Source organism: Streptomyces barringtoniae, from assembly GCF_020819595.1.
GTDB classification, from domain to species: domain Bacteria; phylum Actinomycetota; class Actinomycetes; order Streptomycetales; family Streptomycetaceae; genus Streptomyces; species Streptomyces barringtoniae.
Genome location: NZ_JAJHNP010000034.1, coordinates 1 through 56,466, shown reverse-complemented (window position 1 = coordinate 56,466; position 56,466 = coordinate 1). Strand labels below are relative to the sequence as shown.

At 68.7% G+C, this 56,466-nt stretch carries 50 protein-coding genes and 5 pseudogenes (1 of these 55 only partly in view); 22 read left to right on the top strand and 33 right to left on the bottom strand.

Annotation, left to right across the window (positions count from 1 at the left end; all coding sequences use genetic code 11):
* Positions 1-1,104 carry the 5' portion of an amidohydrolase gene (locus tag LMU33_RS38690; protein ID WP_228626447.1) on the bottom strand. 801 nt of this gene lie to the left of the window's left edge, so the window shows 1,104 of its 1,905 coding nt (coding positions 1-1,104); the start codon lies at positions 1,102-1,104; its stop codon lies off the left edge, out of view.
* Between the two features lie 634 nt (positions 1,105-1,738).
* Between LMU33_RS38690 and LMU33_RS38685 the strand changes: the two genes are divergently transcribed.
* Positions 1,739-2,431, top strand: a complete 693-nt coding sequence (locus LMU33_RS38685) for a YoaK family protein (protein WP_228626463.1) — start codon at positions 1,739-1,741, stop codon at positions 2,429-2,431.
* A gap of 41 nt (positions 2,432-2,472) precedes the next feature.
* Here the strand turns inward: LMU33_RS38685 and LMU33_RS38680 are convergent, their stop codons facing one another.
* Together LMU33_RS38680 and LMU33_RS38675 are read right to left on the bottom strand one after the other, a co-directional pair.
* A complete protein-coding gene (locus LMU33_RS38680; RefSeq protein ID WP_228626445.1) occupies positions 2,473-3,507 on the bottom strand; it encodes a hypothetical protein in 1,035 nt (344 codons plus the stop codon).
* Between the two features lie 150 nt (positions 3,508-3,657).
* Positions 3,658-4,584: a glyoxalase gene (locus tag LMU33_RS38675; protein ID WP_228626443.1), complete on the bottom strand. Its 927-nt coding sequence runs from the start codon at positions 4,582-4,584 to the stop codon at positions 3,658-3,660.
* A gap of 1,008 nt (positions 4,585-5,592) precedes the next feature.
* Here LMU33_RS38675 and LMU33_RS38670 point away from each other — a divergent pair.
* A pseudogene (locus LMU33_RS38670) lies at positions 5,593-6,062 on the top strand (TetR/AcrR family transcriptional regulator); the annotation flags it as partial.
* Between the two features lie 110 nt (positions 6,063-6,172).
* On the opposite strand, the gene LMU33_RS38665 reads toward LMU33_RS38670, so the two are convergent.
* From LMU33_RS38665 to LMU33_RS38655, 3 genes are all read right to left on the bottom strand, one after another.
* Positions 6,173-7,399, bottom strand: a complete 1,227-nt coding sequence (locus LMU33_RS38665; RefSeq protein ID WP_228626442.1) for a low temperature requirement protein A — start codon at positions 7,397-7,399, stop codon at positions 6,173-6,175.
* Positions 7,400-7,416: 17 nt separating this feature from the next.
* Complete coding sequence (locus tag LMU33_RS38660) at positions 7,417-8,373, bottom strand: SDR family NAD(P)-dependent oxidoreductase (protein WP_228626440.1); 957 nt, start codon at positions 8,371-8,373, stop codon at positions 7,417-7,419.
* Positions 8,374-8,671: 298 nt separating this feature from the next.
* Positions 8,672-9,655 carry an aldo/keto reductase gene (locus LMU33_RS38655; RefSeq protein WP_228626438.1) on the bottom strand — a complete coding sequence of 328 codons (984 nt, stop codon included), beginning with the start codon at positions 9,653-9,655 and terminating at the stop codon, positions 8,672-8,674.
* A gap of 109 nt (positions 9,656-9,764) precedes the next feature.
* On the opposite strand from LMU33_RS38655, the gene LMU33_RS38650 reads away from it, so the two are divergent.
* Entirely contained in the window at positions 9,765-10,352 is a 588-nt protein-coding gene (locus tag LMU33_RS38650; protein WP_228626436.1) for a TetR/AcrR family transcriptional regulator, read from the top strand.
* Between the two features lie 42 nt (positions 10,353-10,394).
* Here LMU33_RS38650 and LMU33_RS38645 read toward each other — a convergent pair whose 3' ends face one another.
* From LMU33_RS38645 to LMU33_RS38635, 3 genes are all read right to left on the bottom strand, one after another.
* Complete coding sequence (locus LMU33_RS38645) at positions 10,395-11,027, bottom strand: UbiX family flavin prenyltransferase (protein WP_228626434.1); 633 nt, start codon at positions 11,025-11,027, stop codon at positions 10,395-10,397.
* 308 nt (positions 11,028-11,335) lie between these two features.
* Positions 11,336-12,838, bottom strand: coding sequence for a UbiD family decarboxylase (locus LMU33_RS38640; RefSeq protein WP_228626432.1), 1,503 nt, complete (start codon positions 12,836-12,838; stop codon positions 11,336-11,338).
* Complete coding sequence (locus LMU33_RS38635) at positions 12,838-13,437, bottom strand: non-oxidative hydroxyarylic acid decarboxylases subunit B (protein WP_158916923.1); 600 nt, start codon at positions 13,435-13,437, stop codon at positions 12,838-12,840. Before LMU33_RS38635 ends, LMU33_RS38640 begins: the two co-directional genes overlap by 1 nt.
* A gap of 114 nt (positions 13,438-13,551) precedes the next feature.
* Between LMU33_RS38635 and LMU33_RS38630 the strand changes: the two genes are divergently transcribed.
* Positions 13,552-14,001 carry a MarR family winged helix-turn-helix transcriptional regulator gene (locus LMU33_RS38630; RefSeq protein WP_228626430.1) on the top strand — a complete coding sequence of 150 codons (450 nt, stop codon included), beginning with the start codon at positions 13,552-13,554 and terminating at the stop codon, positions 13,999-14,001.
* Positions 14,002-14,215: 214 nt separating this feature from the next.
* Here the strand turns inward: LMU33_RS38630 and LMU33_RS38625 are convergent, their stop codons facing one another.
* The 7 genes from LMU33_RS38625 to LMU33_RS38595 form a co-directional block, all read right to left on the bottom strand.
* Positions 14,216-14,428: a hypothetical protein gene (locus tag LMU33_RS38625; RefSeq protein ID WP_228626428.1), complete on the bottom strand. Its 213-nt coding sequence runs from the start codon at positions 14,426-14,428 to the stop codon at positions 14,216-14,218.
* Positions 14,429-14,432: 4 nt separating this feature from the next.
* Positions 14,433-14,711 carry a hypothetical protein gene (locus tag LMU33_RS38620; protein WP_228626426.1) on the bottom strand — a complete coding sequence of 93 codons (279 nt, stop codon included), beginning with the start codon at positions 14,709-14,711 and terminating at the stop codon, positions 14,433-14,435.
* A gap of 262 nt (positions 14,712-14,973) precedes the next feature.
* Complete coding sequence (locus LMU33_RS38615) at positions 14,974-15,471, bottom strand: DUF1003 domain-containing protein (protein ID WP_228626424.1); 498 nt, start codon at positions 15,469-15,471, stop codon at positions 14,974-14,976.
* A 145-nt stretch (positions 15,472-15,616) separates the two neighbouring features.
* Positions 15,617-16,582: an AAA family ATPase gene (locus LMU33_RS42145; protein ID WP_372478143.1), complete on the bottom strand. Its 966-nt coding sequence runs from the start codon at positions 16,580-16,582 to the stop codon at positions 15,617-15,619.
* 272 nt (positions 16,583-16,854) lie between these two features.
* A complete protein-coding gene (locus tag LMU33_RS38605; protein ID WP_228626421.1) occupies positions 16,855-17,616 on the bottom strand; it encodes an SDR family oxidoreductase in 762 nt (253 codons plus the stop codon).
* 60 nt (positions 17,617-17,676) lie between these two features.
* Complete coding sequence (gene mdlC / locus LMU33_RS38600; protein ID WP_228626419.1) at positions 17,677-19,287, bottom strand: benzoylformate decarboxylase; 1,611 nt, start codon at positions 19,285-19,287, stop codon at positions 17,677-17,679.
* A 285-nt stretch (positions 19,288-19,572) separates the two neighbouring features.
* The gene (locus tag LMU33_RS38595; RefSeq protein ID WP_228626417.1) at positions 19,573-20,733 is read right to left on the bottom strand and encodes an alpha-hydroxy-acid oxidizing protein; all 1,161 of its coding nucleotides are present in this window, start codon (positions 20,731-20,733) and stop codon (positions 19,573-19,575) included.
* A 107-nt stretch (positions 20,734-20,840) separates the two neighbouring features.
* Here LMU33_RS38595 and LMU33_RS38590 point away from each other — a divergent pair, with 107 nt between their 5' ends.
* The 7 genes from LMU33_RS38590 to LMU33_RS38560 all read left to right on the top strand — a co-directional run bounded on the left by LMU33_RS38590 (position 20,841) and on the right by LMU33_RS38560 (position 28,296).
* Positions 20,841-21,875: an Lrp/AsnC family transcriptional regulator gene (locus LMU33_RS38590; protein WP_228626415.1), complete on the top strand. Its 1,035-nt coding sequence runs from the start codon at positions 20,841-20,843 to the stop codon at positions 21,873-21,875.
* A gap of 644 nt (positions 21,876-22,519) precedes the next feature.
* Positions 22,520-23,746 (top strand): acyl-CoA dehydrogenase family protein, encoded by a 1,227-nt coding sequence (locus LMU33_RS38585; RefSeq protein WP_228626412.1) that lies wholly within the window; start codon positions 22,520-22,522, stop codon positions 23,744-23,746.
* Positions 23,747-23,751: 5 nt separating this feature from the next.
* Positions 23,752-24,984: a CaiB/BaiF CoA transferase family protein gene (locus tag LMU33_RS38580; protein WP_228626410.1), complete on the top strand. Its 1,233-nt coding sequence runs from the start codon at positions 23,752-23,754 to the stop codon at positions 24,982-24,984.
* Positions 24,981-25,763 (top strand): crotonase/enoyl-CoA hydratase family protein, encoded by a 783-nt coding sequence (locus tag LMU33_RS38575; protein ID WP_228626408.1) that lies wholly within the window; start codon positions 24,981-24,983, stop codon positions 25,761-25,763. Before LMU33_RS38580 ends, LMU33_RS38575 begins: the two co-directional genes overlap by 4 nt.
* A 61-nt stretch (positions 25,764-25,824) precedes the next feature.
* The gene (locus tag LMU33_RS38570; protein ID WP_228626406.1) at positions 25,825-26,811 is read left to right on the top strand and encodes a 3-hydroxyacyl-CoA dehydrogenase NAD-binding domain-containing protein; all 987 of its coding nucleotides are present in this window, start codon (positions 25,825-25,827) and stop codon (positions 26,809-26,811) included.
* Positions 26,808-27,713, top strand: a complete 906-nt coding sequence (locus tag LMU33_RS38565; protein ID WP_228626404.1) for a 3-hydroxyacyl-CoA dehydrogenase — start codon at positions 26,808-26,810, stop codon at positions 27,711-27,713. The genes LMU33_RS38570 and LMU33_RS38565 overlap by 4 nt, the downstream gene beginning before the upstream one ends.
* 79 nt (positions 27,714-27,792) lie before the next feature.
* Entirely contained in the window at positions 27,793-28,296 is a 504-nt protein-coding gene (locus LMU33_RS38560; protein ID WP_228626402.1) for a MarR family winged helix-turn-helix transcriptional regulator, read from the top strand.
* Between the two features lie 99 nt (positions 28,297-28,395).
* Here LMU33_RS38560 and LMU33_RS38555 read toward each other — a convergent pair whose 3' ends face one another.
* The 5 genes from LMU33_RS38555 to LMU33_RS38535 form a co-directional block, all read right to left on the bottom strand.
* Positions 28,396-28,926 carry a MarR family winged helix-turn-helix transcriptional regulator gene (locus tag LMU33_RS38555; RefSeq protein WP_228626400.1) on the bottom strand — a complete coding sequence of 177 codons (531 nt, stop codon included), beginning with the start codon at positions 28,924-28,926 and terminating at the stop codon, positions 28,396-28,398.
* Positions 28,927-28,967: 41 nt separating this feature from the next.
* Complete coding sequence (locus tag LMU33_RS38550; RefSeq protein WP_228626398.1) at positions 28,968-29,462, bottom strand: DoxX family protein; 495 nt, start codon at positions 29,460-29,462, stop codon at positions 28,968-28,970.
* A gap of 52 nt (positions 29,463-29,514) precedes the next feature.
* Entirely contained in the window at positions 29,515-31,404 is a 1,890-nt protein-coding gene (locus LMU33_RS38545) for an amidohydrolase (protein ID WP_228626396.1), read from the bottom strand.
* A 99-nt stretch (positions 31,405-31,503) separates the two neighbouring features.
* Positions 31,504-32,190 (bottom strand): YoaK family protein, encoded by a 687-nt coding sequence (locus tag LMU33_RS38540; protein WP_372478141.1) that lies wholly within the window; start codon positions 32,188-32,190, stop codon positions 31,504-31,506.
* A gap of 221 nt (positions 32,191-32,411) precedes the next feature.
* A complete protein-coding gene (locus tag LMU33_RS38535; RefSeq protein WP_228626459.1) occupies positions 32,412-33,074 on the bottom strand; it encodes a hydrolase in 663 nt (220 codons plus the stop codon).
* A gap of 884 nt (positions 33,075-33,958) precedes the next feature.
* Here LMU33_RS38535 and LMU33_RS38530 point away from each other — a divergent pair.
* From LMU33_RS38530 to LMU33_RS38500, 7 genes and pseudogenes are all read left to right on the top strand, one after another.
* A complete protein-coding gene (locus LMU33_RS38530; RefSeq protein WP_228626394.1) occupies positions 33,959-34,456 on the top strand; it encodes a Fur family transcriptional regulator in 498 nt (165 codons plus the stop codon).
* Between the two features lie 402 nt (positions 34,457-34,858).
* Positions 34,859-36,730, top strand: coding sequence for an ATP-binding SpoIIE family protein phosphatase (locus LMU33_RS38525; RefSeq protein ID WP_228626392.1), 1,872 nt, complete (start codon positions 34,859-34,861; stop codon positions 36,728-36,730).
* 135 nt (positions 36,731-36,865) lie between these two features.
* Positions 36,866-37,936, top strand: coding sequence for a PP2C family protein-serine/threonine phosphatase (locus LMU33_RS38520; RefSeq protein WP_228626390.1), 1,071 nt, complete (start codon positions 36,866-36,868; stop codon positions 37,934-37,936).
* A 128-nt stretch (positions 37,937-38,064) separates the two neighbouring features.
* Positions 38,065-38,405: pseudogene (locus LMU33_RS38515) on the top strand (catalase); the annotation flags it as partial.
* 113 nt (positions 38,406-38,518) lie between these two features.
* On the top strand, positions 38,519-38,713 hold the full coding sequence (locus LMU33_RS38510; RefSeq protein ID WP_228626388.1) for a DUF2180 family protein: 195 nt from the start codon (positions 38,519-38,521) through the stop codon (positions 38,711-38,713).
* 159 nt (positions 38,714-38,872) lie between these two features.
* On the top strand, positions 38,873-40,174 hold the full coding sequence (locus tag LMU33_RS38505; protein ID WP_228626386.1) for an MFS transporter: 1,302 nt from the start codon (positions 38,873-38,875) through the stop codon (positions 40,172-40,174).
* Between the two features lie 146 nt (positions 40,175-40,320).
* A complete protein-coding gene (locus tag LMU33_RS38500) occupies positions 40,321-41,295 on the top strand; it encodes an aldo/keto reductase (protein WP_228626384.1) in 975 nt (324 codons plus the stop codon).
* A 281-nt stretch (positions 41,296-41,576) separates the two neighbouring features.
* On the opposite strand, the gene LMU33_RS38495 is transcribed toward LMU33_RS38500, so the two are convergent.
* Positions 41,577-42,899, bottom strand: coding sequence for a hypothetical protein (locus LMU33_RS38495; protein ID WP_308280843.1), 1,323 nt, complete (start codon positions 42,897-42,899; stop codon positions 41,577-41,579).
* A 494-nt stretch (positions 42,900-43,393) separates the two neighbouring features.
* Here LMU33_RS38495 and LMU33_RS42140 point away from each other — a divergent pair.
* Positions 43,394-43,843 (top strand): annotated as a pseudogene (locus LMU33_RS42140) (transposase); the annotation flags it as partial.
* A 178-nt stretch (positions 43,844-44,021) separates the two neighbouring features.
* A pseudogene (locus tag LMU33_RS42135) lies at positions 44,022-44,297 on the top strand (transposase); the annotation flags it as partial.
* Here the strand turns inward: LMU33_RS42135 and LMU33_RS38490 are convergent.
* Complete coding sequence (locus LMU33_RS38490; protein ID WP_228626380.1) at positions 44,194-44,541, bottom strand: YidH family protein; 348 nt, start codon at positions 44,539-44,541, stop codon at positions 44,194-44,196. The pseudogene LMU33_RS42135 and the gene LMU33_RS38490 overlap by 104 nt on opposite strands.
* 107 nt (positions 44,542-44,648) lie before the next feature.
* Here LMU33_RS38490 and LMU33_RS38485 point away from each other — a divergent pair, with 107 nt between their 5' ends.
* Entirely contained in the window at positions 44,649-45,734 is a 1,086-nt protein-coding gene (locus LMU33_RS38485; RefSeq protein ID WP_228626379.1) for a sulfite oxidase, read from the top strand.
* A gap of 315 nt (positions 45,735-46,049) precedes the next feature.
* Here LMU33_RS38485 and LMU33_RS38480 read toward each other — a convergent pair whose 3' ends face one another.
* From LMU33_RS38480 to LMU33_RS38455, 6 genes are all read right to left on the bottom strand, one after another.
* Positions 46,050-47,090: a YVTN family beta-propeller repeat protein gene (locus tag LMU33_RS38480; protein WP_228626377.1), complete on the bottom strand. Its 1,041-nt coding sequence runs from the start codon at positions 47,088-47,090 to the stop codon at positions 46,050-46,052.
* Between the two features lie 51 nt (positions 47,091-47,141).
* Positions 47,142-48,395 (bottom strand): Dyp-type peroxidase, encoded by a 1,254-nt coding sequence (locus LMU33_RS38475; protein ID WP_228626457.1) that lies wholly within the window; start codon positions 48,393-48,395, stop codon positions 47,142-47,144.
* 221 nt (positions 48,396-48,616) lie between these two features.
* Positions 48,617-50,107, bottom strand: a complete 1,491-nt coding sequence (locus LMU33_RS38470; RefSeq protein WP_228626375.1) for an MFS transporter — start codon at positions 50,105-50,107, stop codon at positions 48,617-48,619.
* Positions 50,108-50,138: 31 nt separating this feature from the next.
* Entirely contained in the window at positions 50,139-51,056 is a 918-nt protein-coding gene (locus LMU33_RS38465; protein ID WP_228626373.1) for an NAD(P)-dependent oxidoreductase, read from the bottom strand.
* Positions 51,053-51,718 carry an aldo/keto reductase gene (locus tag LMU33_RS38460; RefSeq protein ID WP_228626371.1) on the bottom strand — a complete coding sequence of 222 codons (666 nt, stop codon included), beginning with the start codon at positions 51,716-51,718 and terminating at the stop codon, positions 51,053-51,055. The genes LMU33_RS38465 and LMU33_RS38460 overlap by 4 nt, the downstream gene beginning before the upstream one ends.
* 233 nt (positions 51,719-51,951) lie before the next feature.
* A complete protein-coding gene (locus tag LMU33_RS38455; RefSeq protein ID WP_228626369.1) occupies positions 51,952-52,962 on the bottom strand; it encodes a LysR family transcriptional regulator in 1,011 nt (336 codons plus the stop codon).
* A 190-nt stretch (positions 52,963-53,152) separates the two neighbouring features.
* Here LMU33_RS38455 and LMU33_RS38450 point away from each other — a divergent pair, with 190 nt between their 5' ends.
* Positions 53,153-53,665 carry a VIT1/CCC1 transporter family protein gene (locus LMU33_RS38450; RefSeq protein ID WP_228626367.1) on the top strand — a complete coding sequence of 171 codons (513 nt, stop codon included), beginning with the start codon at positions 53,153-53,155 and terminating at the stop codon, positions 53,663-53,665.
* Between the two features lie 21 nt (positions 53,666-53,686).
* On the opposite strand, the gene LMU33_RS38445 is transcribed toward LMU33_RS38450, so the two are convergent.
* The 4 genes and pseudogenes from LMU33_RS38445 to LMU33_RS38430 form a co-directional block, all read right to left on the bottom strand.
* Positions 53,687-55,129, bottom strand: coding sequence for a multicopper oxidase family protein (locus LMU33_RS38445; protein WP_228626365.1), 1,443 nt, complete (start codon positions 55,127-55,129; stop codon positions 53,687-53,689).
* Positions 55,087-55,578: a transposase gene (locus tag LMU33_RS38440; protein ID WP_228626363.1), complete on the bottom strand. Its 492-nt coding sequence runs from the start codon at positions 55,576-55,578 to the stop codon at positions 55,087-55,089. Before LMU33_RS38440 ends, LMU33_RS38445 begins: the two co-directional genes overlap by 43 nt.
* 89 nt (positions 55,579-55,667) lie before the next feature.
* Positions 55,668-55,859 (bottom strand): annotated as a pseudogene (locus LMU33_RS38435) (hypothetical protein); the annotation flags it as partial.
* Between the two features lie 46 nt (positions 55,860-55,905).
* Entirely contained in the window at positions 55,906-56,361 is a 456-nt protein-coding gene (locus tag LMU33_RS38430) for a hypothetical protein (RefSeq protein ID WP_228626361.1), read from the bottom strand.
* Positions 56,362-56,466: the final 105 nt, after the last annotated feature.

Below are 56,466 nucleotides of genomic sequence, written 5' to 3'. Positions count from 1 at the left end.
GTTGGCGGCGATGGTCTCCCCGTAGGTGGCGTGCAGGCGGAACCCCCAGCCGTTGTCGAGGAGCAGGCGTACTGCTGATTCGAGTTCGCTGTCCGCACGCTCCGGCCGCAGAGGCCTTGGCTCGGTGAAGTTCTCGTAGTCGGCGGGGGACCAGGCCAGGTTTTCGCCCGCCCCGTTCAACCTGAGCCACTCGTCGCCGTCGCCGGGCCGTACCATGCCGATCCAGCGTCGCAGATCGTCCAGTTCCTGCCCGGCGGTCTGCGGGAACAGGTGGTAGGCGATACGCATCGTCAGCAGGCCCTGTTCGGCGAGTCTCAACACCGCTCCGTAGTTCTCGGGGAAGTTCTGGAAGCCGCCACCGGCATCGATCGCGCTGGTCAGGCCGAGCCGGTTGAGCTCATGCAGGAAGTGCCTGGTGGAACCGATCTGTTCCGCGTCCGACAGTTTGGGGCCCTTGGCCAGAGTGGCGTAGAGCAGGCCGGCCGCGGGGGTTGCGAGCAGAAGACCGGTGGGCTCTCCCGAGTGGTCCCGTACGATCTGGCCGCCTGGCGGAGCGACGCTGTCCTTGGTGAACCCGACTGCTCGCAACGCGGCCCGATTGAGAATCGCGGACTGATAGAGATGCAGCACGAAGACAGGAGTGTCAGGTGCCGCAGCGTTCAACTCCGATACCGTGGGCAGGCGTTGCTCGGCGAACTGTTCTCCTGTCCACCCGCCCACGACGCGCACCCACTGACCCCGGGGCGTGCGCGCCGCCTGCTCGCGCAGCATCCACAAGGCGGTGCGCAGGGAAGGGACGCCGTCCCAGCGCAACTCCAGAAGGTAGTTCAGACCACCACGGATCACGTGCAGGTGGGAGTCATTGAGCCCCGGAATGACGCGTCGGTTGAGCGCGTCGATGATGCGCGTGTCCGGCCCCACGAACGGGGCGATGGCCGCATCGTCACCGATGGCGGTGATACGGCCGCCGCGTACGGCCAGAGCAGCAGCCCCGGGCCGGGCTGCATCACCTGTGTGAATACGCCCGTTACGGATGATCAGTTCGGCCGGCTCTTGTGCGTTGGGGACAACGGCGATGCCGTCTACGGACATTGTGTTGATCATGTAGATGCTCCATGACGCACGTGGCTGCAGGATCGGTCACGCCGGTACCGCCGGATGACGTAAAGACGCCGGATGTGCGGGAGCCGGCATCGGGCAGTGCCGGACAGTGCACTCAGGAGCCTGCAGGCCCGGCTTGCCGGAGAGGCGGCTGCCGCACTGCTTTGGACCTGGGGACCTCCCTCATCGCTGGGCCTACATCTGAACGTGTAGGCGCCAGCCGCGGAACTCCCAGGACTGGCATCAAAAAGCCTAAAAGGCGACGTTATGTCCCATTCAGGAGGTTAGCTGCATTCAATTGCGCGGGCATCTCGGGCTGCCATCTCCGCCGTGCGGGCAACCGCGTGCGTCGCGCTCGGCCTGGTGACGGGTGGCGTCGCAGGTCTCGTCACCCCCGGGTTCGGTGGCGCCTGAGGTCAAGCAGTTGTAGACCTTGTTGACGAACACTGCTCGAGCTGAGAGGAAATAGTGCCCAAGTGCGCCAGGAACGGCCTCACGGTCCGGCTCCGCTGCCAACCGCGGGCCTGAGGTTCCCACATGAATCTTTAACTGTCTGCTCAAGTGTTGCGACCCGACCGCCGTGGGGAGGGTCGGCAGCTGGAGGACCAGGCCTCGAAGGTGGCTCGCTGTGAACGGTATGAACCCACATGGTCCCGGCACGGAACGCGATCCTGCCCACCCGCCCCGGCTGCTGGGAGTGCTCACTGTTCTGACGATGGTGACCGGCCTCGTGGACGCCATCAGCTATCTGGGCCTCGGGCATGTCTTTACTGCGAACATGACCGGTAATGTAGTGATCATCGCATTCGCGCTGGTGGGCGCGCCGGGCTTCTCGTTGCCTGCATCGGTGATCTCCCTGGCCGCGTTCTTCGTCGGAGCCGTGGCGGCAGGCCGCATGGAACTGGCGCTGCGCCGTCGTCCGCGCCACCACTGGCTGCGCGCCTGCCTTGCGGTGGAGGCAGGGCTGCTGGGAGTGGCCAGTGCGGTGGCTTTTGCCCTCCCCTCCGGGATCAGGTACTCCGTGATCGCCTTGACCGCGCTGGCTATGGGGATGCGCAACGGTACCGTGCGCAAGCTGGCCGTTCCGGACATGACAACCACGGTCCTGACCTTGACGGTCACCGGTCTCGCCTTCGATTCCTCCCTCGCCGGCGGCACCAATCCACGTGCCCTACGGCGCGTCGCCGCGGTGGTGGTGATGCTCGCAGGCGCGCTGCTGGGAGGCTGGCTCGTCCTGCACCATGATCTGGGCTGGCCGCTGCTGATCAGTGCCATCACCGTGGCGGCCACCGTTCTTGTTCTGAGGCCCCTTCCCGACAAAGGCACGTAGTCGCCGGGATCCGGCCTTTCGCTGCCTGGGATGAACGGCCGTCAAGGCGAGACATTCGGCTTGCGGTCGACGGGGGTGACGGGTGCGATCTTCTCCTTGCACGTGCGCCGCGGACCGGACCAGGGGGCAGGGACGGCATCCAGGAGATAAGCGAAGCGGTAGGCGAGGTCTTCATAGTTGACGCGCCAGCCGCAGAAGTGCGGCCATGCCTGCTCCGGGGTGCGTTCGACCGTGTAGCCGTGCGCGGTCACATGAGCGACGGCCTCGGCGAACTCCTCGTACGTGAGCTGGATGGGCGAGTCGGGGGAGGGGTCCGGTTCGAACGGCAGGCGCCAGACCTCGGCGATGTTGCGTAGGCAGACGAAGCCGCCCCGCAACGTGAGCCGGGCATCGGCCTGCGGGCAGCTGGGACTGAGGGCGAGTTGCATGGCCGCGGCGTCCATGACGGCCAGCAGGGAGACCAGCCAGTGGTCGCCGGCCCTCGGCGAGCGGAAGCGGCTGAGTACCACGTAGCTGGTGTGGCTTTCACTGACCTCGGCCGACCAGCGCTCCCAGCTGCGGAACAAATCCGTGATGCTGTCGGTCAGCCCGATCTGTGCATAGCGGGCCAAGATCTCCGGTCCCCAAGGCGGACTGCCGGCCCGTGCCTGCAGCATTGTCACTTCGGCTTCGCGGCGGGAGTAGGCGCCGTACAGAGCCGGCAGGTAGCCGATCTGGAGGCCGATGATGATGGGCCCGGTCGCAGCCGCGCAGAGGTCGAGCGCCGTCAGCTCCACGGTACGGCTGCTGGCGAAGCCGAGCGTGAATAGCGCTACACCTGTCTCCCACAGGGCGCCCACCGCGCCGAATCCGCTGATGGCCATCTGCAGCATCGAATAGCCCAGCCAGGCCGCCGCCAGCCATCCGACCAGGTGGAACAGGACGGAGACGGCGGCCTCCGGAGCCAGTACACGATCCTTCTCCTGGAAACTGGGGAAGCGGTCCGCCATGAACTGGAACGGGACGTGCACCATCCTGTGCAGCACTCGTGTGAAGGCGGACCGGGTCGGCCGGGGGATCAGCAGTGTGCGCAGCACCGACGAGAACGTACCCAGGACGATCAACGCACCGACGACGCCGATCAGGACACGCACAGGGACCTCCCGCGGTGAAGAACTGAACGGGCTGATGTTCTCCGTTGTGCACGACGCCCTGAGTGCGCCAGCCGTCGAAGCGGCGGCGCCCGGTCAGCGGGACGTGACGTCATGGATCTCGGCGATGTAACCACCGGGAAACTTCACGATGGCGCTATGGCGGCCCGCCGAGAGGTGAGGTCCCCACAGCACCGTCGCACCGGCGGCTTCGGCCTTGGTCAGCGTCTGCGTCAGGTTCGCGACCTGGTACCCGGTGACCTCTCGCCCGAACGGGTAGGGCAGGTGTCCGTCGGACACCGTGACGACGGTCTTGCCGAAGGGGGAGGTGAGGCGGATCTTGCGGTACGTCTTCCCAGGCAGCCCGATCTCGCCCGCGTCCGTCTTCGGGCTGTCCGACACGACAGACCCACTGGTGAACTGCATATAGGAACGCAGGAATGCGCTCACCGCGTCGGCCGGCACGTATACGCGGTTCTCCGGAATCGTCGTGAGCGGCTTGTACACGGGTGCCGTGGTGTGCCAGTACAGCTGGGTGTTGATTCCGCCAGGAAACTGGATGACCGCATCCCGGCCGATAGGGTCGGGGAAGGGGGACACCAGCACATGGGCGCCGCTGGCCCGTGCCTGCCGTATGCCGGCGTCCAAGTTCGTCATCAGCCAGCCGGTGCGCTCTGCTCCGAACGGATACGGTACGGGCGTTTGGAAGTCGAAGACCGACAGAGTGCCGACGGGCGAGAGGACGAGTTCGGACTTGGTCCGGCTGGGGGTGGGGGTGACGTCCGTGACCGACACGGCGGTGTTCGTCCCACCGAAGGTGGCCTTCCAGCTGGCGGTGAACGCGGGCACCTTACCGGGCTCGACGTACACGTGTGTCGAGTCGTATTGAGGCCCGACGGCTATTCGGGAGCTGCTCCGGGCGGCCTGTTGCGTGTTGTCCGCCGAGGTCGTGATCGCACCGGTGGCCAGCAGGCCGGACGTGGCCGCCAGGAGCAGGATGCAGGCGAGAACACGATTCCTCATGAGGCTCCTCCGATTCGAGGCAGCTGCCGGAGATCGCCCGGGCAGGTCCCTGCCGGGGGGCCATGCGGCGACATCCCGATGACTGCGCAGCGAGGTCGCATACCCACAGAGCGTAAGCAAGGCTGCATGATGACGCACCTGGGAGGTGCGTAGTCTCTGCAGGGGTGAGTGGCACAACCTGATCGGATGCCAAGGGCGACTGCGCCGTATCCGGCCCTGCGTGGACAGACAGCCCGGCTCGGCAGCGAGAGGCTTCCGTGATGGCGGTCCAGTGATTCTCCGCATTCCCGTTCGCCTGTCTGGCCCGAACCCTGATCGCCTGCGCTCATGCACATGAAGGTGGGGGGTACCGCGATCTACCGGCACCTTCTGCCGGGATCGATCGGCAAGGCGGCGCAGGTTCTGGACATGGCGCTCGCGGCCTGACGCTGCGGGTGGTCCCTGGCCGCGCCGGCGGCCAGGGATCGCGGGTGGAGGAACTCAGCCGAGCTTCTGCTGCCGAGCCCAGGCGTGCACATCGGTGACCTTGAACTGCAGCTTGGCGCTACGGCCGTTCCCGAACCTGTAGGAGACGCCCGAGCTTGGGTGCATCTCGGTACACCCACGTGATCGACATGTTCAGATACTCGGCGGTCTGCTTGGCGTTCATGAACTGCGTGGGCATGCAAGGTCCTCAAGGTCACATTCGATGACAGGGCCTGAGCCTCCGCTGTAGACCGCGGTTTGCCGGGGCAGCGGATCGAGTGGTACGGAAACGCTCCCTCATGATTTCCGAGCACCGGCATCTGAGCCCTTGGCCCCAGGGCCGCCGCGCAGTGGGTGACTCGACCGGAGACAGAGGATCCGGCCTTCGGTGCGCTGCACGTTCGTCTCAGCAGTTCCCTGGCTGCTGGTGGTGCACCATCTGCCGCGCTTCTGACCCACGCAAATGTCTGATGCCTAGGGGGAACGAGCGGGCCTTGGCCCGGACTTGGTCCGGATCTTGAAGGCTTGATGTGGATTCAACCCTTGCTTCTGCTGCCGAGCGCGCGCCGCGCCGGCGCGGCGCCGACAGCGCCCTACCGGCACTTCGCCGACAGCAACGCGCTCTTTTCGGCAGTAGCCGCGGGGGCTACCGCGAGTTCGCCGCCGACCTGGCCGCAGTGCACCCGGCGCCCGCGACGCCCGACGACCACGCGACCATGGCCGTCGCCCACGTGCGGTTCGCGCTCGACCACCCGGTCCTGTTCCGCGCGATGTCCGCCGAGCCCTGCGACCCGGACAACCAGGAGCGCGCGGCCGCGAACGCGGCCATCGCCGGATACGTCGACGAACTCGTCCCGCGCGCCCTGCCGGCCACCGGGGCCGACTCGGCAGCCGTGGCGACGGCGGTGTGGGCACTGGTGCACGGCCTGGCATTCCTGCGCCTCGACGGCAAACGGGACACGGCCACGCCGGACGAGATGGCCACGCGGGTCGATGCCGTCGTCCGCGCCCTCCTCGCCCGACTCCGCCCGCGGCGTGGGGCCAGGTCACGCGGGCCGCCTGCCCATGCTGCCGATACTCACCTCGGACTCCGCCGAGCCCCGACACGTGTTCGCCGAACTCCTCAAGCCTCTGGCTTCTCCTCGGCGAAGGACTCCTCGTGGGCGAGGCGGTATGCCACGGCGAGGCCCCAGGGGACACCGAGGAGCAGGACCAGGGCGAGGCCGAGAATGAGGGGCGCCGGGCGTGCCGCACCGACTCCCGCAGTCACGGCGGCCACGGCGAGGCAGGTGCGGGCCAGGGGCCGGTAGAACCTGTGCTCCGGGCGCCAGACGCGCAGGGACGTGGCGAGCGCTGTCGTGGCGCAGAGCACGACGGCCGTACCCCCGCAGAGCACCCAGGCGATGGCGGCGGGAGTACGGTCCTCGTGGGCGTGCTCGACGAGACCGACCATGGCGGCGCCCATGGCGGCCACCGCGGCCGTGAGCGGCAGGTGCACCAGCATCCACAGCACGGTGCTCCCGCGTGTGGTCTTCGGCAAGCGGTGTCCGGCGAAGTCGAAGTACGTCCACCAGGCGCCGAAGCCGACAACCACGGCGACGAGCCCTACGGCGAGGGTGAGCGCGTTGGTCGGCTCGTGGGCCAGTCCGTCGACCACTCCCGTCACGGTCTCGCCCAGCACGATGATGATGAGCAGCCCGAACCGTTCGGCGAGCGCGTCGGTCACGCTGAGCGCGACCGCCCGTTCCGGGAACGCCCACCCCAGCATGACAGCAAGCCACGCCAGGTACGCGGCCGCCAGCAGACCCCACGTCAGCATGCGCAGCCCTGCGGGCAGGGCGGCGCTCCCGGCCAGCACGCCCGCACACACGGCCGTCCCCGTCACGAACACCCTGCTGGGGCGGCGGAATTCAGCACTGTCTCCCCGTGCGGCGAGCAGCCACAACACCGCCAGCACTGCGAACAACACCCCCGCGTCCACGGCGAACGCGACTCCGCGGGCACCGCCGGCCTCGGGGATGAACGCACCCAGCGGGACCAGTACCAGGATCTGCAGCAGGAACATGCTCCGGCCGCGGGCATCCTCGTGCCCGTGCAGTTCGTGGTGGAGGCTGCCGTTGAACCAGCCGATCCACACCAGCACGAAGACCACGGCGAATTCACCCAGTCCGTGCCAGGTCAGGTGCCCGGCCAAGTGGTGGGCGGCCTGGGCGACCAGTACGACCACGACGAGGTCGTAGAACAGTTCGAGCGGGCCGACCACCCGCTCGCGCGGCTCCTCACCATGGGCGCGCGGCGGGCGCCACAACTGGCTGCGCAGCCGGGCCCACTGCTCGTGTCGCGACGTCATGCCGGCAGCGTAGGTCGCTAGCGGGCGAGATCCTCGGACACGGCCCACAACCGGGCCGCGTTCTCCCGGTCCAGGGCGTAGGGCGCTACACCGGCGACCGCACCGGCCCGCTCGGCGACTGGCTCGGCCTCGGCACAGTCCTCGAAATAGCGGCCGGTGATGCCCTCCACCGTCGGCGAGGCGGCCAGCAGCACCGAAGTCGCGGCGCCCTGCTCCACCGTCTTCTGCGGCGGAAGCGCGATGGCGCCCGAGGCGATGAAGTCTGCCACCTGCTGCATGTCCATGTGCCGGGCCAGGGAGGTGTCGCCGACGTTGCCCGGCATCAGCGCGTTGGCGGTGATGCCGTCGTCGGCCCATCGTTCCGCGGCGCCGACGGCGAACAGGATGTTGGCGGTCTTCGACTGACCGTAGGAGGTCCAGGGGTCGTAGGGGCGGAAGCGGTAGTCCAGGTCGTCGAAGACCACCGGTGAGAAGAGGTGGCCGATGGAACTCACCGAGACGATCCGAGCGCCGCCCGCCGCCGCGAGAGCCGGGCGGAGGCCAACGGCGAGGGCGAAGTGTCCCAGGTGGTTGACGGCGAACTGGGTTTCCCTGCCGTCAGGGGTGTGGGTGAGTTCCGGCAGGGCCATCACTCCGGCATTGCCCACCAGGATGTGCAGCGGTCCCGTCCAGGCGGACACGAACGCCGCGACCGTCGAGCGGTCGGCCAGGTCGAGTCGCCCAACGGTCAACTTCCCGGACTTCGGGGGCAGTTCGGCCTCCAGGCGTGCCACCACGCGGGCTCCCGCGTCAGTGTCACGCACTGCCAAGGTGACGTCGGCGCCGGCCGCTGCGAGCGCCCGAGCTGTCTCCACGCCGATTCCGGAACTGGCTCCGGTCACCACGGCCCGGCGGCCGTGAAGGTCGACGCCGTCGATCACGTCGGCGGCGGTTGTGCTTGCCCCGAACGTGTGGGGTGTCTGAGGCACGGACATGAGTCGAGTCTCCTGATCTGTGAGCACCGAGGGCCTCACCGTGTGCGGCCTGGTTGCCGATTGCGTTCGGCGGCCCCGGCAATGGGGGTTGGTCGAAAGGCGATGCCGGGCCGCCGGGACGGGGTCTGGCCGGGGCACCGGGAAGACGGCGAACGGCCGACAGGAGTCCACGTTGATCCGGGACCGCATGGCCGGTTGGTGGCACGGGAGCCGCTCAAGACGTGGGGGCCTGGTGCTGTGTGTCGGGGGCCAGGGGGTTGTGGCCTCGCAATGAATCTTGTGACGGGCCCGTTGGCTGTCAGCCGTTGAGCGTTCCCATCAGCTCGGGTGCGTAGCGGTCGCCGGTGACGACGCCGTGCGGGGCGACGGCCTCGATCGCGGTGATGTCGTCGGACGTCAGAGTCACCTCGGTCGCGGCGACGTTCTCCTCGAGGTAGCGGCGGCGCTTGGTGCCGGGGATGGCCACGGCGCCCTGGTGCTGGACCCAGGCGAGCGCCAGCTGCGAAGGCGTGACGTTCTTGTCGGACGCGATGCGGCGGACCTCGCGGACGACGTCCAGGTTGCGGGCGAAGTTCTCGCCCTGGAACCGGGGGTCGGTACGGCGCCAGTCGTCCTCGGCGAAGTCGTCGGGGCTGGTGATCGTGCCGGACAGAAAGCCGCGTCCCAGCGGGGAGTAGGCGACCAGGCCGATCCCCAGCTCCCGCAGCGTGTCGCGTACCCCGTCCTGTTCGATGCCCCGCTCGAAGAGTGAGTACTCGGTCTGGACGGCGGTGAGCGGGTGCACGGCGTGTGCCCGCCGGATGGTCTGCGCCGAGGCCTCGCACAGCCCGATGTGCCGCACCTTGCCCTCGGCGACCAGCTCGGCCAGGGCGCCGACGGTTTCCTCGATCGGCACCTTGGGGTCGATGCGGTGCAGGTAGTAAAGGTCGATGTGGTCGGTGCCCAGGTGCCGCAGCGAGCGTTCGAGGGCCCGCCGGACGTACTCGGGCCTTCCGTTGAGGCCGAGCACGCTGCCGTCGTCGGTGATCTCCACGCCGGTCTTGGTGGCGACCACCGCGGCATCCCGCCGCCCCGCCAGCGCCTTGCCGAGCAGCTGCTCATTGATGAAGGGGCCGTAGCTCTCGGCGGTGTCCAGCAGGGTGACACCGAGTTCCAGCGCGCGGTCGATGGTGGCCAGCGACTCGGTCTCATCGGTGGCGCCGTAGAAGGCGCTCATGCCCATGCAGCCGAGGCCTTGCGCGCCGACGATCAGACTCTGGCTGCCCAGTGCGCGGTGTTCCATGAGGGTTCCCGTTCTATCGACAGAGGTAACTAACTGGATAGATACACGACCGTAGACCTGCGGCCCGCGCGTGTCAATAACTAGATAGTTACTTGCTAGTGTGGCGGGCATGTCACGGGACTCCAGCGCCACAAAGGCGCGGCTGCTCGACGCCGCCTTCACCGAATTCGCCGCGTACGGCATCGCCGGTGCCCGAGTGGACCGCATCGCCGAGACCGCGGGGGTGAACAAGCGGCTGATCTACGTCTATTTCGGTAACAAGGAGCAGCTGTTCGACGAGGTCTTGCGGCGTGCGCTGACCGCGGGTGCCGAGTCTGTGCCGTTCGACGTCGAGGACCTGCCCGGATACGCCGGCGCCATCTTCGACCACCTCGTCGCCCGGCCGGATCTGATGCGCCTGCGACTGTGGAAGCTGCTGGAGCGCCCCACCGCCACCGGACCCGAGGCCGAGGCCTTCGGTCACAAAACGGCCGAAGTGGCCGAGGCGCAGCAGCGTGGTGACCTCGCCCGGGAGATGGAGCCTGCCGATCTCCTGACCATGGTTCTCGCCGCCGCCCAGGCGTGGTTCTGGGCCGCCGAGGGCGTCGACCCCAAGGAGGCCGGCCAGTCCTGGTCGGTACAGCGGCTGGCCCTGCACCGCGCGGCGGTCGTTGAGGCCGCCCGCCGTATCAGCGAACCCAGGACCGCTGGTGAGTAGCAACGGGAGGCAAACGCGCCCGAAGCTGCCGGCCACGGTCCGCTACCGCGCCTGAGTGTGCTCGCGTCGCGCTGTGGTGTCGGTGCCGTCCCACTGGTAGCGATCGGTGCCGGGCAGGCCCAGGAACTGCAGGACGCGTTCGACGAACTCGTCCCGCAGTTGCGCGAGTGTCTCCGGCACGTTGTAGTACGTCGGGATCATCGGGTACACGGTGGCTCCCGCCTCCGTGACAGCGACCATGTTGCGCAGGTGGATGAGGTTCAGCGGTGCTTCTCGGAGACAGAGGACGAGTTTGCGCCGTTGCTTGAGCATCACGTCCGCGGCTCGCTCGATGAGGCTCTCGGTCTGGCCGTGAGCGATGCGTCCGAGTACGCCGGCGGCACATGGCAGGATGATCATGGCGTCGGTGGGGTAGCTGCCGCTGGTCACCGGTCCTGACATGTCGGCCGGATCGAGGAAGCGGACTTTCGTCGACGTGGCCTCCAGGGCCTGGAGCACCGAGTCCGGATCTTCGCCGGTCTGGAATTCGAAAGCCACCAGCTTGCGCCCGTTGGCCGACACCAGAAGGTTGACGTGGCCGACCCGGTCGTCTCTCTGAAGTGAGGCGAGCAAGGCTTTGGCCACTCCGGTGCCGCCCGCTCCCGTGACAGCAACTGTCACATTCTGCTGGGTCACGTCTGTCCCCTTCTTGACGCATCGGGCTGGCGGCCGCACCTTCTCGTGCCTGTCGGATGGAGGTCTCGAGGCCGTCGTTGAGGACCGCTGTCCGCGTCGGTCCGACACGCACGCTGATCGGTACCTCGTCAGGTGAGCGCCAAATCCCATGGGTCACTCGGCCGGCGGCTTGTCGTGATGACTCATTCACCCGGGCGGTGGCAGCCGACCGGCTCCGAGCGGAGGGTCCCTCGGGGCCGGCGGCCGAGCATGCCGGTCGGGAGACGGCCACCTGGTGGATACCTCCCGCGATCCGCGGCACCCAGGTGTCAGCGCGATGCGGCAGAGCCGGTGCCGCCTGCCGACTCGGATTCGGCGGCGAGGACCTTGGCGCGCACATCTGCCGGGAAGACGCCGTCGAACGTTGCGGGCGGTACGCGTCCGCTTCCCACCGCCGGGAGCAGGGCGTCGTGCACGACGACGGCTCCCCAGCCGTTGTGCAGTTCCTCCTCGGTGAAGCACGGGTACCACGGCATGATCGGTCCGTGCCACTGCTCCTGGCGGAGGGACGGGTGCACCCTGGTGGCCAGTGCCCACAGGAGATCCGAGTCGTTCGACGGATCCACGTCGTCGTCGAGGACGTAGACGACCGGGGAGAGCCGCCCCACCCGGGTGCCGTTCAGCACCTCGCCGATGCGGTGCACGAAGCGCGCGGTGTCCATCCCCGGCAGCGAGTCGCGCCAGTTCTGCGGGACGGTGATCACCGTCCAGAAGCAGGCGGCACCGAGCGGGAGCCAGGCCGTCGTGATCGGCAGTCCCGCCTTCCGCAGGACCGCGACGACCTCTGCGGAGATGCCGGCAGCCGGTGCGACGTGTGAGTCGTCGACAGGCCGGCCGGCGGCGGCCAGCGGCCAGATCGGGTCGTCCCGGTAGGTGATCGCCTCGATGCTGAAAAGCGGCTGCGGCGACGTCTCGGGCAGTGCCCAGCCGTGGAACTCCGCGAACGGACCCTCCACGGCGTCGCGGGTCGCGGACAAGTGTCCCTCGATGACGACCTCGGCGGAGGCGGGCACTTCCAGATCGTTCGTCTCGCACTTCACGACGTCGACCGGCTTGCCCAGCACCGCTCCGAGATACGCGCCCTCGTCGACCTCGGTCGGGACGGTCATTCCGCCGACGACGGCAATGCCCGGGTCGCCTCCCTGCACGAGGGCGTAGGGCATCGGCTCACCGATGGCCTCCCACTCCCGCCAGATCATGCCGAGGTGCTGGCTCGGCAGCACCAGTCCGGTCATGTGCCGGTCGTCGATCTTCATGATCCGGGAGATGGACCAGTTCGTCCATCGGCCGTCCGGCGTCCTGGCGATGATCACACCCCACGTATTGACGTAGGGGCCGCCGTCATCCTGGTGGACGAGCGGAATGGGGAACCGGTCGAGACGAGCGTCGTAACCCATCAGGACGTTCTGCTTGCAGGGCGCAGAGTCGGATGCCACCCGTCGCGGCGGGAGCAGTTGCCTGGTGCCCGCCTCCCTGAGATGTTCGACCAGTTCGGCGGCGGTGGTCGTGTACGGCAGGCCGAGAGAGAGGGAGACCCGCGCCAGCGGATGCCCGGGAATGCTCGACAGGGCACCCGGGGCGCCGATCATGCGGAACCCCTCGTCGACTCCGCTGAGGTGCTCGAAGAACGGGGCGGGCCTGCCGTTCTCGGTGGACCGACGGGTGATGGCCGACGCTTCCAGGTTCGGATCGATCACGCGTGAGATCCGTTGAATGTCCCCCAGCTCTTCGAGCGCGGAGATGTAGGACCGGAAGTCATTGATTTCAGACATCAGTTGGTTACGCCTTTCAGTTCGGAGGGGCGCGGCATTCCGTCCCAGCGCTGCGCCGAAGCCACCTGGATATCGAGTTGGTCCAGGACTCGGACAACGACATGCTCAACGAGCTCGTCAATGGTTTTCGGACGGCTGTAGAAGGCCGGCATCGGCGGCACGATCCTCGCTCCCATGCGTGAGAGCGCCAGCATGTTCTCGAGATGGATCTCGCTGAGCGGAGTCTCCCTCGGTACGAGCACCAAGGGGCGGCGCTCCTTCAGCGTGACGTCGGCAGCCCGGGGGATGAGACCGTCGGCATATCCGGTTCGGATGCCGGCGAGGGTCTTCATGCTGCACGGCGCGACAATCATTCCGTCCACGCGGAATGAACCTGATGAGATTGCCGCCCCTTGGTCGTTCCACGTATAGGTCACGTCGGCCAGGTCGGTGACTTCGCGGACCGACAGGTCGGTCTCCAGATGGATGGTCGCCCTGGCCCATTGGGACAGAACGAGATGAGTCTCCACATCCGGCTGCTCCCGCAGCCGGCGAAGCAGTTCGACACCGAAGACGGCGCCGGTCGCTCCGGTCATCCCCAAGATCACACGTCGGGACATGGGATGCACCTTCCGTACACGGTAAGTCCGTACACGGAACAATGTAGCTGCCGAAACTTCCGAGTGCAAACAGTCCGTGTACCGACTGACCGTATACGGAGGTAGCCTGTACTCATGACGACCGGAGCGCGATACGACGGGACGCTGGAAGACGGCATGGCCCACCAGCTGCGACGCGCCTCGCAGGCGGTGAACGCCTCGTGGCAGCTGCGCAGCGGTGACCTCACGCCTCCGCAGTTCGCGGTGCTTCACGTCCTGGACGAGCGTGGAAGCCTCGACCAGAAGACGCTGGGCGCCCTCGCCGCGGTCGACCGGTCGACGCTCACCCCACTTCTCGACCGGCTCGTGGCCCGCGGCCTGATCACCAAGAGCACGGACCCCGGCAACCGCCGCCGGCAACTGGTCTCCCTGACTCCTGCCGGGCACGAACGAGCAGCCCTGGGCCGCCAGCAGGCACAGGAGACAAGCCGCTGGATCGAGGAGCTGCTCGGACCCGAGCGGCTCGCGACCCTGACCCTGCTGCTCAGGGAACTCGGAGACGCAGGCCGCGACCAGCAGCCGTAGTGAGGGAGCCAGGAAAGAGGCGTCGCGGGTGTCAGCACGAGACGGTCGTGCTCACCGCGCGCCATGCGGCACCCGGCCCGGGGCCATCGGCCGCCGCCCCGGAGCGGAACTGGCGGCATCGTCCGAAACCGGGCTGGGCCGCCGTCACTCGTGAATAGAGAGGCTGATGGCTGGAATTTACATCCAGCCATCGGAGATCACCCGGTCGGGCGCCCTACAGGCCCTCGATCCGGCGTCGCAGATACGCGGCCAAGTGCTGCTCGACGGCGTTGCGGTGACGGTAGAGCTGACGCGCGCTCACCCCGCGCTCGGCCGCGAGCCGGCTCATGGCTTCGCCGTCGAGGCGCGTACGGACGATGAGGCGCGCCTCCGCCACGTCCAGCACCCGGGCCTGCACGGCACGGGCCAGCGCTGTCAGCTCGTCCACCGGATCACCGTGATCCGCCTGGGGACGTGGAGCACAGGTGGTCGAGCGGAACGGTATTCGCGCCGGTTTCTTGGGTGGTGTGGCGGTGTGCTGCGTACACCAGCCGGTGCACGGCGCGGTCGGCGGCGCTGAACAGTTCCCGATCCAGCCGCTCCACGCCCGGGTCCACTGTGCGCAGGGCCGCGGCGACGGCAGCCAGGGCCTGCTGCTCGACCTCGGCGCGCTCCAGACGGACGGGTCGGGCCGGCCGGGCGAGCATCCGGCGCAGCACCGGCACGATCATGGCGAGGGCTTGCCCTTCACGGCACGGCCGCCGTCGCCGCGATCCGGCTGTGGATCCGTTAGCGATTCGCCGGACCATCTTTTGAGGCATGAGCCGAACCGGCTGTCGGCTCAACCAGACGGAGGTCATCCGCAGCTTCGCGTACGGCTCCCACAGCCTGGCCCGGGCATCCCTCTGATCGCCCCCCGGCGGGGTGGCCCCGGCCGGGTACTGCGCCGTCGGTCCGGCAGCGGGACCTCGCCCCTCTTACTGGGAGTACTGGCTACCGGGAGGACTGGCCAGAGTCGATCATCCGGGCGCGGTTCTCCGCGAGGACTTCCTGCACCCTGCGCTCGACCTCCACCGGCTCGACGCCCAGGGCGCGGCCCATGTGGATCGACCAGACCTCCGAGCGTACGTTGGTTTCGAAGTCGAGGTCGGCGCGGACATTCTCGCGAGCAGCCTGGCGGTTCTGGCTCACCATCACGAAGGTGGACAGGAAGATCGCCTCCAGGCTGACGATCATCGTGAGCAGACCGAAGGGGAAGGGATCCCAGACGGCCTCCTGGCCGAAGGCGCCTTCGTTGCACACGATCCAGACCGTGAACCACGCGGCGTGGATATAGACGAACATCATGGTGCCGGCGAAGGCGGTGATCGCGTCCGCGATCCGGTCCTCGGTCCCGCGCATCCGCGCGAGCACGTCCTGTTCGCGCCGCAGCCGCAGAGCCAAGCTGCCCGAACCCCTCTGACCACCGGGACCGCTCGCCGCACCGCCCATGCCCACTCCTGACCGCCGTCCACGTGCGCCAGCCAGCAGCATATGGGCGGGCGGGCCAGAACCTTGCGGCGACCGACGGTGGACACAGCCGACTACGTCGGACGGTGGTCAGCTGCCAGAGCCAACCGCGCTCGTCACATGGCCTTCAGCGCCGCCGATCGGATGGATCCCGCCCCCACTGCGTGGGGTTCACGTCTTTGACCAGCGCAACCTCCGCACCCGCGCTACGGAGCGCCGATAGCTCGCGATGAGACTGCAACCCACCGGACAGGCCTTCATCAATGCGCCCTCGCCCGCCCTTTGCACCAGTCAGGTTGGGCTCCCCGGGAACGGGCTGCACCGAGGATTTCAGCCAAGGCCGGCCCACCTGGGTGTAGGGCAAGATCGGCCGAACCCAGTGCCGCTGTGATCGTTTCTCACAGGGCGCCAACAGCCCCCGATCGGCTGGCTTCGGTTTTCGCCTTGGCCGCCCGCTCGCGCCAGGGCCTGTCGATGCGTTCGTTCTCGGCCTACCGTGCGGCTTCGGATTCCTCTCCACCTGGACCAGGACACTCACCGGTTGGGGATGCCGGCGCTGGGGGCGCTGGGCGGGTCGATCTGCGCCACCGGTACGGGCAGCGGCCGGCAGCGCCACAGGGGCTTGGCCCAGCCGACGCACGGCGAAGGCCAGTACCGTGGCGCGGGCCGGGTCGATCCACGGCGCGTCATCGGCCACCAGCGGCAGCGGGCATTCGGCGGCGGCGGCGCCGAGCAGGGCGAGTACGGCTGTCCCGGCGGTCAGCGGGTCCGGGGGAGCCGTCGGTGTCAGGTCGAAGAGCCGGCAGAGGACATCGCGCTGCGGGCCGGGCAGGAGGCCGGCGTCCGCGCGCAGTGGGTAGAGCATCTGGTGGATCATCGCGAAACTGATCCCGGCCTCGAACTCCGCGCCGCAGCCGCGCAGTACACGCCTGCCGACGGCACTCGACCGGGCCGCGGCGACGTCGAGCAGCGCGGTCTTCCCGACCCCTGGGTCACCACGCAGCAGCAACCCGCGGCCGACGGGGCCGTACCCGGTGCGATCCTGATCGGCGAACAGTGAGTCGATCAGCGCCAGCTCGTGCGCGCGCCCCACGAGGCCGCCGGAGTCGCAACCGGCGGGCTGCGCGGGATACCTCCGGCTCTCGGAAGTCGCCACAGTGGTGAGGATGGGTTCCTCTCGTAGCACGGCACAACGCTGACCGCGCGCGTACCGCCCACCTCACGGGGTGTGCTCAGGCCGATGGCGTGCTTGTTTTCACCGCCGTACGGCGCTTGCGGCGAAAGGGCGGCCATACGGTCTCGGCGCTTGCCCGGCGACCGCCCCAGCGTGAACCCGCTCGATTCGCGGTCTTGACCGCGGAGACTCTAGAAGCCTTTGCGAACGCCGCCGTCGATCGACAGCATCACGCCCGTGAGGTACGACGCTGCGGGCGAGAGCAGGAAGGCGGCGCTGCGGCCGAACTCGTCCGGGGTTCCGTAGCGGCGCAGGGGGACGCCGGCGGTGGCGCGTTCGCGGGCGGCGTCGGCGTCACCGTGCCGTGCGTCGAGTTCGCGTAGCCGGTCGGTCTCGATGTGGGCGGGCACGAGGCCGACGACACGGATGCCTCTGGGGCCCAGCTCGTTGGCGAGGTTCTTCGCGTAGCCGGCCAGGCCCGGCCGCAGGGCGTTGGAGATCGCGAGGCCGGGAATGGGCTCGTACACGGAGCTGGAGAGGACGAAGCCGATGGCACCTCCCTCGCCCAGCTCGGCGGCGACGGCGCGGGAGAGCCGCACCGCGCCGAGGAAGACCGACTCGAAGGAGGCGCGCCACTGGTCGTCGTCGATGGTGTCCGAGGTGCCCGCGGGGGGTCCGCCGACGCTGATGAGCACCCCGTCCAGCCGTTTGAAGGTGTCGCGAGCCGCGGCGATCAGCCGCTGCGGAGTGTCGGTGTCGGCGTTGTCGGCCACGACGCCGACTGCCTGCGCCGGGCCGCCGAGGTCCGCCTGAGCGGCCGCGACCGACTTCTCGTCGCGGCCGCTGACGACCACCCGCGCGCCGTCCGCCACCAGCTCGCGCGCGGCGGCCATGCCCAGCCCGCGGGTGCCGCCGGTGACTATGTACACCCGGTCCTTCAGTCCGAAGTCCATGTTTGTTGTCCTCTCTCCGCTTCTCCGCTGTTCTTTCTTAGACGGTGCGATCCGCGTGGCCTACAACATCGCCTTCTGGGGCTGTGTCGCGACGACGATGACGGTGGTGGTGCCGGCGGCCAGGGCCGACTTGAACTCGCGCTCCAGGTCCTCGGTGGTCTCCACGTCGACCGCGCGGCATCCGAAGCCGCGGGCGACGGAGGCGATGTCGAGCCCGGGCAGGTCGAGCCCCGGCACCCCGGGGGTCTCCTCCAGCACGGCGAACGACTTGAGGATGGAGTACTCCTGGTTGCGCATGACGACGTAGACGATCGGGAGGTTGTGCTGGGCGGCCGTGTAGATGGCCTGCACGGAGTACTGGAAGGAGCCGTCGCCGATCAGGCCGATCACCGGCCGTTCGGCGCCCCTGTCCCGGTCGCCGAGTGCGACGCCCACGGCGGCCGGGGTGCCCCAGCCGATGCCTCCGCTGGCCGTGGCGAAGAACGATCCGGTCCGGTTGGTGGGGAGCCACTCGATCTGCTGCGCCATCGTCGAGGTCGACTCGTTGACGATGACCGCGTCGGCCGGCCGGACCCTGCTGAGGGTGGCGTACACCTCCGGCGGGGTGAGCGGGGTGTTCGGCGCCTGGGGGAGCTCGCGGGGCCGCGGCATCGGTTCCGGCGCGGTCCGCGCCGAACCCTCGGCGACCATGTCCAGGAGCAGCTCGATCGCCGTCTTGGGATCGCCCAGGAGGCTGTCACCGACCCGCGCCGCCGCGGCTACCGCCGGGTTGCCGGTGATCTGCAGCAGCTCCGTGCCCTCCGGCAGGTACGGCCCGGGCACGTAGGGGTAGTAGCGGAACACCTCCGCGCCGATCACGACCACCAGGTCGTGGCCGGTCAACCGATCGCTGATGGTCTTGACCGACATGCCGAGCGGGCCGCCGAAGAGGGGGTGGTCCTCGGGGAAGGAAGCCCGGTCCAGCAGCGGGGCGCCGTAGACGGCCGCGCGCAGCTTCTCCGCCAGGGCGACGGCCGCGTCCCAGCCGCCGGCGCGGTCCACCTCCGGACCGAAGACCAGGGCGGGACGACGGCTGGCCGAGATGCGATCGGCGAACATGCGCAGTCGCGCGGTGTCGGGGGCGACGCGGTCGCTGACCGTCCGCACCCGGGTGAAGCCGGACAGGGGCCGCTTCCAGTCGTCCATGGGAATCGACAGGTACACCGGGCCCGTCGGCGGCTGCAGCGCCTCCGCGTAGGCCCGCATGAAGGCCTCTGGTACATCTTCGGCGCGGGCCGGTTCGTACGACCACTTCACCCACGGCTTGGGGAGCGTGACGGCCTCTCGGTTGCCGAGATACGGGTCGCCGATCACCAGCTCCCGGTGTTGCTGGCCGGAGGTGATGATCAGGGGTGTGTTGCCGTGGTAGGCCGCCACCAGGTTGCCCACGGCGTTTCCCATCCCGGCCGAGGAGTGCAGGTTGACCAGCGCGGGTCGGCCGGTGACCTGGGCGAAGGTGTCGGCCATCGCGATGACGGAAGCCTCCTGCAGTGCCAGGACGTAGGTGAAGTCCTCGGGGAATTCCTGCAGGAACGGCTGCTCGGTGGAACCGGGGTTGCCGAAGACCGTGGTGAGTTTCAGAGTTCGCAGCAGGTCGTAGGTCACGCTGCGGACGGTGGACTTCTCAGTCATGGTTGCCATCGACTTCCTTGCTGGGGCTGGGTTTCTGGTTCGACGGGTCTGGTGGAGGGGTGCGCGCTATTCCGTGCGGTGTCGACCCGTTTTCGGCGTCGTGGGGTGCCGGAAGCGTGCGCCAGTCTGATCCTGCTGCACAAATAGGTGCTTGTCATGACATACACACCGTTCGCTGACGGGCCTGATGGGAGCTGGGCCCGGGTCGCTGAGGAGGTGGACCATGGCCGACCACTCGGTGAGCGAGGTACCGCCGATGCGTTCGCCCCCACTGGTCGGCGGCTGTCAGATGAGGCGGCGGATGGCCTCGGGGGCGAGGTCGGCGAGGGTGGGATAGCCGTCGACGGCCATGATCAGGTCTGCTTCGGCGAGCAGGGACCGCAGGACGTGGACGACGCCGGCCTCGCCGCCGTAGGCGAGGCCGTACGCGTAGGGGCGGCCAATGCCGACGACGGTGGCGCCCAGGGCGATGGCCTTGATGATGTCGGCTCCGGTGCGGACACCGGAGTCGAACAGGACGGGCGTGCCGTCGGCGGCCTGGACCACGCCGGGCAGAACGTCGAGGGCGGGCAGGCCGCCATTGGCCTGGCGGCCGCCGTGGTTGGAGCAGTAGATGCCGTCCACGCCGCCGTCCTTGGCGCGGCGGACGTCGTCGGGGTGGCAGATGCCCTTCAGGATCAGCGGCAGGTCGGTGATCGAGCGTAGCCAGGACAAGTCGTCCCAGGTGAGCGGGTTGCCGAAGATCCGCACCCACTCGGCGACCGCGGCCGCCGGGTCGTCCTCCGGACTGCGGGCAAGGCGGGCGCGGAAGACGGGGTCGCTGGTGTAGTTGGTCAGGCAGTTCCCGCGCAGCTGGGGGAAGTTGCTGACGGCGAGATCGCGGGGGCGCCAGCCGGTGATCCAGGTGTCCAGGGTGACCACGACGCCCTTGAAGCCGGCCTTCTCGGCCCGGTGCACCAGGCTCTCGGCCAGCTCACGGTCTGTGGGCGTGTAGAGCTGGAAGAAGCCCGGGGTGGCGCCGAACTCGGCGGCGACCTCCTCCAGCGGATCGACGGTCAGGGTGGAGGCGACCATCGGCACGCCGGTGCGGGCGGCGGCACGGGCCGTGGCGAGATCGCCGTGGCCGTCCTGCGCGCACAGCCCGATCACGCCGACCGGGGCCATGAACAGCGGTGAGGGCAGGCGCATCCCGAACAGGTCGACGGACAGATCCCGGTCCGTGGCCCCCACCATCATCCGCGGGACGAGGCCCCAGCGTTCGAACGCGGTGACGTTGGCTCGCTGGGTGCGCTCGTCGCCGGCTCCGGCCATGACGTAGGAGCGCACCGAGGCGGGCATCGCGGCCTGAGCCAGCGGCTCCAGTTCGTCGTAGGTCATCGGGAAGCGCGGCACCACCCCGCGCAGCCCGTCCATGTAGATCTCGTCCTGATAGTCGCCGTACGCCATGGTCCGGCCCTCCTCACGCTCGACAGGTGCGGGCCCCTGAAGTCCACAATGGGAGAGTGACGCGTGAAAGCCGCCAAACGCAGGATTATGCCTCGCAGGAGAGGGTCATGCAGGATGATGCACCAGCGCTGCTGACAGAGGACGACCTGGCGCTGATCAACGCCCTGCAGCTGCAGCCGCGGGCCTCATGGACCGAGCTCGGGCGTGCCCTGGAGGTCGACCCGGTCACCGTCGCCCGCCGCTTCGGCCGCCTGTCCGAGCAGGGCGCCGCCTGGGTGGGATTCTCACCCGGCCCACGCCTGTTCGAGCAGATCTGCGTGGCCTTCGTCGTGATCGACTGCGCTCCCGGCGCCACCACCGGGGTCGCCCAGGCACTGAGCGCCCACCCCCACATGCTCACGATCGAGCGCGCGGCCGCCGGCCACGACATCCTCGCCATCGCCGCCACCCGCGACCTGCCGGCCCTCTCCCGCTACACCCTCGACCTGCTCCCGCACCTTCCCGGCATCACCGCCGTGGAAGTCCGGATCGTCACCCACATGTTCACCGAGGGCGGCCGGTGGCGCATCGCCGCCCTGGACCCCGCCCAGCGTGCCCAGCTGACCGGCCCGCCCCCGGCCCAGACCCCTGTCGCCCCGGGCGAGATCACGCCCTTCGACCGCGCCCTCATCACCCGGATCGCCCACGACGGCCGAGCGCCCTACCAGACCCTGGCGAGCGACCTCGGCGTCAGCCTCAACACCGCAAAACGCCGCACCGAACAGCTCACCCGACGCGGCCTGCTGCGGTTCCGCTGCGACTTCGCCCGCCCCCTCGGTGGCTGGCCCGTCGCGGTCACCCTCTGGGCCAGAGTCCCGCCCGCCGATCTCCCCGAGATCGGGCACGCCCTCGTCCGTCTGCCCGAGACCCGCAACTGCGCCGCCGTCAGCGGCCCTCACAACCTCATCCTTCAGGCCAGCCTGCACTCCGTCAGCGACGTCCTGCGCCTGGAGACCCAGCTGGCCTCCGCCCACCCGAGCCTCGACATCGTCGACCGCGTCATCGCCCTGCGCCAGGACAAGCTGATGGGGCGCCTCCTGGACCGCCACGGCCGCTCCGCCGGTATCGTCCCGCCCGACTTCTGGTCGGAGCCGGAGATGTGACGCACACGGTGCCCCGAGCCGCCGACTCCGCCACGTTCATCGGGACCCAGCGTGCCTACGCCAAGTCGCGCTGAAAGCGCCAACAGAGCGAGGGATTTGACCCAACCAGTTCACTGCGGGAGCAGATGCGGAGCTTGGAGTAGACGTGCGTGAGGTGGTATTGGACGGCACCCGGCTCACTGGGACAGCAGGAGACAATGAGCGACCTGGTCTCGGATGTCCTCGAAGCCCATGGCGGCGTGGAGCGGTGCCGGCCACGCGTCGTGACCGCCCCAGCTGCCCAGTATGTGTACGACTTCGCGGAAGGGAAGCGTCTTCTGACATCTACGCGACCCGAAGAGACGCGGGCCGGGTCTGGCGCAGGCATTTCGCGAGGCCATGCCAGAAGCCGCCGCGGTGGGGCCCGGGCGGATCTTGTACAGACCCGATGGGCTGATGCTGCGCGCCCCGCGCCTCTGTCTCACCGGGCTGCGGCGAGCCACTGGGGTGATACGCGGTGGCAAAGGCACCCCGCAGCGGCGAGGGGCCGGGGAACCGGCCCAGGCTCCTCGTTCAATCGAGGCAGAGAACCGATTCGCCGCGCAGAAGTCGGCTCCAGGGCACGGACCTGCGAGCCGTGCCCACTGCGTTTGAGGGAGACTGCCATGAGCGGTACGACGACCTTGCCGACACCGTCCGGTCCCTACCTGGACGCAGGGCTGCTGCCCGCCGACTTCTACGCCCATGAGGAACTGCTGTCGGAGAAGGAACGGGGGAAGATCGCATCCTTGCGCGAATTCCTGCGCACGCAGGCCGCCCCGCTCGTCGACGACTACTGGGCCCGCGCCGAGTTCCCCTTCCAGCTGGTGGAGGGCTTCGGGAAGCTGGGCTTGATGGAATGGGCCGACCCCGACTCCCCGGAATCAAGGCCGAGCAACCTCTTCTCGGGCTTCACCGCGCTGGAACTCGCACACTTCGACGCGTCCTTGGCGACGTTCTTCGGCGTGCACACAGGTCTGGCCATGGGCACCATCCTCGCCTGCGGCTCCGACGAACAGAAGCGGCGGTGGCTGCCGACGATGAGCCGCTTCGAAAAGATCGGCGCCTTCGGGCTGACCGAGCCGCACGGCGGATCCGACGTGGCGGGCGGCTTGCGGACGACCGCGCGACGTGACGGCGACGGATGGATCCTCGACGGAGCCAAGCGATGGATCGGCAACGCGACGTTCGCCGACCTGGTCGTCATCTGGGCCCGCGATGTCGAAACACAGCATGTGCTGGGATTCGTCGTGGAGAAGGACACCCCCGGGTTCACCGCGACGAAGATCGAGAACAAGATGGCGCTGCGGATCGTGCAGAACGCCGACATCGTGCTCGACGGCTGCCGCGTCCCGGAGTCCAACCGGCTCCAGAACGCGAACTCCTTCAAGGACACCGCCAAGATCCTGCGCCAGACGCGCAGCGGCGTGGCGTGGCAGGCGGTGGGAGTGATGTTCGGCGCCTACGAGATCGCCCTGAGTTACGCGAAGGAGCGCGAGCAGTTCGGTCGCCCCATCGGAGGCTTCCAGCTCGTGCAGGACCTGCTGGTGAAGATGCTCGGCAACGCCACGGCATCCTGCGGGATGGTGACGCGACTGGCCCAGTTGCAGGACGCCGGGGTGTACCGGGACGAGCAGTCCGCGCTGGCGAAGGCCCACTGCACCGTGCGGATGCGCGAGAACGTCGGGTGGGCGCGGGAGCTGATGGCCGGCAACGGGATCGTCCTCGACTACAAGATCGGCCGCTTCGTCGCCGACGCGGAGGCCATCTACTCGTACGAGGGCACACGGGAGATCCAGACCCTCATCGTCGGACGTGCCGTGACCGGCGGCCTGAGCGCCTTCGTGAGGTGACGACCATGACCACCGAATCCGTCTTCACCGGCTTGAAGGTCCTCGACGCGTCGAGCTTCATCGCGGGACCGGCCGCGGCCACCGTACTCTCCGACTTCGGAGCGGACGTCATCAAGATCGAGCCACCGGGCAAGGGGGACCCCCAGCGGCGGCTCAGCTCCGTGCCGCCCAGCCCCCGGGCCGAGGCCAACTACAGCTGGCACCTCGCCAACCGCAACAAGCGGGGCATGGTGCTCGACCTGAAGTCCCCAGCGGCCACCGAGGTCCTCAAGCGGCTCGTCCAGTGGGCCGACGTGGTGATCACCAACTTCCCGCACGGCACGCGCGAGAAGCTGCACCTCGGCTACGAAGAGGTCTCGGGCTGGAACCCGAGAGTCGTCTACGCCGACATCACCGGCTTCGGCGATGCCGGTCCCGACGCCGGACTGCCCGGCTTCGACCTGACCGCCGCCTGGTCGCGCAGCGGGCTGCTGGCCTCCACCCGGGACGCGGGAGCACCGCCGACGGTGCCGGTCTGGGGCAGCGGCGACTACATGTCGGCGATCGCGATCTACGCAGCGATCGTGACCGCCCTCTACCGCCGCGAGCGGACAGGACAAGGGGCCAGCGTCGGGACGTCGCTGCTCGCCGCAGGCGTATGGGCGACGGGAACACTCGTGGCCGGCGCGCTCGCCGGCGGCACGCCGTTCGAGCTGCACGATCGCAAGGCACCGGCGAACCCCCTGATCAATCCCTACCGCACCGCGGACGACGAGTGGTTCATGCTGGTCGCCTCACCCCCGCACTGGCCGGGACTCACGCGGGCCATCGGGCATCCCGAGCTCCTCGAGGACCCCCGTTTCACCGGCATCGAGGGCTTCGTCAAGAACTCCGCCGCACTGACGGAACTGCTCGACGCCGAGTTCCGCTCTCGCCCGTTCGCCCACTGGAAGGACGCCCTGACCCGGGAACGCGTCACCTACAGCCTCATCCAGACACCCGAGGACGCAGCGCAGGACCCGCAACTGCGCGCGAACGACATCGTCGTGCCGCTGGCAGGGGTCAGCGGGCTGGAGTACACCATCAACAGTCCGGTCACGGTGCGAGGCGTCGAGAAAGTCCCGGCGAAGCGGGCCCCGGACCTTGGTGAGCACAACGACGGAATCCTCGCCGAGCTGGGATTCGGCCCTGCCGACATCGCCGAGCTGCGCGCCCAGGGAGCGATTCCCGGCCCGACGCAAGCGCAGGCGCCGCAATGAGCACGGCGCCCGAAGCGGCGGCCATGGTGCTGCACGAGCGCCGCGGCGGCGTGCTGACCCTCACCATCAACCGTCCGGCACAGAAGAACGCCGTCGACCACGAGGTCGCGGTACAACTCGCGGCGGCCGTGGATCTGCTCGACGCGGACCCGGAACTCTCGGTCGGCGTCCTCACGGGCGCCGGCGGGGTGTTCAGCGCCGGCATGGACCTGAAAGCCTTCACCAGAGGGGAGTTGCCGGTGCTCCCCGGCCGGGGATTCGGCGGGCTCACCCGCGCGGCGGTACGCAAGCCGCTGATCGCCGCGGTCGAGGGCTGGGCGCTCGGCGGAGGCTTCGAGATGGTACTCGCCTGCGATCTGATCGTCGCCGCGGAGGACGCCCGGTTCGGGCTTCCCGAGACCACCCGCGGTCTCGTGGCGGCAGAGGGCGGACTGGTCCGGCTGCCGCGCCGCCTTCCGTACCACGTCGCCGCGGGCGTACTGCTCACCGGCGAGCCGCTGACCGCCGCGGAAGCCAAGCAGTACGGGCTCGTCAACGAACTGACCCCACCCGGCAGCGCGTTGGCTGTGGCCCGGGAACTGGCGGGGCGCGTCGCGGGGAACGCACCGCTGGCGCTCGCAGCCGTCAAGGAGGTCCTGCGCGAAACCCAGGGCCTGAACGAGAGCGACGCGTTCACACGCCAGGACGAGATCACCAGCGGGCTGGCCAGCAGTGAGGACGCCCGGGAAGGCGCGCGGGCGTTCGCCGAGAAGCGCGCACCCGTCTGGCACGGCCGTTGATACCGGTCACGTCAGCCTCCTACGTCCCCGTATCCCATTCTCTCAGGAGCAGTGACCAGTCATGAACGCGCACAGGCCTGTCCACCGCGTGGCGATCGTCGGGACCGGCACGATCGGTGCGAGCTGGGCGACGCACTATCTCGCGCGCGGCTTCGACGTCACGGCGACCGATCCCGCCCCCACCGCGGAGACGGCTCTGCGGTCGTACGTGGAGGCGGCATGGGACGCGGCCGCCTCGATCGGGCTCGCGCCCGGAGCTTCGCCCGACCGGCTCAGCTTCACCGCCGACCTGCGTCAGGCCGTCGCGGACGCCGACTTCGTGCAGGAGAACGCACCGGAGCGGCCGGAGCTCAAGGTGAAGCTGTTCGCCGACATCGACGAGGCCACGCCGCCGGACGCGATTCTCGCGTCGAGTTCATCGGGCATCACGATGAGCGTCATCCAGGCCGAGTGCCGGCGCCCGGAGCGGACCGTCATCGGGCATCCCTTCAACCCGCCGCACATCATCCCACTGGTCGAGGTCGTCGGCGGCACGAGGACCGATCCGGACACGGTCCGGGACGTCATGGCGTTCTACGCCGCGATCGGCAAGAAGCCGGTCCACCTCAAGAAGGAACTTCCCGGGCACGTCGCCAACCGCATCCAGGTCGCCCTGTACCGCGAGGTGGTGTACCTGGTCCAGGAGGGCGTGCTCGACGTGGCCGACTCCGACGACGCGGTGTCCTGGGGCCCGGGGCTCAGATGGGGTGTCATGGGACCTCATCTGCTGTGGCATCTGGGCGGAGGCGAGGGCGGCATCCAGCACTTCATGGAGACGCTCATGCCGCGGATGGTGGCGTCCTGGCAGGACCTGGGCACCCCGGAGTTCACACCCGAGCTCCAGCAGACGATCGTGGCCGGTGTCCTCGATGAGGCGAGCGGCCACTCGGTCGACGAGCTGGCCGACCGGCGCGACGCGATGCTCTCGGCCCTGCTGGCCGTGCGCGCCCGGCATGACTCCTCCGCCCCGGGGTCCACAGCCGACCCCGTGACAGAGGAGGGGGCATGACGCAGCGGCAGGAAAGGCTTTTCGTACTCGAAGCCAGCGGTGGCGGCCGGCTGTTCTGCGTGCGTCCCGACGGCTCGGGCAAGACGGTCCTTGTCACCGGGTGCAGGGTTCCTGACGGGGTGGCGGTCGATGTGGCGGCCGGGCACATCTACTGGACGAACATGGGTGTGCCGGAGGAGAACGACGGCTCGATCGAGCGTGTGGACCTGGACGGAGGCAACCGGACGACGATCGTGCCGAGCGGCGTCACGCACACCCCGAAGCAGCTCCACTTCGAGCCAGTGGGCCGGAAGCTGTACTGGGGTGATCGTGAGGGCATGCGCGTGATGCGCTGCGAACTCGACGGCTCGAACGTCGAGACACTCGTGCAGACGGGACAGGGAGCCGACGACCGCCAGGACGAGAGAAGGTGGTGCGTGGGAGTCGCCGTCGACCCGGCCGGCGGACATCTCTACTGGTCCCAGAAGGGCCCGAGCGACGCGGGGGAGGGGAAGATCCTGCGGGCCGGAATCGACCTTCCCGAGGGGCAGAGCGCGGCCGAACGCAGCGACATCGAAGTGCTCTTCGAAGGGCTGCCGGAGCCGATCGACCTCGAACTCGATCACGCGCAGCGCCTGTTGTACTGGACGGACCGCGGCGACCCGCCCCGGGGCAACACCGTGAACCGCGCACCCATGCACCCGCCGAACGCAGTACGTTCGCCCGAGATCCTCCTCACCCACCTGATGGAAGGCATCGGCATCACCCTCGACCCGGAGGGCGGCCGTATGTACGTGACCGACCTGGGCGGCAGCATCTACACCGCCGGCCTCGACGGATCGGACCGCAAGGAGATCCTCGTCGCACAGGGCAACCTCACCGGAATCGCCCATGCCGTGCTGGTGACCGGTAAAGGCGTCTGACCAAGTGCGTACGTCACACTTCCCATTTGGTTCAACATTAAATTACACTGAGGGGTGTCGCGAAATTCAAGGAGTCCTTGTGGAGAGCATTGAATCGGCCGACGTTGACGCGCAGCACTCTGTGCGCGTCTTCAGTAGTGCGGCACGGTGGCTGACTGAGCAGGTCGGGCAGGAAATTCGACGTGAGACCGGCATGTGGCAGATCCACTACGAGATGCTCTCTTGGCTGGCGGAAGCTCCTGAGGGGCAATTGGGCCTGACCAAGTTGGCCCGGCGGATGGGCATATCGACCAGCAGACTCTCCCATCTGGTGGATCGCACACGGGAGCACGGCTGGGTGGTGCGCGTTCCGGATCCCGTCAGCCGCCGCATCGTCATGGCGCGGCTGACCGGTGCGGGAAGAGATGCCTTGCGGGCCGCAGCTCCCCTCCAGCTCGCCTGCGTGCGCTCTCATTTCGTCGACCGTCTCACGCCTGCCCAGGTTGAGCAATTGCGCGAGATCAGTGAGGCACTTATCGGGCCGGTCGACCACCACGACGAAGGCGTCGGTGTGAATTCGGAATGCACGGAACGGTCGGCCTGACGTCGCCTTCCTCCACCGCAACTCGGTAATTGCGCTTCACCCATGAGGAAGTGCATTCGCAGACGACGTTTCTGTCCTCGGACGTCCCGCGTGCCGACGTCACTTCCCGGGATCGTCATTGGCGTCGCGCACCGCGCGCATGGCATCGGCGAGCTTGCCCAACCCGTCGCGGCCGAGAGGGGCGAGGACTCGATCGCGCAGAATCCCCGTAACCGCCTCGGAGACGGCCCGGGCTGTGTCCTTGCCCAGGTCCGTCAGTTCGAGGTAGATGAGGCGCCGGTCTTCCTCACAGGTCATACGCCGGGTCAGACCTGCCGCACAGAGCCGGTCGGCAAGCTTGGTGAACCCGCCACTGGACATGCGTGTCTCGTGTGCCAGGCGTGTCATCGGCATCCGGTTCTTGGGCGCGGTGAGCAAGCGCACCAGAACCTCGGCGGCGCCTTGGCGGAGGTTGAAGCGCTCGGCCAGTTCGCTCGCGAGAGAGTCCTGCGTGGCCTGGAAGCCCTGCATCACCAGCATCCACCCGTCGAGCAGCTCACGGTCGATGCTCTCGCCGCCACTACGGACGTCGCCACTGGCGGAGGGCGGCGTGGGCTCCGCCCTCCGCCGCCCTCTCGTCTCTCTCTCCATGCCAGTCTCAACGCGCCGGCGGCGCAGATGTTCCTGATGACTCAGACGGGCAGTCCCGGCCGTGCCAGGACGGCGCGGGTCGTCAGCCCGCTGAGAATGCCGAGGCCGACGGCCGAGGCCGCCCACCAGGGGGCCCAGGGAAGGAGGCCGATGGCGTGGTCGACCGACCAGCGGCCGGGCCCGGTGAGCGTCAGCACGGCCGGCAGGACGGTCAGGACGAGTGGGTACTCGTACCCGTCGTGCTGCACCCAGAGCCCGTTGCGCCACTTCACCGTGGCCGCGACCGTCATGACTCCCGCCGAGATGGTGGCCGCCAAAGGGGTGAGCGCTCCCGCGCTGAGCAGCAGACCCGCGGTGATCTGTCCGAGGCCCGCGGCGGCCGCAGTGAGCCGGCCGCCACGGAACCCGTCCGCTCGGAACTCCGCAGCTCCACCCTCGATCCCGTGACCTCCCAGGCGGTGGCTGACCTTCTGGATCCCATGCCCGGCGAACAGCAGGCCGACGACCAGCCTCAGGATGAGCAGTCCGGTGTTCATCACACTCTCCTCGTACGTGGTGGGTGGTGCGGTAGAGGTCGGGTGCGGTGCCTCAGAGCACGAAGCAGGTGTCGAAGATCTCGGTCGGAGCCTCCGGCGCGAAGCCGCGCTGGGCGCGCCAGTGCCGGTGCTGCTCGGACTCGGCGACGGCCTGGCCGAGCAGCTCCGCCTGTCGCGCGCCCGAGATACTGGGCTTGACGGTGGCCTGGTAGCCCCCGTAGTGGGCGACCGGACTCCAAGCCGGGCTGATCGCCGGTATCGCCTCGTCCAGACCTTCGTACTCGCCTGCGGCGTACACGATGCGTCCGCCGGTGACGGTCAGGAGGGACTCGATGTGCGGGATGTCCTGCTCCGGGACGGTGAAGAAGTCGTCGGAGAGGACGGCGAGGTCGCCGTAGAAGCCGGGCTTGAGGATGCCCTTGACGTCCTGCTCACCGGTGAGTTTGGCGCCGGCCTGGGTGTACATGGTCAGTGCCGTCTCCCGGCTGACGCGGTTTTCCGGCGGGTAGATCGTCAGGTCGCCGATGGTCCGGCCGGAGACCAGCCAGTGCAGCGCGACCCACGGGTTGTAGGAGGACACCCGGGTGGCGTCCGTGCCGGCGCCGACGGTCAGGCCGCGCTCCAGCATGGCGCGCACCGGGGGTGCGTCTGCTGCGGCAGCGGCGCCGTAGCGGCGTACGAACGCCTCGCCCTGGAAGGACATGCGGTTCTGGACCGACATGGCGCCGCCCAGTGCCGCGACGCGGTCCAGGCTCTCGCCCGAGACGGTCTCCGCGTGGTCGAACAGCCAGCGGTTGCCGGCGGGGAAGAGGCCCTCGGCTGCGAGCTTCTCGAAGACCGCGAGGTCGCGGCGGATCGTCTCGTCGTAGGTGGCGTGCAGCCGGAAGCCCCAGCCGTTCTCCATCAGCAGCCGTACGGCCTTCTCGAAGTCGCCCTCGTAGCCCGCGGCCAGCTCGGGCCTGGGCTCGGTGAAGTTCTCGAAGTCGGCCGCCGACCAAGTCAGGTTCTCTCCGGCGCCGTTGAGCCGGAGCCATGCGTCGCCGTCTCCGGGCTTGACCATGTCGATCCAGCGCTTGAGGTCGTCGATCTCCTGTCCCGGGGTCTGCGGGAAGAGGTGGTAGGCGATGCGCAGCGACAGCTGGCCGGCCTTGGCGAGGTCGATGACGGTGCCGTAGTTGTCGGGGAAGTTCTGGAAGCCGCCGGCCGCGTCGATGGCCGAGGTGAGGCCGAATCGGTTCAGCTCGCGCAGGAAGTGGCGGGTGGAGGTCTTCAGGTCCTCGCCCTGCAGCGTCGGTGCCGCGGCGAGGGTGGAGTACAGGATCAGCGCGCTGGGGGCGGCCAGGAGCATGCCGGTCGGCTCGCCGTCACGGCCGCGCATGAGCTGGCCGCCCTTGGGGTCGGGCGTGGACTTGGTGTAGCCGGCGGCCTTCAGCGCCGCGCGGTTCATCAGGGCGGACTGGTACAGGTGCAGCACGAACACCGGTGTGTCCGGAGCGGCCGCGTTCAGCTCGGCCAGGGTCGGCAGGCGCTTTTCGGCGAACTGGTCGGCCGACCATCCGCCGACCACCCTGACCCACTGCCCCTTGGGGGTGCGGGCGGCCTGCTCGCGCAGCATCGCCAGGGCCTGACGCAGCGTGGGCACACCGTCCCAGCGCAGTTCCAGGACGTAGTTCAGGCCGCCGCGGATCACGTGCAGGTGGGAGTCGTTGAGGCCGGGCACGACCCGGCGGCCCAGCGCGTCGACCACTCGGGTCCGGCCGCTGATCAGTCGGGCGACGTCGTTGTCGTCACCGACCACGGTGACCTTGCCGTCCTTGATGGCGACGGCGCTGGCCTGGGGGTTTGTCGGGTCGCCGGTGTAGAGCCTGGCGTTGCGGATCACGAGGTCGGCGACGTGGTCGTCGCTGACCGGGGGGAGGCCAGCCACGGGCATAGTGGCCATGGAAATCATCTCCGATGAGCAAGCCCCAAAAAACGGGGGATGTGGGGGGTGAAGCGGCCGCTGGGGCCGCGGTGAGGGGGGACTGACAGGCGGCCCGAGTCAGCCCGCGGATCGGCCACGCGGTACGGCCAGGACGGCGGCAGCGGTACCGAATGTGCTCGCCAGCAGAGGCCAGCCGAGCCCCGTCTGCTGCACGAGCACGGCTCCGCCGAACGCGCCTGCCAGCATCGCCAGCACCGAGGCCAGCCGACGGCCGGCACGCGGATTGGTACCGCCTGCCGGAGTCGAGTCGGATGCCAGTCCGGTCAGCGTCAGGGTCAGCACCGTCGTGGTCACGTCCGGAACGGCGAGTTTGCGGACCGTCCCGTTGCGCAGGCCCATGGCCAGCGCGATCAGGGCGATGAGCGCATGGACCGCATGGCTCGCGACAAAGGCGACCGTGGTGGCCGTGGCCAGCAGCACCGTTTCCAGCAGCAGGATGCAGCGCAGCCGGCTCGGCGACGTCCTGTGGCCCATCACGGTTGCCAGACGGCCGGCCGCCCCCGCCCCGAGAAGGAAGGCGGCCAGCGACACCAGCGAGCCGAGCACCGAGAAGCCGGGGACGCCGGCGGCGGCGAAGCCGATGATGACCACGTTGCCGGTCATGTTCGCGGTGAAGACATGGCCCAGCCCCAGATAGCTGACCGCGTCGATGAGCCCGCTCACCGCCGTCGCGGTCATCAGGGCCGGCAGCAGCGGCTCACGACCGCCCGACGCGCCGGGCGCCGAGGAATGATTGAGGTTCACTGTCGTTTCCTTGGGTCACGGCCCATGCCGGGTTCGGATTGCTGGCGCACGCGAACATGGGCCGTCCATGGGCCGGCCGTTCGGTGGCAGGCCCGCTGCTTCTGGGACGCGGGATGACCTCTGCGCCGCTGCATCCCCGGACGGCGGGTACTTCGAGGTCTTGGGCTGCGGGCCGGTGCCGGCCCAGGGGCGGGGCGCCCTCGGGCCGGCGACCCGGCGAATCAGCCCGCGGCGTGGGCGCCGATGACGGACTGGGCGTAGACGACGCCGAGACCGTAGGCGCCGCCGTGCTCCTTGACGATCTCCATGACAGGGAGGTACGTCTCGGCACGGGCCCAGTCGCGCTGCAGCTCGAGCAGGACCTGGATCCAGGTCACCGGCACGGCACCGGCATTGACCATCCGCTCGATGGCGTGCTCGTGAGCCTGCGGGGTGACACCGCCGGAGGCGTCGGCCACGACGTACACCTCGTAGCCCTGTCCGAGCGCGGACAGCACGGGGAGAACGATGCACACCTCGGTCCACAGGCCCGAGATGACGATCTTCCGGCGGCCGGTGGCCTTGATCGCCTCGACGACCGCGTTGTCCTCCCAGGCGTTCATCGTGGTGCGGTCGATGATCTCCTGACCGGGGAAGACCTCGGCCAGCTGGGGCAGGAGCGGGCCGGAGAAGGACTCGGCGGCCACGGTGGTCAGCACCGTCGGCACACCGAACGCCTTGGCCGCCTTCGCCAGTCCGACGGTGGCATTGACGATCGCGGTGCGGTCGCCGCTGGCGGTCCCGAAGAACATCTGCGGCTGGTGGTCGACGAACAGCATCACCGAGTTCTCAGGGGTCAGCAGATCCGGGCTGGGGGCGGCCTTGACATTGGCGATGTTGAACATGATGGGTTCCTCTTGTTCTGAAAGGAGCAGGGACGCGCGTCCTGCGTGCCTGCCGGAGGGCCGGCCGAAGAAGCGGCCGATCCGCGCGAGCAGTCCCTGCGGTCGGTTCTCGGATGCCGGCATTGCGGCCTCCTCGGGTGTCTCGTGAGGACGGGATCCGTCCCCGGGTGGGACGCCCATGTCAATCAATCTTCCGAGCCAGATATTTCGCCGCGAGAGGTTGAATCATGAACTAGTTGGGTGAGGTGTCTCACGTCACCCGCATGCGCTCCCGAGCGTCTCGCTGTCTGACACGTGCGCAGACCGCGGCCGCGTGGGCGCTCGAAGTGCTCGGGATCTGTATGCGTGGATCCCCGGGCCCCCTGGCGTCGCGACGCTGTCGGTCGCGGCAATCGGCTCAGCCGTGTCGCCGTGTCGGCACGCATGCCCTCCCTTTTGACCGGGGCCGCATCACCCGATGGCGTTCCTGCTGCGTGTGCCCGGCCGCTTCGCCGCCGATCGGCCGACCGCATCGAGCCCACCGATCACGCCGACGCGTGCCGGGCTGGGTGTGGCGGCGACGATGGTCGGTCTGCTCTGGCTCGCGGACCTGGCTGTCGTTCTGGGCCGGCCGTGCGGCGGTCCATGTTGCCGGCGCGACAGGCTCGACGGCGATCCCACCGGCCCTGGTGGCCGGGGTCCGGATCCCTGCCGCGTTCACTGAGGGCATCGAGGACCGGCCGGACGCCGCCTTCGGGAACATCAAGGTGGACGTGTGGGACTCTATTGACTTGAGTCGCTCCAGAACTAGGATTGGATACATAAAAGATTCTGGATGAAGCGTGCAAACGACTCCGACGGTGAGTCTGTGCGCTCTGGAGGCAGTGATGGTCAGGAATCGATCGATGCCGACCGGCGCCGGACACTCGGACGCCCGCCATGCCCCGGCAGTAGACGGGGATCGAGCAGAACAGGAGCCGATGGCCCGAGCTGCCACGCGTCTGCGCGACGCGCAGCTTCGGGTGACTGCGCAGCGCATGGCCGTACTCGCCGCTGTCGAGGAGCTGCCCGGGCATCCCGAGGTCGAAGCCATTCGGGCCCGGGCGCAGCAGGTGACGGGTCAACTTTCGCTGCAAGCCACGTACAACGTCCTTCGTGTGCTGACGGAGGCGGGCATGATCCGCTGCACCCAGATCGCGGGCCTGCCGGCGCGGTACGAACCCGAACGCAACGACAATCACCACCACTTCGTGTGCCGCCTCTGCGGCGACATCATCGATGTGGAATGCGTGGTCGGTGCGGCACCCTGCCTTGAGAGCAACCTGCCCGCTTCCTACCGGGTCGACGAAGCTGCAGTCACCTTCTGGGGTACCTGCGAGCGCTGCGCCGCCCAGCGCCGCTGATCGCCTCGCCGACACATGGCCCAGGCGTCGCATGTCCACGAGATGCGGCGACGCCTGGGCCTCCTCTCCAAACCGTGCTTGCGGGCGGCGAATCCTGAACGTCGACGGTCGACCGGATCCCGCCTCGTCGGCTGCGGCTCCCGCTGTCCCACGCCGCCCCGCGCAACTGCCGGACCTCGTCGCTTCCTGGCGCGGACTCGCAGCGATACATAGGCCTCATGCCGGACTCCCCATGGCGGAGTGACGTCCAAACGTCGCTCCGCCATGGTGCAGGCCTGGAGCTGCGCGCTCTTGGCGCCGGTCAGTGCTGGTTTCGTGTGCGGCGTTGCATCGCGGCACGTCGTCTTCATGGTGGGTCCCGAGGGCAATTCCAGTATCTTGTCAAGCTCTTAACTCCCTCCATTGTCTGGAGTCACTCCACAAAGTAGAGTGGAGCTCAAGAAGATCCGGGACCCCAGCACCGCAGAGTTCAGCGGTAGAGGAGGAACGGACCCCAGCAGCACCACTGCGCGGTCACACCTCCACCAGCGGCGCATCGACGGCGTCCATGAGGTGGGTTCGCGCTCGGCGCCTCGCGAACCGGTGTCCATCCAACACAGGACGATCATCGTGGTTACCCGCATCCGCCGAGGGCCGGAGAGTCCCGCCCTCGGCACCAGCACAGACGTCTTCCAGACCGCAGACAGGCTCGCTCATGCCGCGGTGGCCGAACTGGCCGACTTCGTCGCCATCGAGGTGTCGGAGCCGATACTGCACGGCGACGTGTCCATACCCCGCCCTCTGCGCAGTGGCACACCGTTTCGACGTGCCGCCTTCCAGGCCAAGCCGGGAACCAGCGTCAGGCCCGCGTACGCGGTGGGTGAAGTGTCCCGGATCCCGCGTGCGACCCCCTACCGGCAGGCCCTCGTCGATCTGCGCCCTCGCCTCATCGCCCACCTGGTCCGCGACGGGCGGTGGCCGGTGCATGATCCTGCCCGCGCACACCGCATCCGGGAGGCGCGGGCCCACTCCGCCATGGTGATCCCCCTGATCGTCGGGGACGCCGTTCTCGGCCTGGTGGCCCTGTATCGGCGGGCGGAGTCCGCTCCCTTCGACGTGGACGACCTCCAGGCGGCCGTCAGGTTCGCGGACCGGGCCGCGCAGTGTCTGGACGCCGTCCGTGACCGGATCCAGGGACGTGTCCATGCCCAGCTCCTGCAGCGAAAGCTGCTTCCTGAGGCGCTTCCGTCCTTCGGAGCGATCGAGGCTGCGGAAGGGGAGCTTCCGGTGGAGGGCTCAGGAGGCGAGTGGTTCGACATCATCCCGCTGTCCGGTGCACGTGCGGCCCTGGTGGTGGGAGCCGCACGAGGGTGGGGCGTCGATGCCGCGGTCGGCATGAGCCAGTTGAGAGCGATGATCATCACGCTGGCCATGGAGGACCTGGCGCCGGACGAGATACTCGCGCGCCTGGAGGACATGGCGACCCGCCTGGGGGAGCGCCTGATGTCGGGCCGGCTCCCGTCCGATGTGAAGTATGCAGGCGCCAGTTGCCTCTTGGTGGTGTACGACCCCGTCACCGGGCGCTGCACCTCGTCCCGGGCCGGCGGTTCGCAGCTGGTGATCATCCACCCCGACGGTGTTGTCGGCGCGCCGGGCCTGCCCTCCCATCCGGCTCTGGGTACCGATCAGCATCCTTACGAGAGCACCGAGGTCGACGTACCCCCAGGTACCGTCCTGCTCCTCAAGAGCGGTGGCATCGACGATGCCCACCCCGACGGCGACGCGGCCACGGAACACCTCCATGAGGTGGTGAACCGGTCCGGACTCGACGTGCGGAAGATCATCGAGAGCGCCCGTCGCGATGTGGACCCGGGCCATGAGCCGGCCCTGCTCGTGGCCCGTGCACAGGCCTTGGACGCGAAGAACGTCGCAAGTCTGGCCGTACCGTCCGACCCTGCGGCCGTCGCCGCTGCCCGCGCCTGGACCCGCCGGCAGTTGGCGACATGGATGCTCGACGAACTCGCTTCCACCACCGCCTTGATCGTCAGTGAACTCGTGACCAATGCCCTCCGCTACGCGACCGGGCCGACAGAACTGCGCCTGATCAACGACGGTCACACACTCATCTGCGAAGTCTCCGACACCAACGGTGCCGTTCCCCGTCTGCACAAGGCCCGCCCGAGCGACGAGGGCGGCCGCGGCCTGTCCATCGTCTCCGAGCTCACACAGCACCAAGGGACGCGCCTCACCGCTCGCGGCAAGACCGTGTGGACCCAACAGTCCCACTCGACGTGAGGAGCTGAAGACATGGCTGTACAGGCAGAAAGGCCCATCCCGTCCCGCTGGAACAAACTCCCATCGCTCGCCCGGGTGATCCTCCCGAAACGACTTCCTGAGCGAATGCGGGGGAGGAGCAGAGTCTGCGAGTCCATGCTCGCCGCCCCTCTGCTGGTGATCGCGCTGGACACGACCGCGGATCTGCTCACACCCAACCTGCAGTTCAACCGGTTGCTCGGCGTGGCGCCGGCGCTGGCCGCCGCCATGTGGCCCGTGGCCGGCACGCTGGTCGTCGGACTGCTGGCCCTGATAGCCGGCATCGCCCTCGCCGCCACCCACCACGATCTCGCTCAGACACCCAGTGTGTTCACCGTCGTGGCGATCACGGCCATCACGCTGGCCGCTGCATACGCCAGTCGGGTACGGCAGCACCGGGAGCGCACCCTCGCTGCGGTCCGCAGCGTGGCGGAAACCGCACAGCACGCACTGCGGCCCCCGATCCCACGTCACCTCGGGCACGTCGACATCGAGACCATCTACCAGGCCGCTGCCGCGCATGCCCGCATCGGCGGCGACTTCTACGAGGCGCGCCGGACCCCGCACGGCGTACGGCTGATCATCGGCGATGTGCGCGGCAAGGGACTTCCCGCCGTCGAAGCCGCATCCACGATGCTCAACTCCTTCCGGGCGCACGTGCGGGACGCGCTCGATCTGCCGTATCTGGCACACATGTTGGAAGCAAGCATGCACGAACACGTCGAAGAAGCCCTGTCCGAGGACGCGCTCGAGCGCTTCGTCACCATCGTGCTCGTCGAGATCCCCGCAGACGAGCCCATCGCCCGCCTCGTCAACTGCGGACATCCTCCGCCGCTGCTGCTCCACAACGGAGAGGCGCGCGAGGTGGAGCCCAGCGCACCCTCGCCGCCCATCAACATGGCTGCCCTTCTGGGCGACCACTACCAGCTCGACACCATCCCCTTCGGCCTGGGCGACCGCCTGCTGCTCTACACCGACGGCATCAGCGAAAGCCGCGACCTGACCGGCACCTTCTACCCCCTCGCCCAACGCATCCGCAGATGGGCCTCGGCCCCACCCCGCCAACTCCTGCACCACCTCCACCACGACATGAACGCCTACGTTCCCGGCACCCGCGACGACGACGTCGCCGCGCTCGTCGCTCAGCGCGTCAGACCGGGCGAACGGCGACATCATCGCCACGTCTGACACGTTCGCACGGGCCCGGCGGCCGCGGAACCAGGCAGATACACCGACACCGCAAACGAAGCGGAAGGCAGAGGGCAGTCATGTCCGATGCCGGTTTCCTCAACGATCCATGCCAGCGGAGGCACAAGGTGACCACACAAGACGGAGGGCGTCCCCTTCTCACCACCGAGGCCGGTGCGCCTGTCGCGGACAATCAGAACTCCCAGACGGCCGGCCGCTGCTCGTCCAGGATCAGCAACTGTTCGAGAAGCTGGCGCGCTTCAACCGTGAGCGCATCCCGGAGCGGATCGTGCACGCGCGCGGCGCCGGTGCGTACGGCACATTCACCGTCACCGCCGACGTGACGACGTACACCCGGGCTGCGTTCCTCTCGGAGATCGGCAAGCAGACCGAGGTGTTCGTCCGCTTCTCGACGGTGGCGGGCAGCCTCGGCTCGGCGGACGCGGTCCGGGACCCGCGCGGCCGTGCCGACTCCGACTTCGGCAGCCGCCTGGAAGCGGGTGTGAAGGAACGACGCCGATGAGCCGGCGTTCCCGAGCCCACTACCACCGGAATCACCTGAATCCCTCATAGGAGGCAGAAATGACGTGCTACGAGTGCACCCAAGCGGGGCGGGATGACAGCGCCGCCATCGGCATGTGTTCCCTTTGCGGTCTGGCCGTGTGCGCCGACCATGCGACGATCACCCCGGCTCCCGGCAAGCGCGTGATCGGTCTCGTCGTCGTGACGCGCCGCCTTGCCTGCACGACATGTTGCGGGACGCAGACGGCCGCCTGAGAGCCGGCTATCTCCTACGTCGATAACCGTCATCTCGGACTATCTCTCTCCAATGGGAAACAACGGCTGCGTCCGCGCGTTGGCATGAACGGCGGTGAACGAGCGTTCCCCCTGCTTCCCCCGCCGACGGAATCCACCGTCAAAGATCGGAGTGCTCTGATGTCAGTGACATCGGCCATGGGTCCGCACGCGAACCGTGTCTCCGCCCGACAGGCCCGCGCGCACGAGGAGACACACGCCGCTCGCAGGTACGGCGCAGGGTTCTGGACGGTCGCCGCGGTGTTCGTGACGGCGATGGCGTTCTCCACGGTTCCCACCCCGCTGTATCCCCTCTACCAGGCCCAAGACGGGTTCTCGACCTTCACGGTCACCGTCGTGTTCGCGGTCTACGCCATCGGGGTCCTGACCAGCCTGTTGCTCGCCGGGCACATCTCGGACTGGCTGGGCCGCAAGAAGGTCATGGCGTCTGCGCTGGCACTGGAACTGCTCGCCGCCGCGCTGTTCCTGGCCACGCCGTCTCTGCCGGTGCTGATCGTCGCCCGGCTGGTCACCGGTCTCGGCGTCGGCATGCTGACGGCGACCGCCACCGCGTATCTGCAGGAGTTGCACAGCGCCCACCGGCCCGGCGCCTCGACGCGGCGGTTCGAGATCGTGTCGACCGTCGCCAACATCGGTGGCCTCGGGCTGGGACCCATCACCGCGGGAGTGCTGGCCCAGTACCTCGTCGAGCCGCTCCGACTGCCGTACGCGGTCTTCGTCGTACTGCTGCTGACCGGAGTGGCTGCCATCGCCCTGACCCCCGAGACCGTCCGCAGGCCCGCGGTCAGGCCGGCCTACCGGCCCCAACGGGTCCGGGCCGCCCACGGCGACCGTGGACATCTCGCCGCCGCCGCGGCCGGATTCACGTCCATGGCCGTGTTCGGGCTCTTCACATCCGTGGTCCCAGGCTTCCTCGGTGGGGTCCTGCACCAGCCGTCCCGTGCGTTGGCCGGACTGGTCGTATTCGCGGTTTTCGGAGCCGCCGCGGCGGCCCAGACGGGTACCGGCCGGCTCGGCACCCGGACGCGCTGGTACCTCGGGCTGCTCGCCCAGGCGGTGGGCATGACCGTTCTCGCAGTCGGTATGCGCCTTGGGAGCCTGCCCGTGTTCCTGCTCGCGGGGACCATCGCCGGAGCCGGTGCCGGTGTGCTGTTCAAGTCCGCCGTCGGACACGTGGCCGCCATGGCCGCCCCGGCTCAGCGCGGCGAAGCCCTCGCCGGCCTGTTCCTCGCCTCGTACCTCGGCCTGGCCCTGCTGCCCGTCGGCCTGGGCGTTGCCAGCCGGTCCATGAGCCTGACCGATGCGACGACGTGGTTCACCGTCGTCGTGCTGACACTCCTCGCCGCCGTCGCCGTACGGACGAGCCGCCACGGTCCCGGCACGGCTGCCGAGACGCCAGGCACGTTGCGACGGCGATCATGAGGGATCACCCGGTGGGCGTCGGCGCCGTGGCCGCTGTCTTCGGCATCGGGCATGTGATCGCCACCAGAACCGGCTGACCGATGAACGGGCCTCCTGCCCCGAAGTATCAGAAACACCGAACGACCAATGACGCACGGAGGACAACCATGCGGAGCACCACACTGGGATCGACCGGCCTGCAGGTCTCCCGTATCGCCCTCGGCACCTGGCAGCTGGGGGGCGACTGGGGCGCCTTTGCCGAGGACGATGCCAAGGCCGCCATCCACCGGGCCCGCGAGCTCGGGGTGAACTTCTTCGACACCGCCCAGGCGTACGGATTCGGTGCCTCGGAAAGGCTGCTCGGTGCCGCGCTGCGGGGCGAACTGCGGCGTCGGCGCGACGAGTTGGTGATCGCCACCAAGGGTGGTCTGCGCAGGACCGCTACCGGCATCGCCCGGGATGCGAGTCCCGGGGCGCTGCGCGAGGGTGTCGACGCCAGTCTGACCGCGCTCGGCGTCGACCACATCGACCTCTACCAGGTCCACTGGCCGGACCCGAAGGTGCCGTTCGCCGAAACCGCAGGTGCACTGAAGGAACTGGTCGAGGCGGGCAAGATCCGGCATGTCGGCGTGTCCAACTACTCCGCCGAGCAGATGGCCGAGTTCTCCCGCACCCTTCCGGTGGAGACGCTGCAACCGCCGTACCACCTCTTCCGCCGCGAGATCGAGGACACCGAGCTGCCCTATACCCGGCAGCACGGCATCGGTGTCCTGGTCTACGGGCCCCTCGCGCACGGCTTGCTATCGGGCATCCTCTCCAAGGAGACCGTCTTCCCTGCCGACGACTGGCGGGCGAAGAGCAACGTTTTCCGAGGCGAGACCTATGGGCGCAACCTCGCTGTCGTACGCGAGCTCCAGGAGTTCGCCGCATTCCGCGACATGACGGTGAGTCAACTGGCCGTCGCGTGGACGCTGGCTCAGCCGGGAGTGGACGTGGCGATCGTCGGTACGCGGCGCGCCCACCACGTCGAGGACAGCCTCGCGGCGGCAGACCTGTCGTTGGACGAGGCCGACCTGAAGGAGATCGACTCGATCATGGCCGCGGCCGTCCCCGTCGCCGGCCCGTCCCCGGAGGGTGTGTGACGGCTGGGCGGGAGGGGAATGGGCAGACGACGGTCGCTGTCGTGGACGCCGCTGCCATGCGTGCCCCATCGCGCAGAATCTGTCGCATGCCGGGTTCGATGTGCTGGTGTGGGACCGGACCCGGCAGAGAGCCGAGGCGCTGGCTGATGGCGGCGCGTACGTCGCCTCTCCTCGGCCGGGGCAGCTCAGGACACCGAATTCCCGATCACTATGCTGACCGATGGCCCCGTCACCGACACGCGCTGACCACACCGGCTACGCCGCCCTGCCCTCTTGGTCCGTCATGCCTGGGGCATTGCCGCGCCTGACTCCTGCTCGCCGGACGGAGCTCCAGGCTTGAGGACGACGGAGGTGTAGTGGTTGGCGAAGAAGTACGAATAGGACAGGGCTTCGTCGATGTTGCCGAACTGGTTGCTCATCATGGACATCAGCGCGGTCGTGCGGGTGCCGTCGCTGGCGTAGGCGGTGAACTGCCGGTTGGGTGGCAACCGGGTGGCCCCGATGGTGACTTCGTTGATGCCTGGGAGTTCCCGGATCAGGGCCGTGCCCTGGCCGGAGCTACCCGAGACGCGCAAGGCGAGGATCTGCGTGCGCATGCCCAGTCCTTGTCGGCCCAGGTTGTGTGTGCTGGTTGCTGGCGTACTGCGCGCCACGTACACCAGTGCCATGGGCGACTGGCCGATGTGAAGGGTCTTGATCACCGAGTTCGTGTGTGTGTCGATGACATCGACCGCGTCGGAGTTCTGCAGGGCGACGTAGATCCTGGTGTTGTCGGGGCTCGGCCAGATGCCGTGGGGACCGTGGCCGTTGTTGTGGATGGTCTTCACCAGCGTGGGCGGCGCCCCGTTGCGCGATCGGCGGTAGACCAAGGTCTCGTTCAGCCCGCCCACGGTCTGGTAGGCATAGTCGACGCCGCCAACCGTGACGAAGTTGGGGTGGTTGGTGCGCGGCCCGGTGCGCAGCACCGCCTCCACGCGGTAGGTGGCCGCATTGAGCACGGCGGTGGTCCGGCCGTTGGTGGGCATGCCGAGCCAGATGTCCCGGCCGTCGGGTGAGATGGCCTCGTCGGAAGACCCGCCCGCCTCCGCGGGGATCGGCACGCGCCGGATGATCCGGTGGGAGGCCACATCGATCACGTCCAGCACCAAGGCGCGCAGGTGGTTGACGTAGGCAAATTTGCCGTCGGGGCTGAAAACCACCTTCGACGGCCCGTCCTCGGTGGGAATCCGCTCGACCTCCTTGCCCGCCCGCCAGTCGATCACCGAGATGTAGTTCTGGCCGCGCACCGCCACCCACAGCCGGGTGCCGTCGGGAGAGAAGAACCCCTCGTGCGGCGACCGGCCGACGTACACGGTGCGCACCACCTTGTTGGTCCCGGTGTCGATGACGTGGACGGCGTTGGTGGTCACGTCGATCACGTTGAGCCACTTTCCGTCCCGGGAGAAGCCCAGGCCGTGCACGTCGATCTGCCCGTCGTACATGGCACCCAGCACGTCCGCGCTGGGGCTCAATCGCGGCTTGCCCAGGGCGATCGTGCCCAGCACCGTATTCGTCGCCGGATTGATCACACTCACCGTGTTGGAGGCCTGGTCGGCGGTGTACACCCGGTCGTTCCCCGAGATCTGCTGCGCCCCGGGCAGCGCCGGAGCCTGTATCGGCGTGCCATGCGCTGAGGGGCTGGCGTTTGACCCAACTATGAGGCCCTGCACCGGATCCAGGGGGGAGGACGCGGATTCCAGCGTCCCGGGCGTCACGCAGGCGGTGATTGACGCGTATACGACCATCACTATGAACGTGTGGGTGAAGGTAGCTCTTATACCCATGTTCACTCCTTGTGGTCACGTCGCTGGCGGATGACCCGCACTGCAAGCTGCCGTGGCGCTTGAGTCGTGAGGACGGCGCCGCGTGGCGTGAGAGGTTTCGCGGCAGGCCTGGTCGCCGTGTTCGGCAATGGCTGCTAGCGAGGGCAGTGCTTGTCATCGTGGTGCCGAGGTCACCTTGATGACGCCTGACGCTGGTCACCCGGACCGCCTCGAGCCATAAGGGAATCTAACTGACAATTTAGACATACTCACCTTGGCCGGAGGCCTTCACTCGGATGGGTCATCTGTCGGCGAATGGCGAACGACTGCACGACCAATCAGGTTTTCGCGCGGTGTACGCCGAACGGGTTCACGATGGTTCGCGACGGGTCGACCGCAGCTGCGATCGCAGGTCAGACGGGGCAGTAGCCCGCGCGGTCGGCGGAGCGAGTTTGGCCGGTGCGCTGCCCGGTCTGTCCTGGAGGCAGCACATTCGCTACGTCGCCACGACATGTCAGTCACCTACTGGGGCCGTCGTGCGCACCGCTCTCCCGGACGCCCTCGTGGTCGTCGACCACTTCCATGTCGTCCAGCTCGCCAACAATAAGCTCTGCCTGGTGCGGCGCCGCACCACTGCCCAGGTCCGCGGGCGGCGCGGACGGGCCACCGATCCGGAGTGGAAGGCCAGACGACGCCTGCTATGCAACCGTAAGGACCGCACCAACGAGCAGTTGGCATGGATGTGGAACCCCTTGTTCGACGAGAGGGAGGATCGGGTAGATGCTCCTGAGCGCATGGATCGCCACGGAGAACCTGCGCACCCTCCTCGCTCTGGCCCGTACCGGCACCGACAGCCGCAAGTCGGCCACACCCGCAGGAAGTTCCTGACCTGGCTCGTCGGACTCCGACAACCTCGAAGTCCGCACCCTCGCCGCCATCGTCGACCGCTGGTGGCCCGAGAGCGCCGCGTTCATTGACGCGGGTCACAGCAACGCCCAGAGCGAGGGCATCAATCGTGTGATCAAGCTCGTCGCTCGCAACGCGTTCGGATTCCGCAACGCCGACAGCCGGCGTCAACGGCCTGGCCGCACTGACGTCACCAGAGCAGCAATAGGGCGGCAGCGAGTGCGACGGTCAGTACGGCGCCTGCAGTCAGTGGTCCTCCGGTTCGGCTGGCGGCGAGAAGTCGTTCGTGCCTGATATCGGCTGCGGTGTTCCGGTAGCGCACTGCGGAGTAAGCCAGCCCAGCCGCTCCGACAGCCATCAGTAGAGCGCCTGCGGCCAGTGAACGGGTACGGCTGTCGTCGACGAACTTGGCCACGGCCAGCCCTAGCGCCATCACGTTTGCGGATGTGCGCAGCCATGCGAGGTAGGTGCGCTCGTTCGCCAGATGATCTCGGGCGTGGGATGGATCTGTGTCGTCCCCGGGGCGTTCCTTACCCATGACTCGCTCTCCTACTGGAGGCTGCGGCGATGCGCATTCTGTCGCGGTCGCCGAAACCGAGGGGGATCGAAGGTGCCGCTTGGAAGAACTTCGAGCATAGTGGCGATATGGGCATATGGGGCAAACGGGACGACATGATCGTGCACCAGACCGAGCCCTACAACGCTGAACCACCTCCCGGCGCACTCGTGGACCTGGTCACCCCTCTGGACACCTTCTATGGCCGCAACCATGCCCCGATCCCTCGCGTGGACGGGGCGAGCTGGCGACTACGGGTGGACGGCACGGTCGACCGCCCGCTGGAATTGTCGCTGGACGAACTGCGCCGTCGCTTCCCCGAACGGAAAGTGCTCGCCACTTTGCAGTGCGCGGGCAACCGCCGCTCCGACCTCATGGAGTTCCGCGACATACCCGGCCAGGTCCCCTGGGGCCCCGGAGCCATCTCCACGGCATGGTGGACCGGTGTGAGCCTGGCGGATGTACTGGCAGAGGCAGGGCTGCACGCAGAAGCGGCCCACATCGCCTTCACCGGTGCCGACGTGTCACAGGACGCCGACCCACCACAGCCCTTCGGCGCCTCCATACCGGCGGCGAAGGCCACCTCCGACGAGGTGCTCCTTGCCTGGGCGATGAACGATCAGGCTCTTCCCGTCGCGCACGGTGCCCCGCTGCGCGCCGTCGTCCCGGGCTACATCGGCGCCCGCAGCGTCAAATGGCTCCAGCGCATCACCGCACAGACTGAGCCGTCCGACAACTACTTCCAGTGGGAATACAGCCTCCTGCCTCCCGAGGCAGACCCCCACAAGGCAGGACCAGGCGACGGCATCACGCTCGGGCCGGTCGTCATTCACATCGCCATCCTGCGGCCTGGCAAGAGCGCCCAGCTGCCGTCCGGAGCTACCGAGGTCGTCGGCGTGGCCTTCGCCGGCGACGACCGCACGGTGACACGCGTGGACGTGTCCGCCGACGGTGGTACCACGTGGGTCCACGCCGATCTGAACGCACCGGACAACCCGTGGACGTGGCAGCACTGGCGCGCCACGCTCACCCTCCCGGCGGGGGAGACGGAAGTCCTCGCTCGCGCCTGGGACTCCGCCGCAGCCGTACAGCCCGAGTCCCCAGCGACGGTCTGGAACCCGAAGGGCTACGCCAACAACGCCTGGGCCCGCCTCCACGTCACCTGCGACCGCTGAAAGCCGGGCGGCCGGGCCGCAGATCCTGGCGGCACGACGGTGAACCCGAGGACACCTCTGCACCGCTCACCTTTGAAGACCCGGCTTGACGGAGCGTGGCGCGCGAAGTCAGGTGCTCCAGCAGGGCAAGATCGACCTAGGTAAGCAGCGGAGAGAGCCGCGAGGCACTGTTCGCCCTGGAGGAGTCAGCGGAGACGGCTCGTGATCCGCCCTCCAGCGGAGCGCGGACCGGGATCTGGCGCGACTGCCGCACGCGACTCCCCGTGAGCGGTGTGATACTTCCTGGGGCGAACCCGTTCGTCGTGATCGGCTGCCTCAGCTCACCGCCACCCCGTACGGCTGGGCGCCCACGGTGACCGTCGCGACGACCTTGTGGGATGCGGAATCGACGACGGCGAGGGTGCCCGCTCCCTGGTTGGTGACGTAGATCGCGTTGTGGGTGACCGCCAGGTTGAACGGGTCGGTGCCGGGCGGGCCGAGGGTGATGGTCGCCGAGACGTGTGTGCTGCCGGTGTCGATCACGGAGACGTTGCCGGGACCGAGGTTCGCGGAGTAGGCGTAGCGGCCGTCCGGGCTGATGGCGACGTCGAAGGGGCCTGTGCCGACGTTGACGGTGGTCGCCTTGCCGCTGTCGGTGGCGATGGCGAGGACGTGCGTCCCGACCTCGTCGGCGACGTAGGCCGCCTTGCCGTCCTTGGTGACGGCGACGGCCACCGGGGAGCGACCCGCTGGGAGCTGCCGGGTGACCTTGTGGGTGCCGGTGTCGATGACCGACAGGGTGCCCGATCCGGCGTTCGCGACGTACGCCTGGGTGCCGTCGCGGCTGAGGGCCACGTTCACCGGGGACCTGCCGACGGGGATGGTGGCTGGGGCCCGCTGGGTATGGGTGTCGATCACGGAGACGGTGTTCGAGGTGCCGTTGGTGACGTAGAGGGACCCGCCGTCCGGGCTCAGGGCGACTCCGGTGGGGCTCTTGCCGACGGGCACCGTGGCGACGGTCTTGTAGGTGCGGGTGTCGAGGACCGAGACTCGGGCCGAGCCGCTGTCTGCGACGTACAGTCGTCTGCCGTCCTTGGCGACCGCCACGCCCTCGGGCGCCCTGCCGGCCGGCACGGTCGCGACCACCTTGTGGGTGTGGCCGTCGATCACCGAGAGGGTGTCGTCCTGCTGGTTGGTGACGTAGACGCGGCTGTCCGCGCGGGCGGCCGCGGGCGGCAGGTCCGCGGCCACCGTGTGCACGGAGGCGGTGGGCGCACAGAGGACCATCAGCGCGGCAACGCCCGCCGCGAGGACCGGCCGTGGTGTCCCGCCGCGGCTTCGGCGGCTCGCTGCTGGGGTCCGCGCGGCAGACAACATCTCGCCTCCTGTGCGCAGTGCCGTGGTCCGGTCCGATGTTGCGGCCCGGTATCAGGTCAGCAGCCCGCGGGCGTAGTAGTCACTTTTGTCCCGGACGCCGGGGAGCGTGAAGAAGTAGCCTCCCCCCCGAGGGCTGATGAAGGGCACGAGTGCTTCGTTCTGCAGCCGGGTCTGCATGGCGATGTAGGTGTTGAGTTCCTGCTGGAAGCAGTTGAACGCGTGTCCCATGTCGAGCTCGGGAAGGTTGGGACTGCGGTCGTAGTCGAAGCTCCGGCGCAGGATGGTGCTGGTCGCCGCGGTCTCCGGGGTCTGGGGGTTGGCAAGCCGGATATGGCAGTTGAGCGGGGTGATGAGTCCCTGGGGGTCGTTCGTGTAGATGGGGTCGAACTTGTCGTTGTCGTTCTCGCCCAGCGCGTACAAGGGGGCGCCGCTCGCCTTGCGACGGCCGAAGATGCGCTCCTGCTGGGCGACGGGCACCTTCTGCCACGCCTCGATGAAGAAGTGCACGATACGCACCACGTGATAGGTGCCGCCCGCGGTCCAGGCCGGTTCGGCGCTCTTCGGCTGGACCCAGACCGCCTGGTCCATCTGGGAGGCGCTGGTGGTGTCGACGTTCGAGATGCCGTCCTTGAAACCGAACCAGTCGCGCCGGACACCGACAGGGCGGTGCGGATTGCGCTGGCCGTCGATGCGCCAGCGCAGTTTCGCCGCCGACTTGGTGTGCATCAGGATGTCGAGCAGGGCGTTCACCGTCGTGTCCCGGTTGTCGGCGCATATCTGGAGCAGCAGGTCCCCCTGGCTCAGCGCCGGATCCAGGTCGTCATGCTCGAATGCCTTCATCGTGACGAGCTGGACCGGCTTCCGGGCGCGCAGACCGTATCGGTCGTCGAAGAGAGAGGCGCCCACGCCCACGGTCACCGTGAGACCGTCCGCCACGACCGTGGGTCCGAGGATGCCCGAGCTTGACGGTGCCGCAGTCGGAGACGTTTCGGGCGGTCTTCCACCCGCCGTGAGGAAGCGTGCGCGCGCAGTCAGTGTGCGGAACAGCTCGGTGAGTTCCTTGCGGCCGGACGCGGTGACGTCGAGCGCGACAAAAATGGCGACCCGTTGCGGGTGAGGAGGAAGGGCGATGCCCGCCTGGTGGTAGCCATGGAAGGGGATCGTCCGGGACGTGGGTTCTGCGTCGGCCTCGGGCGCTGTTGCGCCGGCCGCTGTACCGCCTCTGAGGGCGGTTTCGCCGGCCGTTCCGACCACGAGGCCTGCAGCGGTGCCCTGCAGAAACGTCCGCCGGGCGAACGCCCCCATCGGGCATTCCGTCCCGCTCCATTCCCTGTCCGGAGACGTATTGCCGGTCATGACGCCCTCCATCGACCGAACATCCACCGAGCGTCTGCTTCATACGCTATTTCGGACACGTCGGTCCCACCACTGGGAGCACGACGGCATGGCGAGGTCACGCCGTGGAGATTCGGGCGAGCAGGCGTGTACGCGAAAGTGTCTCCGCCGCCAAGCTTCATTGACATGAGTCAGGCGACACCGTGCCGCGGTGCCCCGAGCCAGGTCTTCAGCGCCACGAGCGTGGCGAGTACGGCCGTCAGCAGCCCGGCGAGCATGGCTGCTCGATCGCCGACTGCCATGGAGGTGTGCCTCGTTCGGTCGACCGCGTCGGCGACCGCGGGAAGCAGCGCCGCCCCCGTCGCGGCACCCAGTTGCCGACTGGTGTTGATCACTCCGCCGACCAGGCCCTGGTCACGGTCGGCGATTCCGGCGCTCGCGGTGACCATGCTGCCGAATGCCATGCCGGCGCTGCCGAATCCGACGAGCATCACCGCCGCGAGCGGCAGGTGGGAACCGCTGACCATGGGGAGCTGGGTCAGGGCGGCGAAGCCGGCTGTGGCGGCTGTTCCGGCCACCACCAGCACGCGTTGAATGCCGAGGTGCCGGGTCAGCCGTGCGCCCAGTAGGCCGGTGGCCAGTCCGACCATCCCCTGCGGAGCGATGCTCAGCCCGGCATCGAGCGGCGACATGTGCAGCACTTGCTGGAGGTATCCGGAGAGCACGAGCATTTCACCGCCGGTCCACATGCCGAGCAGCAGCATGAGAGTGCTGGCGTTGCGCAAGCCGTAGGTGTGCAGCAGCGCCGGACGCACGAGCGGATCGGCGTGCCGGTGTTCGTTCGCCGCGAAGGCCGTGCCAGCCAGGATGGAGAGTGCGAGCGGGGCCAGCACGGGGACGGAGCCGATACCGGTGGTGGCGATCTGGGAGACAGCGAAAACCAGGGCAGCCACGGCCAGGGTGATCAGGACCGCACCGACGGCGTCCAGCTTCCGACCGGCACGCGCCAGTCTCGACTCCCGCAGGACATGGGGGGCCAGCAGCAGGGCGGCCAGCCCCACCGGAACGTTCACCAGGAACACCGAACGCCAGCTGAGGAACTCCACCAGTACGCCGCCGAGCACCTGGCCGGCGACGAAACCGATGGACGCCGTCGCACCGTACAGCCCAAGTGCTCTGGTCCGGCGCGGGCCTTCGGCGAAACCCGTGGTGATGAGTGACAGCGCGGCGGGCGCGACCATCGCGGCCCCGGTGCCTTGCACCACGCGTGCGGCGATCAGCAGTACCGGGTCGCGGGCGAGCCCGCCGGCCAGGGATGCGGCCGTGAACACGCCGATTCCCGCGAGGAACAGACGCCGGCGCCCGTAGAGGTCGCCGGCTCGGCCGCCGAGGATGAGCAGGCCGCCGAAGGCGATGGCATAGGCCGTGACCACCCACTGGACCGAGGCTGCCGAGACGTGGAGTTCACGCTGGATCGACGACAGGGCGACGTTCACGATGCTGAAGTCCAGGACCACCATGAAGGCGGTCACCAGGATGAGGGCCAGCCCCAGCCGTCCATGCGCGCCCGTTCCGGTGGCCGTGCCGGGGTGGTCGTGGTGGTCCGTGCTTGTGCAGTCGTGGAACCGCGTCGTGGCGGCGTACGGCGAGGAGGGGCCGATGGGCCCGGTGTGTGTCCTCATGGCCGTGCAACCCTTCGTCGGGCCGGTTCGATCACGCGGTGATGTAGACCGCGGACAGGTCGTCGTCGGCGTGCTCGAGGGCGGTGTGCCGCCAGCGGGGCAGCAGCGCTTCGGTGAGCGGCAGGTGGGTGCCGAGGCCGTAAGCGGCCTGTACGGCCAGTTCGGCGTCCTTGACCGCGTGCTTGAGGGCGAAGGCGGGGGTGAAGTCGCCGGCGAGCATGGTGGTGGCCTTCTGTACCGCATACGGCGAGCCGAGCGGGGTGGACTGCAGCAGTTCCACGATCGAGGCGGGGTCCAGGCCGAGCCGGCCGGCGAAGGACAGAGCCTCCGCGGTGGCTTCGACGAGGTCTACGAGCCAGCTGTTCAGCACCAGCTTCGCCCTGGTGCCGTCGCCGGCCGGTCCCAGCCAGACGGTGGCTCGGCCCAGTGCGCCGAACACCGGGTTGAGGACGTCACGCACCCGATCGGGACCGCTGGCCAGGATGATCAGCTGTCCGGCCTCGGCCGGTCCCTGGCTGCCGGAGACCGGGGCGTCCACGAACGTCACCCCGTGGCGGGCGGCGGCCACGGCGAGCTGGGCCGACCAGCGGGCTCCGATGGTGGCCATCTGCACCCAGATCAGTCCGGGGCACCGGGCCAGGAACCCGTCCGGGCCGTTCGCGGCCCGTTCGGTGGCCGGCCCGTCGGTGAGCATGGTGATGAGGATTCCGGCGCTCTGGGCCGCTTCCGCAGGGGTGTGTGCGACGAACGCTCCGTGACCGGCCAGGGCGGCGGCACGGCTGCTGGTTCGGTTCCACACCCGGAGCTGGAAGCCGCCCCGGGCCAGGTTCACGGCCATGGGGCCGCCCATCCGCCCGGTGCCCAGGAAGGCGATGACGGGTGTCTTCGGGGCGCGGCCGCCGAGGGAGGCCGGTGTGTTGGCCGGTGATGTGGTCTGGGTGGTGGTCATGACATTGCCTCCAGGATGGGATCGCCGAACGGGATCGTGGCGGTCGTGATGTGGTCGGTCTCGGCCAGGTCGGACCGGCTGAGGTGACGGTGGCGGGCGCCGAGGCTCTGCGCCAGGTGGGCCGGGGTGCGGCCATCGACGATGGCGACCTGAACGGCGGGGCAGCCCGGCAGGTCTGATTCGATGTCGCGGCGGAAGAGACGGTGGGGCGGCTGGACGGTTGCCACCGGCAGCACGGTGGCGAAGTCGGCCATCCGCCCCAGGGTGCAGTCGGAGACCCTCAAGTGAGGGAGCAGGCCTTGCGCCACCAGTTCAGCGAGCGCAGCAGCGCCGGCCTCGACACCCTTGTGCAGCCATGCCGGACCGACGTCGTGGACCAGCCGGTCCCCGTCCCTGCGCAGGTCGCCCTTGGCGGCGATCACGACCGACTCGCGGGCCGAGCCGAGTTCGTCTGCCGCTGCCACTCCGAGCGGCCACTCGGAGCCGCCGGACCCGTAGGCCCGGGCGGTGTCGAAGAAGTTGGCGCCCAGCGGCCTCGCGTATTCGATCGGCTGGAGCGCGGCGGGCTTGGCCATGGGTCCCCGGTCCGCGCCGTACTGCCATGTGCCGCACGCGACAGGCGTCACCGCCAGGCCGGATGCGCCCGGTCTCACCGTCTGCATGTCGAACCCCTTGGTGGGTGGAATCTCCTGCCTCGACGCTCACACCCGCCGGAAGCCGCCGGTAGTGGCCCAGTGCTTGCCGGGATACAAACCGTTCCTGTAGCGGTCAGGCGTCACAGTCCCCGAGGGCTGCCCAACGCTGCCCGACGGGGCGGTCGGCCGATGCCGGAGGCCGGGGACAGGCTGGCGACCGCAGACGCACGCAGAGAATGCGTGGTGCGGGTTCGGCGATGTCAGGAGGCAGAACGGCGGGAGATGCCGGCGTCGGTGGCCGGCTCCGGGCCGAATGCGGGCCTGCGTGTCCGCCAAGGTTGATCGCGGCGGGTGATGTGAGCGATCAGGTCCCGTGCCACACCGCTCGGCGGGGTGGAGGCGCCGTCCCAGATGACGCGCAGAGTCCTGCGCAGGTCGAGCTCCGGTGTCCGCACCGGCACGAGCCGGCCTGTGGCCAGATCGTCCTCGACGGCCAGTTCGCTGATGACGGCTGGTGCGGTGCCGGCCAGTGCGGCCGCGCGCACAGCCGCCGTGGTGGGCAGCGCCAGCGCCGGGACGACCTGGGGGGCGCCAGGACCGAGCACCGCGGCCAGAGCAGCGGTGAGGGTGTCGAGGGTGCCGGAACCGACCTCGCGGCTGACCAGCGGTGTGGCGGCCAGCTCGGCGGCGCCGACCGGTCGGCGCCGGTGGGCCCAGGGGTGGCCCGGAGTGACGACCACGGCGAGAGTGTCGTGGCCTACGACCCTGCCATGGAGCCCGGCCGGCCGCTGAGGGCCCTCGGTGAAGCCGATGTCCGCCGTGCCCTCGGTGACGTGGGCGATCACCGTGGTGGTGTTGATCGCGGTCAGCAGGATCTCGGGCGCTGTGCTTCCCGGCCGCTGTGCCGCACGGAAGGACGACAGCCAGCCCGGCAGGAGCTGCTCCGCGATGGTCAGGCTGGCGCTGACCCTCAGCCGGTCACGGCGGTCGGCGCGCAGAGCGGCGATCCCGGCGTCCATCTCCGCGGCGACACCCAGCAGGCGGGCGGCCCATTCCGCGATCACGACACCTTCGGCGGTCAGTCTGGAGCCGCGCGGGCTTCGGTGCACCAGCGTGACGCCGGTCTGGGCCTCCATGGCCCTGATCCGCGCCGAGACCGCCTGCTGGCTCACCCCCACCGCCCGGGCGACGCTGTTCAGGCTGCCCTCCTGGGCCACACCCAGCAACAATTCCAGCGCGGCCAGGTCGGGAACATGCGTACTGAGAGCCATGAGCCGCCCTCCCAGCTGCAAGCCGGGGTTGTATCCCCTCAAGCCTACGGCCGCTACCGCAGCGGACGGGCCTCTGCGAGCTTCGAAGACACGACCCGCTCTCCCCGCCCCCGGGAACAACGGGACGCGCTTGCTCCCCGGCCTCTCCCTCGAGTCCCTGACGGGGCAATGATCAGCCAGGAGACACACCATGACCGCCACCACCACGGCAGTGAGCCCTTCCGAACACCAAGTCGAGCGATCGTTCCTCCTGCAGCGGGCGCAACCCGCCATGAACGGCCTGATCGACGGCTCGCTGTCCACGCTGGCCCCGATCTTCGCCGTAGCGTTCGCCACTCAGCAGCCGCGTTACGCGTTCTTCGCCGGACTGGCCACCGCCATCGGCGCCGGTGTCAGCATGGCCTTCTCCGAAGGCCTGTCCGACACCGGAGACCTGACCGGCCGCGGCAGCCCCTACCTACGCGGAGCGATCACCGGGGCGGGCACCTTCCTCGGCGGAGTGCTGCACACCCTGCCCTTCCTCATCCCTCAATACCGCCCCGCGCTGGCGGTGGCACTGGTCACGATCACCCTCGAACTGGTGACCCTGGCCTGGATTCGCTGGCGCTTCTTCAAGACGGGCTTCCTTCGCTCGTTCGTCTCGATCGCGATCGGCGGAGCGGCCATCGCCGGCGTCAGCGCCGCGCTCGGCGCCGCCGGCTGACCCCGCTCGCAGCGCTGTGTGTCACTTCTCGATGTCCAGCACCGCCATCATGCCCCGGTCCTCGTGGTTGAGGATGTGGCAGTGCAGGACGGTCTTGCCGGTGTAGTCCTTGAAACGCATCCGGATGACGAGCCGCCCGTGGGCGGAGACGTTCGCGACGTCCTGCAGGCCGTGGCTCTGGTGCGCACGGCCGTTGATACTCATCAGCTGGAAGTGATTGGTGTGCACGTGGAAGGAGTGTTCCTCGTTGCTTTCGTTGACCACGGTCCACTCCTCGACCGTGTTCAGCTTGGCCCGCAGGTCCACCCGGTTGGGGTCGAACTGCTTGCCGTTGATGTAGAACTTGGTGCCGGCCGCGTTCTCGGAGAACACGACGGTGCGCCGCACGGCGATCTTCTCGTGGGCCAGATCCACGGTCGGCGCGAAGGACGAGGTGGGCAGCGTCGCCGGTCGCGCGGAAGGCCCTGCGGAGACCAGGGTGGCCAAGGTCGCCTGCGGGAAGGAATTGCCGCCCGGTCCGGTCTGGTACGGGAGCGTCTCCAGCTCGGTGCGGCCGGCCGGACCGCCCTGTACCAGTACGTCGAAGCGGGCCCCGGCCGCGAGGAGCAGCGAGTCGGCCGTCCAGATGCGGTCGACGGGTGTCCCATCGTGCGCGATCACATGGAATTTCTGGCCCCGCAGGCGGACCTTGTAGTAGATGTTGGCGCTGATGTTGGCCAGCCGCCACAACTGGGTCTCACCCGGGCGGATGCGGATGACCGGATTCAGCTGGCCGTTGACGGTGCGATGGGTGGGCGCGCCGATGTGCAGACCCTGGGTCTTGATGGCATCGCCCTGGAGCTGGAAGTCCTTCAGCGCGATGACGCGCTCGGTGATGTGGTGCAGGTTCGCCGGAAGGTACTGCTGCAGGCCGTCGACGATGAGGATGCCCGACATGCCACCGGCGACCTGCGACGCGGAGGTGTGGTGGGGGTGCGGGTGGTACCAGTAGGTGCCGGCGCGCAGCGTCTTGGGGAACTGGTAGGAGTAGTGGAAGGTTTCGCCCGGATGGATGTGGAGGAAGATGTTGTCGGCGTCGCCGCTCGGTGACACATGGAGACCGTGCACATGCAGGTTGGTCTCCTCGCCGAGCGTGTTCTTGAAGTCCAACTCCATCTTGTCCCCTGGCCGGATCCGCAGCGTGGGCGGCATGTAGCTGCCGTTGTAGGTGAGCGCCCACAATGCGTGGCCGCCGAGGTTCACGCGCCGTCTCTCCACGACGAGATCCGCCCGCAGCAGCCCGTTGTGGCTGACCAGTTGCGCCGGTTCCCGCAGCGGAGCACCCTCGGCGAACGAGGGCGAGGGCGACGGCGACGACATCATGGACGACGACTGGGACGGGGCGCTGGTGCAGCCGCTCATCAGGGCGCCGACGGCAAGGATCAGCGCCATAGTGATGCGAGGCAGCGTGGATCGGGATCGCATGACGTCTCCAGTGATGGACATCCAGGTCTCGCGTAGCTCAACACCACGAAACCCCCGGGGGCAGCCACCCGCGCCCTGGCTGGACCGTTCGAGCGATGCTCTGCACCTGATGCCACCAGGGATGCGATGACACGGCCTCCGCAACAGCGACGACCACGTTCGCCCTTTGATTGCCCGCACCCGGTCCGGTCTCCTTCGGGGTCGCCCACGACCGAGCCGGGGCAGTCGGATCGCCCCCGATCCCCGCCCAGGTGCCGTCGCGCTACCGGGCGGAACTGGGCGTGGGCCCGGTCCCAGGGCTCGTACCGTTCCGGAACATCGTGCCAGGGGACACTGGTCCGGGTCCGCCACCGCATGCCGTCCATCAGTTGCCGTCGTGTCCAGACGGGCGGACGGCCCGGCTTGATGCCCTGCGGCAACAACTGCTCCGTGGCCGGCGGAGAACTCATGGGTGTTCGCGCTGTCTGGTGCCGCTCCCCGACAGTGCTCGTCGTCAGGGCTGAGCAGGCGGGGACGGCCTCCTGCCCACCGAGACATCTCACGACACCAACGTGTCAAGCGGCAGCGGCCAGTTCAGAGGGGTACGTAGGTGTTCGTCGAACAGTCCGCCGGTCTGGAGGCAGTGGTAGAGCTGCCCCATCAGGCGGTTGAACAGGTGTCGCTGGGCGTCTGCACGCCAGTCCCCTTGTTCGCGTCGACGACGGTAGTGGGCGTCGGCTCCGGGCGAGGATCACAGGGCTGAGAACGCCGCGGACGTGACCCGTCGTGGTGGTGGTTCAGTTGGGTGGTGTACGGGTGATGGATCGGTTCCGGATGGGTGTACTGACGGGCGGTCGGGCAGCGCGGCGTTGTCTGGTCGCGCTCACTTGCCAGATGGCGAGGAGCAGCAGCGTGCCGGTTTCGGCGAGGAGGCTGAGGACGGCTTGTGGTGCCGGTTGCAGACCGCGCTCGGTGAATCCGAACACGCCTACGGTGCGCGAAGCGGTGAAGCCGACGAGGGCGCCGAGCGCGACGCCTGCCTCGGAGATCCTCAGCAGCGGGGGTGGTGTCCCGATCAGCAGCAGGGCAGCGAGGGCGAAGGATGCGCTGGCCTGGAGCAGGAACAGGGGGCCGATGATGTGGATGAAGCGGTACCCGTCGATGTAGAGCTGGGCGTGGATGTATCCGCCCGCGGCGAGGGTTGCGGCGGTTGCCGCCCGCAGGGTGGGGACGAGGAATCTTTGGGTGTTCATGCCAGCCTCCGGTCCTTGATGGCCAGTTCGCGGTCGCCTTGGCGGTAGCCGACGCTGCGGATGCCGAGTGCGTCCTTGAGCTGCCGGGCAGGGACGACCTGGGGC

Coding starts and splice junctions, on each gene's coding strand:
- LMU33_RS38605 (WP_228626421.1), bottom strand. CDS start 17,616: ATGGACTTCGGACTGAAGGACCGGGTGTACATAGTCACCGGCGGCACC.
- LMU33_RS38490 (WP_228626380.1), bottom strand. CDS start 44,541: ATGGGTAAGGAACGCCCCGGGGACGACACAGATCCATCCCACGCCCGA.
- LMU33_RS38590 (WP_228626415.1), top strand. CDS start 20,841: ATGCAGGATGATGCACCAGCGCTGCTGACAGAGGACGACCTGGCGCTG.
- LMU33_RS38465 (WP_228626373.1), bottom strand. CDS start 51,056: ATGACCACCACCCAGACCACATCACCGGCCAACACACCGGCCTCCCTC.
- LMU33_RS38650 (WP_228626436.1), top strand. CDS start 9,765: ATGTCACGGGACTCCAGCGCCACAAAGGCGCGGCTGCTCGACGCCGCC.
- LMU33_RS38570 (WP_228626406.1), top strand. CDS start 25,825: ATGAACGCGCACAGGCCTGTCCACCGCGTGGCGATCGTCGGGACCGGC.
- LMU33_RS38655 (WP_228626438.1), bottom strand. CDS start 9,655: ATGGAACACCGCGCACTGGGCAGCCAGAGTCTGATCGTCGGCGCGCAA.
- LMU33_RS38565 (WP_228626404.1), top strand. CDS start 26,808: ATGACGCAGCGGCAGGAAAGGCTTTTCGTACTCGAAGCCAGCGGTGGC.
- LMU33_RS38530 (WP_228626394.1), top strand. CDS start 33,959: ATGCCGACCGGCGCCGGACACTCGGACGCCCGCCATGCCCCGGCAGTA.
- LMU33_RS38685 (WP_228626463.1), top strand. CDS start 1,739: ATGAACCCACATGGTCCCGGCACGGAACGCGATCCTGCCCACCCGCCC.
- LMU33_RS38445 (WP_228626365.1), bottom strand. CDS start 55,129: ATGCGATCCCGATCCACGCTGCCTCGCATCACTATGGCGCTGATCCTT.
- LMU33_RS38620 (WP_228626426.1), bottom strand. CDS start 14,711: ATGATCGTGCCGGTGCTGCGCCGGATGCTCGCCCGGCCGGCCCGACCC.
- LMU33_RS38555 (WP_228626400.1), bottom strand. CDS start 28,926: ATGGAGAGAGAGACGAGAGGGCGGCGGAGGGCGGAGCCCACGCCGCCC.
- LMU33_RS38500 (WP_228626384.1), top strand. CDS start 40,321: ATGCGGAGCACCACACTGGGATCGACCGGCCTGCAGGTCTCCCGTATC.
- LMU33_RS38460 (WP_228626371.1), bottom strand. CDS start 51,718: ATGCAGACGGTGAGACCGGGCGCATCCGGCCTGGCGGTGACGCCTGTC.
- LMU33_RS38470 (WP_228626375.1), bottom strand. CDS start 50,107: ATGAGGACACACACCGGGCCCATCGGCCCCTCCTCGCCGTACGCCGCC.
- LMU33_RS38485 (WP_228626379.1), top strand. CDS start 44,649: ATGGGCATATGGGGCAAACGGGACGACATGATCGTGCACCAGACCGAG.
- LMU33_RS38480 (WP_228626377.1), bottom strand. CDS start 47,090: ATGTTGTCTGCCGCGCGGACCCCAGCAGCGAGCCGCCGAAGCCGCGGC.
- LMU33_RS38575 (WP_228626408.1), top strand. CDS start 24,981: ATGAGCACGGCGCCCGAAGCGGCGGCCATGGTGCTGCACGAGCGCCGC.
- LMU33_RS38640 (WP_228626432.1), bottom strand. CDS start 12,838: ATGTCTGAAATCAATGACTTCCGGTCCTACATCTCCGCGCTCGAAGAG.
- LMU33_RS38635 (WP_158916923.1), bottom strand. CDS start 13,437: ATGTCCCGACGTGTGATCTTGGGGATGACCGGAGCGACCGGCGCCGTC.
- LMU33_RS38475 (WP_228626457.1), bottom strand. CDS start 48,395: ATGGGGGCGTTCGCCCGGCGGACGTTTCTGCAGGGCACCGCTGCAGGC.
- LMU33_RS38660 (WP_228626440.1), bottom strand. CDS start 8,373: ATGTCCGTGCCTCAGACACCCCACACGTTCGGGGCAAGCACAACCGCC.
- LMU33_RS38675 (WP_228626443.1), bottom strand. CDS start 4,584: ATGAGGAATCGTGTTCTCGCCTGCATCCTGCTCCTGGCGGCCACGTCC.
- LMU33_RS38430 (WP_228626361.1), bottom strand. CDS start 56,361: ATGAACACCCAAAGATTCCTCGTCCCCACCCTGCGGGCGGCAACCGCC.
- LMU33_RS38505 (WP_228626386.1), top strand. CDS start 38,873: ATGTCAGTGACATCGGCCATGGGTCCGCACGCGAACCGTGTCTCCGCC.
- LMU33_RS38665 (WP_228626442.1), bottom strand. CDS start 7,399: ATGACGTCGCGACACGAGCAGTGGGCCCGGCTGCGCAGCCAGTTGTGG.
- LMU33_RS38450 (WP_228626367.1), top strand. CDS start 53,153: ATGACCGCCACCACCACGGCAGTGAGCCCTTCCGAACACCAAGTCGAG.
- LMU33_RS38585 (WP_228626412.1), top strand. CDS start 22,520: ATGAGCGGTACGACGACCTTGCCGACACCGTCCGGTCCCTACCTGGAC.
- LMU33_RS38630 (WP_228626430.1), top strand. CDS start 13,552: ATGACGACCGGAGCGCGATACGACGGGACGCTGGAAGACGGCATGGCC.
- LMU33_RS38520 (WP_228626390.1), top strand. CDS start 36,866: ATGCTCGCCGCCCCTCTGCTGGTGATCGCGCTGGACACGACCGCGGAT.
- LMU33_RS38550 (WP_228626398.1), bottom strand. CDS start 29,462: ATGAACACCGGACTGCTCATCCTGAGGCTGGTCGTCGGCCTGCTGTTC.
- LMU33_RS38510 (WP_228626388.1), top strand. CDS start 38,519: ATGACGTGCTACGAGTGCACCCAAGCGGGGCGGGATGACAGCGCCGCC.
- LMU33_RS38595 (WP_228626417.1), bottom strand. CDS start 20,733: ATGGCGTACGGCGACTATCAGGACGAGATCTACATGGACGGGCTGCGC.
- LMU33_RS38455 (WP_228626369.1), bottom strand. CDS start 52,962: ATGGCTCTCAGTACGCATGTTCCCGACCTGGCCGCGCTGGAATTGTTG.
- LMU33_RS38535 (WP_228626459.1), bottom strand. CDS start 33,074: ATGTTCAACATCGCCAATGTCAAGGCCGCCCCCAGCCCGGATCTGCTG.
- LMU33_RS38440 (WP_228626363.1), bottom strand. CDS start 55,578: ATGAGTTCTCCGCCGGCCACGGAGCAGTTGTTGCCGCAGGGCATCAAG.
- mdlC (WP_228626419.1), bottom strand. CDS start 19,287: ATGACTGAGAAGTCCACCGTCCGCAGCGTGACCTACGACCTGCTGCGA.
- LMU33_RS38615 (WP_228626424.1), bottom strand. CDS start 15,471: ATGGGCGGTGCGGCGAGCGGTCCCGGTGGTCAGAGGGGTTCGGGCAGC.
- LMU33_RS38545 (WP_228626396.1), bottom strand. CDS start 31,404: ATGGCCACTATGCCCGTGGCTGGCCTCCCCCCGGTCAGCGACGACCAC.
- LMU33_RS38580 (WP_228626410.1), top strand. CDS start 23,752: ATGACCACCGAATCCGTCTTCACCGGCTTGAAGGTCCTCGACGCGTCG.